The 55,141-nt window shown below is 62.5% G+C and carries 58 protein-coding genes; 26 read left to right on the forward strand and 32 right to left on the reverse strand.

The features are described from left to right. Positions 1-385, reverse strand: a 385-nt coding sequence (locus ACFQO4_RS19980) for an MBL fold metallo-hydrolase (protein WP_500262492.1), incomplete at its 3' end; no start/stop codon positions are given. A gap of 430 nt (positions 386-815) precedes the next feature. On the opposite strand from ACFQO4_RS19980, the gene ACFQO4_RS19985 reads away from it, so the two are divergent. Then, positions 816-1,727 (forward strand): DUF726 domain-containing protein, encoded by a 912-nt coding sequence (locus ACFQO4_RS19985; RefSeq protein WP_500262493.1) that lies wholly within the window; start codon positions 816-818, stop codon positions 1,725-1,727. Between the two features lie 336 nt (positions 1,728-2,063). On the opposite strand, the gene ACFQO4_RS19990 is transcribed toward ACFQO4_RS19985, so the two are convergent. From ACFQO4_RS19990 to ACFQO4_RS20015, 6 genes are all read right to left on the reverse strand, one after another. Continuing rightward, positions 2,064-2,735: a DUF1028 domain-containing protein gene (locus ACFQO4_RS19990; protein ID WP_500262494.1), complete on the reverse strand. Its 672-nt coding sequence runs from the start codon at positions 2,733-2,735 to the stop codon at positions 2,064-2,066. A 2-nt stretch (positions 2,736-2,737) separates the two neighbouring features. Further along, the gene (locus tag ACFQO4_RS19995; protein ID WP_500262495.1) at positions 2,738-4,900 is read right to left on the reverse strand and encodes a dipeptide ABC transporter ATP-binding protein; all 2,163 of its coding nucleotides are present in this window, start codon (positions 4,898-4,900) and stop codon (positions 2,738-2,740) included. After that, positions 4,897-5,778 (reverse strand): ABC transporter permease, encoded by an 882-nt coding sequence (locus ACFQO4_RS20000; protein ID WP_500262496.1) that lies wholly within the window; start codon positions 5,776-5,778, stop codon positions 4,897-4,899. Before ACFQO4_RS20000 ends, ACFQO4_RS19995 begins: the two co-directional genes overlap by 4 nt. Then, positions 5,778-6,737, reverse strand: a complete 960-nt coding sequence (locus tag ACFQO4_RS20005) for an ABC transporter permease (RefSeq protein ID WP_500262497.1) — start codon at positions 6,735-6,737, stop codon at positions 5,778-5,780. Before ACFQO4_RS20005 ends, ACFQO4_RS20000 begins: the two co-directional genes overlap by 1 nt. 58 nt (positions 6,738-6,795) lie before the next feature. Then, on the reverse strand, positions 6,796-8,433 hold the full coding sequence (locus ACFQO4_RS20010; RefSeq protein WP_500262498.1) for an ABC transporter substrate-binding protein: 1,638 nt from the start codon (positions 8,431-8,433) through the stop codon (positions 6,796-6,798). A gap of 124 nt (positions 8,434-8,557) precedes the next feature. Continuing rightward, entirely contained in the window at positions 8,558-9,808 is a 1,251-nt protein-coding gene (locus ACFQO4_RS20015; RefSeq protein WP_500262499.1) for a M20 family metallo-hydrolase, read from the reverse strand. A gap of 171 nt (positions 9,809-9,979) precedes the next feature. Between ACFQO4_RS20015 and ACFQO4_RS20020 the strand changes: the two genes are divergently transcribed. The 3 genes from ACFQO4_RS20020 (at position 9,980) to ACFQO4_RS20030 (ending at position 12,693) form a co-directional block, all read left to right on the forward strand. Then, positions 9,980-10,672, forward strand: coding sequence for a type 1 glutamine amidotransferase (locus tag ACFQO4_RS20020; RefSeq protein ID WP_500262500.1), 693 nt, complete (start codon positions 9,980-9,982; stop codon positions 10,670-10,672). Positions 10,673-10,882: 210 nt separating this feature from the next. Beyond that, the gene (locus ACFQO4_RS20025) at positions 10,883-11,683 is read left to right on the forward strand and encodes an IclR family transcriptional regulator (RefSeq protein ID WP_500262501.1); all 801 of its coding nucleotides are present in this window, start codon (positions 10,883-10,885) and stop codon (positions 11,681-11,683) included. A 470-nt stretch (positions 11,684-12,153) separates the two neighbouring features. Then, the gene (locus tag ACFQO4_RS20030; RefSeq protein WP_500262502.1) at positions 12,154-12,693 is read left to right on the forward strand and encodes a gamma carbonic anhydrase family protein; all 540 of its coding nucleotides are present in this window, start codon (positions 12,154-12,156) and stop codon (positions 12,691-12,693) included. A gap of 13 nt (positions 12,694-12,706) precedes the next feature. On the opposite strand, the gene ACFQO4_RS20035 is transcribed toward ACFQO4_RS20030, so the two are convergent. Further along, positions 12,707-14,308 (reverse strand): GTPBP1 family GTP-binding protein, encoded by a 1,602-nt coding sequence (locus ACFQO4_RS20035; RefSeq protein ID WP_500262503.1) that lies wholly within the window; start codon positions 14,306-14,308, stop codon positions 12,707-12,709. A 91-nt stretch (positions 14,309-14,399) separates the two neighbouring features. Next, on the reverse strand, positions 14,400-14,993 hold the full coding sequence (locus tag ACFQO4_RS20040; protein ID WP_500262504.1) for a J domain-containing protein: 594 nt from the start codon (positions 14,991-14,993) through the stop codon (positions 14,400-14,402). Positions 14,994-15,332: 339 nt separating this feature from the next. Here ACFQO4_RS20040 and ACFQO4_RS20045 point away from each other — a divergent pair, with 339 nt between their 5' ends. The 3 genes from ACFQO4_RS20045 (at position 15,333) to ACFQO4_RS20055 (ending at position 17,107) form a co-directional block, all read left to right on the forward strand. Beyond that, a complete protein-coding gene (locus ACFQO4_RS20045; protein WP_500262505.1) occupies positions 15,333-16,373 on the forward strand; it encodes a DUF4382 domain-containing protein in 1,041 nt (346 codons plus the stop codon). Between the two features lie 265 nt (positions 16,374-16,638). After that, positions 16,639-16,815 (forward strand): hypothetical protein, encoded by a 177-nt coding sequence (locus ACFQO4_RS20050; RefSeq protein ID WP_312908341.1) that lies wholly within the window; start codon positions 16,639-16,641, stop codon positions 16,813-16,815. A gap of 4 nt (positions 16,816-16,819) precedes the next feature. Beyond that, positions 16,820-17,107 carry a hypothetical protein gene (locus ACFQO4_RS20055; RefSeq protein ID WP_500262506.1) on the forward strand — a complete coding sequence of 96 codons (288 nt, stop codon included), beginning with the start codon at positions 16,820-16,822 and terminating at the stop codon, positions 17,105-17,107. A 56-nt stretch (positions 17,108-17,163) separates the two neighbouring features. Here the strand turns inward: ACFQO4_RS20055 and ACFQO4_RS20060 are convergent, their stop codons facing one another. Next, entirely contained in the window at positions 17,164-17,703 is a 540-nt protein-coding gene (locus ACFQO4_RS20060) for a DUF488 domain-containing protein (protein WP_500262507.1), read from the reverse strand. 58 nt (positions 17,704-17,761) lie between these two features. On the opposite strand from ACFQO4_RS20060, the gene ACFQO4_RS20065 reads away from it, so the two are divergent. Continuing rightward, positions 17,762-18,583 (forward strand): nucleoside phosphorylase, encoded by an 822-nt coding sequence (locus ACFQO4_RS20065; protein WP_500262508.1) that lies wholly within the window; start codon positions 17,762-17,764, stop codon positions 18,581-18,583. 39 nt (positions 18,584-18,622) lie between these two features. Here ACFQO4_RS20065 and ACFQO4_RS20070 read toward each other — a convergent pair whose 3' ends face one another. Then, complete coding sequence (locus ACFQO4_RS20070) at positions 18,623-19,690, reverse strand: DUF7972 family membrane protein (RefSeq protein ID WP_500262509.1); 1,068 nt, start codon at positions 19,688-19,690, stop codon at positions 18,623-18,625. 271 nt (positions 19,691-19,961) lie between these two features. On the opposite strand from ACFQO4_RS20070, the gene ACFQO4_RS20075 reads away from it, so the two are divergent. Further along, complete coding sequence (locus tag ACFQO4_RS20075) at positions 19,962-20,891, forward strand: DMT family transporter (RefSeq protein WP_500262510.1); 930 nt, start codon at positions 19,962-19,964, stop codon at positions 20,889-20,891. 189 nt (positions 20,892-21,080) lie between these two features. Here ACFQO4_RS20075 and pstB read toward each other — a convergent pair whose 3' ends face one another. The 8 genes from pstB to ACFQO4_RS20115 form a co-directional block, all read right to left on the reverse strand. Continuing rightward, positions 21,081-21,956, reverse strand: a complete 876-nt coding sequence (gene pstB / locus ACFQO4_RS20080) for a phosphate ABC transporter ATP-binding protein PstB (RefSeq protein ID WP_500262511.1) — start codon at positions 21,954-21,956, stop codon at positions 21,081-21,083. Further along, positions 21,953-22,852, reverse strand: coding sequence for a phosphate ABC transporter permease PstA (gene pstA / locus ACFQO4_RS20085; protein WP_500262512.1), 900 nt, complete (start codon positions 22,850-22,852; stop codon positions 21,953-21,955). The genes pstB and pstA (ACFQO4_RS20085) overlap by 4 nt, the downstream gene beginning before the upstream one ends. After that, entirely contained in the window at positions 22,852-23,781 is a 930-nt protein-coding gene (gene pstC / locus ACFQO4_RS20090; RefSeq protein ID WP_500262513.1) for a phosphate ABC transporter permease subunit PstC, read from the reverse strand. Before pstC (ACFQO4_RS20090) ends, pstA (ACFQO4_RS20085) begins: the two co-directional genes overlap by 1 nt. Further along, entirely contained in the window at positions 23,778-24,752 is a 975-nt protein-coding gene (locus ACFQO4_RS20095) for a PstS family phosphate ABC transporter substrate-binding protein (RefSeq protein ID WP_500262514.1), read from the reverse strand. Before ACFQO4_RS20095 ends, pstC (ACFQO4_RS20090) begins: the two co-directional genes overlap by 4 nt. Positions 24,753-24,999: 247 nt before the next feature. After that, positions 25,000-25,227 carry a hypothetical protein gene (locus ACFQO4_RS20100; protein WP_500262515.1) on the reverse strand — a complete coding sequence of 76 codons (228 nt, stop codon included), beginning with the start codon at positions 25,225-25,227 and terminating at the stop codon, positions 25,000-25,002. 1 nt (position 25,228) lies between these two features. Beyond that, the gene (gene pstA / locus ACFQO4_RS20105; protein WP_500262516.1) at positions 25,229-26,992 is read right to left on the reverse strand and encodes a phosphate ABC transporter permease PstA; all 1,764 of its coding nucleotides are present in this window, start codon (positions 26,990-26,992) and stop codon (positions 25,229-25,231) included. Between the two features lies 1 nt (position 26,993). After that, the gene (pstC, locus tag ACFQO4_RS20110) at positions 26,994-27,968 is read right to left on the reverse strand and encodes a phosphate ABC transporter permease subunit PstC (RefSeq protein ID WP_500262517.1); all 975 of its coding nucleotides are present in this window, start codon (positions 27,966-27,968) and stop codon (positions 26,994-26,996) included. 173 nt (positions 27,969-28,141) lie between these two features. Continuing rightward, complete coding sequence (locus ACFQO4_RS20115) at positions 28,142-29,206, reverse strand: PstS family phosphate ABC transporter substrate-binding protein (RefSeq protein WP_500262518.1); 1,065 nt, start codon at positions 29,204-29,206, stop codon at positions 28,142-28,144. A gap of 230 nt (positions 29,207-29,436) precedes the next feature. On the opposite strand from ACFQO4_RS20115, the gene ACFQO4_RS20120 reads away from it, so the two are divergent. Next, complete coding sequence (locus tag ACFQO4_RS20120; protein ID WP_500262519.1) at positions 29,437-29,808, forward strand: 30S ribosomal protein S8e; 372 nt, start codon at positions 29,437-29,439, stop codon at positions 29,806-29,808. Positions 29,809-29,836: 28 nt separating this feature from the next. Here the strand turns inward: ACFQO4_RS20120 and ACFQO4_RS20125 are convergent, their stop codons facing one another. From ACFQO4_RS20125 to ACFQO4_RS20135, 3 genes are all read right to left on the reverse strand, one after another. Next, positions 29,837-30,064 carry a DUF7511 domain-containing protein gene (locus tag ACFQO4_RS20125; protein WP_500262520.1) on the reverse strand — a complete coding sequence of 76 codons (228 nt, stop codon included), beginning with the start codon at positions 30,062-30,064 and terminating at the stop codon, positions 29,837-29,839. Positions 30,065-30,194: 130 nt separating this feature from the next. Then, entirely contained in the window at positions 30,195-31,190 is a 996-nt protein-coding gene (locus tag ACFQO4_RS20130) for a PhoU domain-containing protein (protein WP_500262521.1), read from the reverse strand. Positions 31,191-31,426: 236 nt separating this feature from the next. Further along, positions 31,427-32,203, reverse strand: coding sequence for an alpha/beta fold hydrolase (locus ACFQO4_RS20135; RefSeq protein WP_500262522.1), 777 nt, complete (start codon positions 32,201-32,203; stop codon positions 31,427-31,429). A 194-nt stretch (positions 32,204-32,397) separates the two neighbouring features. On the opposite strand from ACFQO4_RS20135, the gene ACFQO4_RS20140 reads away from it, so the two are divergent. Both ACFQO4_RS20140 and ACFQO4_RS20145 read left to right on the forward strand, forming a co-directional pair. Further along, positions 32,398-32,646, forward strand: coding sequence for a DUF7127 family protein (locus ACFQO4_RS20140; RefSeq protein ID WP_500262523.1), 249 nt, complete (start codon positions 32,398-32,400; stop codon positions 32,644-32,646). Further along, the gene (locus ACFQO4_RS20145) at positions 32,643-34,907 is read left to right on the forward strand and encodes a CDC48 family AAA ATPase (protein ID WP_500262524.1); all 2,265 of its coding nucleotides are present in this window, start codon (positions 32,643-32,645) and stop codon (positions 34,905-34,907) included. Before ACFQO4_RS20140 ends, ACFQO4_RS20145 begins: the two co-directional genes overlap by 4 nt. Positions 34,908-34,994: 87 nt before the next feature. Here the strand turns inward: ACFQO4_RS20145 and ACFQO4_RS20150 are convergent, their stop codons facing one another. Next, positions 34,995-35,882, reverse strand: a complete 888-nt coding sequence (locus ACFQO4_RS20150; protein WP_500262525.1) for a hypothetical protein — start codon at positions 35,880-35,882, stop codon at positions 34,995-34,997. A gap of 97 nt (positions 35,883-35,979) precedes the next feature. On the opposite strand from ACFQO4_RS20150, the gene ACFQO4_RS20155 reads away from it, so the two are divergent. Then, positions 35,980-36,375 carry a CopG family ribbon-helix-helix protein gene (locus ACFQO4_RS20155; RefSeq protein ID WP_500262526.1) on the forward strand — a complete coding sequence of 132 codons (396 nt, stop codon included), beginning with the start codon at positions 35,980-35,982 and terminating at the stop codon, positions 36,373-36,375. A gap of 28 nt (positions 36,376-36,403) precedes the next feature. Here the strand turns inward: ACFQO4_RS20155 and ACFQO4_RS20160 are convergent, their stop codons facing one another. Together ACFQO4_RS20160 and ACFQO4_RS20165 are read right to left on the reverse strand one after the other, a co-directional pair. Further along, positions 36,404-37,294, reverse strand: coding sequence for an ABC transporter permease (locus tag ACFQO4_RS20160; protein WP_500262527.1), 891 nt, complete (start codon positions 37,292-37,294; stop codon positions 36,404-36,406). Continuing rightward, on the reverse strand, positions 37,291-38,340 hold the full coding sequence (locus tag ACFQO4_RS20165; RefSeq protein ID WP_500262528.1) for an ABC transporter ATP-binding protein: 1,050 nt from the start codon (positions 38,338-38,340) through the stop codon (positions 37,291-37,293). The genes ACFQO4_RS20160 and ACFQO4_RS20165 overlap by 4 nt, the downstream gene beginning before the upstream one ends. Before the next feature lie 255 nt (positions 38,341-38,595). On the opposite strand from ACFQO4_RS20165, the gene ACFQO4_RS20170 reads away from it, so the two are divergent. From ACFQO4_RS20170 to ACFQO4_RS20180, 3 genes are read left to right on the forward strand one after another with little or no spacing between them, the layout of a single operon-like run. Further along, a complete protein-coding gene (locus ACFQO4_RS20170) occupies positions 38,596-39,543 on the forward strand; it encodes a helix-turn-helix domain-containing protein (RefSeq protein ID WP_500262529.1) in 948 nt (315 codons plus the stop codon). Between the two features lie 40 nt (positions 39,544-39,583). Then, positions 39,584-39,940: a HalOD1 output domain-containing protein gene (locus tag ACFQO4_RS20175; RefSeq protein ID WP_500262530.1), complete on the forward strand. Its 357-nt coding sequence runs from the start codon at positions 39,584-39,586 to the stop codon at positions 39,938-39,940. Further along, entirely contained in the window at positions 39,927-40,151 is a 225-nt protein-coding gene (locus tag ACFQO4_RS20180; RefSeq protein ID WP_500262531.1) for a DUF7576 family protein, read from the forward strand. The genes ACFQO4_RS20175 and ACFQO4_RS20180 overlap by 14 nt, the downstream gene beginning before the upstream one ends. Before the next feature lie 362 nt (positions 40,152-40,513). Here ACFQO4_RS20180 and ACFQO4_RS20185 read toward each other — a convergent pair whose 3' ends face one another. Further along, complete coding sequence (locus ACFQO4_RS20185) at positions 40,514-41,266, reverse strand: helix-turn-helix transcriptional regulator (RefSeq protein WP_500262604.1); 753 nt, start codon at positions 41,264-41,266, stop codon at positions 40,514-40,516. Positions 41,267-41,573: 307 nt separating this feature from the next. Between ACFQO4_RS20185 and ACFQO4_RS20190 the strand changes: the two genes are divergently transcribed. Both ACFQO4_RS20190 and ACFQO4_RS20195 read left to right on the forward strand, forming a co-directional pair. Beyond that, on the forward strand, positions 41,574-42,992 hold the full coding sequence (locus tag ACFQO4_RS20190; RefSeq protein WP_500262605.1) for an FAD-binding oxidoreductase: 1,419 nt from the start codon (positions 41,574-41,576) through the stop codon (positions 42,990-42,992). A 202-nt stretch (positions 42,993-43,194) separates the two neighbouring features. Beyond that, positions 43,195-44,196 carry an arsenic resistance protein gene (locus ACFQO4_RS20195; RefSeq protein ID WP_500262532.1) on the forward strand — a complete coding sequence of 334 codons (1,002 nt, stop codon included), beginning with the start codon at positions 43,195-43,197 and terminating at the stop codon, positions 44,194-44,196. A gap of 153 nt (positions 44,197-44,349) precedes the next feature. On the opposite strand, the gene ACFQO4_RS20200 is transcribed toward ACFQO4_RS20195, so the two are convergent. Beyond that, on the reverse strand, positions 44,350-44,874 hold the full coding sequence (locus tag ACFQO4_RS20200; RefSeq protein ID WP_500262533.1) for a GNAT family N-acetyltransferase: 525 nt from the start codon (positions 44,872-44,874) through the stop codon (positions 44,350-44,352). Between the two features lie 259 nt (positions 44,875-45,133). Next, the gene (locus ACFQO4_RS20205; protein WP_500262534.1) at positions 45,134-45,916 is read right to left on the reverse strand and encodes a DUF8832 domain-containing protein; all 783 of its coding nucleotides are present in this window, start codon (positions 45,914-45,916) and stop codon (positions 45,134-45,136) included. A gap of 191 nt (positions 45,917-46,107) precedes the next feature. Here ACFQO4_RS20205 and ACFQO4_RS20210 point away from each other — a divergent pair, with 191 nt between their 5' ends. From ACFQO4_RS20210 to ACFQO4_RS20225, 4 genes are all read left to right on the forward strand, one after another. Further along, positions 46,108-46,620 (forward strand): cupin domain-containing protein, encoded by a 513-nt coding sequence (locus tag ACFQO4_RS20210; protein WP_500262535.1) that lies wholly within the window; start codon positions 46,108-46,110, stop codon positions 46,618-46,620. A 480-nt stretch (positions 46,621-47,100) separates the two neighbouring features. Further along, positions 47,101-48,096: a DUF7351 domain-containing protein gene (locus ACFQO4_RS20215; RefSeq protein WP_500262536.1), complete on the forward strand. Its 996-nt coding sequence runs from the start codon at positions 47,101-47,103 to the stop codon at positions 48,094-48,096. Between the two features lie 177 nt (positions 48,097-48,273). Beyond that, entirely contained in the window at positions 48,274-48,867 is a 594-nt protein-coding gene (locus ACFQO4_RS20220; protein WP_500262537.1) for a cupin domain-containing protein, read from the forward strand. A 305-nt stretch (positions 48,868-49,172) separates the two neighbouring features. Beyond that, positions 49,173-49,721, forward strand: a complete 549-nt coding sequence (locus ACFQO4_RS20225; RefSeq protein ID WP_500262538.1) for a cupredoxin domain-containing protein — start codon at positions 49,173-49,175, stop codon at positions 49,719-49,721. 200 nt (positions 49,722-49,921) lie between these two features. Here ACFQO4_RS20225 and ACFQO4_RS20230 read toward each other — a convergent pair whose 3' ends face one another. Further along, the gene (locus ACFQO4_RS20230) at positions 49,922-50,251 is read right to left on the reverse strand and encodes a chorismate mutase (protein ID WP_500262539.1); all 330 of its coding nucleotides are present in this window, start codon (positions 50,249-50,251) and stop codon (positions 49,922-49,924) included. Continuing rightward, a complete protein-coding gene (locus ACFQO4_RS20235; RefSeq protein ID WP_500262540.1) occupies positions 50,248-51,132 on the reverse strand; it encodes a shikimate kinase in 885 nt (294 codons plus the stop codon). Before ACFQO4_RS20235 ends, ACFQO4_RS20230 begins: the two co-directional genes overlap by 4 nt. 156 nt (positions 51,133-51,288) lie before the next feature. On the opposite strand from ACFQO4_RS20235, the gene ACFQO4_RS20240 reads away from it, so the two are divergent. Further along, positions 51,289-51,780 carry a DUF5796 family protein gene (locus ACFQO4_RS20240; RefSeq protein ID WP_500262541.1) on the forward strand — a complete coding sequence of 164 codons (492 nt, stop codon included), beginning with the start codon at positions 51,289-51,291 and terminating at the stop codon, positions 51,778-51,780. Beyond that, on the forward strand, positions 51,780-52,034 hold the full coding sequence (locus ACFQO4_RS20245) for a DUF7508 domain-containing protein (RefSeq protein ID WP_500262542.1): 255 nt from the start codon (positions 51,780-51,782) through the stop codon (positions 52,032-52,034). The genes ACFQO4_RS20240 and ACFQO4_RS20245 overlap by 1 nt, the downstream gene beginning before the upstream one ends. A gap of 31 nt (positions 52,035-52,065) precedes the next feature. On the opposite strand, the gene ACFQO4_RS20250 is transcribed toward ACFQO4_RS20245, so the two are convergent. Together ACFQO4_RS20250 and ACFQO4_RS20255 are read right to left on the reverse strand one after the other, a co-directional pair. Beyond that, positions 52,066-52,200 (reverse strand): DUF7128 family protein, encoded by a 135-nt coding sequence (locus ACFQO4_RS20250; protein WP_312908162.1) that lies wholly within the window; start codon positions 52,198-52,200, stop codon positions 52,066-52,068. A gap of 75 nt (positions 52,201-52,275) precedes the next feature. Next, positions 52,276-52,938, reverse strand: a complete 663-nt coding sequence (locus ACFQO4_RS20255) for a DUF7097 family protein (protein ID WP_500262543.1) — start codon at positions 52,936-52,938, stop codon at positions 52,276-52,278. Positions 52,939-53,029: 91 nt separating this feature from the next. On the opposite strand from ACFQO4_RS20255, the gene ACFQO4_RS20260 reads away from it, so the two are divergent. Together ACFQO4_RS20260 and ACFQO4_RS20265 are read left to right on the forward strand one after the other, a co-directional pair. Next, a complete protein-coding gene (locus ACFQO4_RS20260) occupies positions 53,030-53,392 on the forward strand; it encodes a DUF192 domain-containing protein (RefSeq protein WP_500262544.1) in 363 nt (120 codons plus the stop codon). Positions 53,393-53,578: 186 nt separating this feature from the next. Beyond that, the gene (locus ACFQO4_RS20265; RefSeq protein ID WP_500262545.1) at positions 53,579-55,105 is read left to right on the forward strand and encodes a (R)-citramalate synthase; all 1,527 of its coding nucleotides are present in this window, start codon (positions 53,579-53,581) and stop codon (positions 55,103-55,105) included. Positions 55,106-55,141 lie beyond the last annotated feature (36 nt).

A 55,141-nucleotide genomic window follows, 5' to 3' on the forward strand; every position in this document is an offset into this window, starting at 1 on the left:
TGACCAGGTCGTTCTCGACGCCGAACTTCTGCTCGCTCTCGATCTGCTGTTTGACCAGTTCGATGGTGAACGGGGTCGCGACGACGGGGGCGTCGTAACGGTGGGCGAGTTTCGAGATCGCGCCGATGTGGTCGAGGTGACCGTGGGTCGGGACGATCGCCTGAACGTCGCCCTCGAGGTCGCTCATGATCCGATCGTCGGGAATGGCGCCCATGTCGATCAGGTCGAGGCTGTGCATGCGTTCGGTCTCGACGTTGTCGTGGATGAGAACCTGTGAGAGGTTCAGACCCATGTCGAAGATGACGACGTCGTTTCCTGCGCGAACGGCAGTCATCTGCCGTCCAACTTCCTCGTAACCGCCGATGGTTGCAATTTCGATTTCCATGGTTGTATACACTGAGCGCGGTGCGCGCTCATCGAAACGGTCCGCGGACTGCCGGGTACGAAAGACCGCCACGGTGTCGCGTCGGTCGGGGTCCCGCTATGCGTTCGGGATTGATTCCGGACGTAGAACACGGCGAGGCCGTGTCCCCGTCGCGCGAACGCACTTGCCCGCGGGTTTCGCTACCCCCGTCTACACACCCAGGTAGTATAAAGTCCGTGGGTTCGACGACCGATTGGTGCGGACACGCCACTGGCTGTCGATGAACGCGACCACTGTCACTCGAGTGAAGGGTAAGGGTATCTTCGGCCGGACTGAGATCCTTCCCATTCGGATACGCGGATAAAATAAACGCTTCGCGCGTTGTCCTGAATATTATCCTACGTGGACACTCACAATAACATTAATGTCTGGGCGTGTTGATGTGCGATCTATGCCACCACGACACACGAGTGACGATGGCACGATTGGTCGACCTGTTTCGCGACGAACCGTCCTCCGCGGTCTCGGCGTCTCCGCCGTCGGTATCGGCGCGCTCGGTGCGGCGACGTCGTCCGTCCAGGCGGGAAAAGGTGATTCCTGCGAGGACCCGCCGATGGACTTCCCGCGCGTGAGCACTCGAGGTCACTTCGACACGACGTGGTACGGGAGCGTCTACGTCACCGACGGAAACACCGCGACGAACTACGACCTCGCGGGCGATCCGATCCCCGGCTTCGGCCAGTCGGCGGGTGGCGAACTCCTGATCCACGCCCACGGCTGGAACAACGACCGCGAGGGCGGCGTCTGCTCGACCAGCACCGCCGCGAACACGTTCGACCTCGAGGGCTACGACCAGCCGGTCGTCGGGTACACCTGGGACGCCGATTATGGCTGGTACAACGCGACAGAAATCGCCGAACGAAACGGAGCCAAACTCGCGAATTTCCTGGTCGACTATCGTGTCCAGAATCCCGACGTAATGCTCCGGCTGTGTTCGCACTCGCTCGGTGCTCGAGTCGCCCTCAGCGCGGTCGCGACACTCTCGTCGTGGGGGTACCACGACCTCCTCGAGAGCGTCACCCTCCTGGGCGGCGCTGCCGACGACGACGCGCCGTCGCTCGAGGGGAGTTATGGCTCCGCGATCACGAACGCGACTGGCCGCCTCGACAACTTTTGGATGAACGACGACGCCGTACTCGACTGGGCCTACGGCACTGCCGAGATGGGGACCGCGATCGGTGCGACGACAATCGATGGCACACCGCCGTGGAACTACACCGATCACAACGTCGACTACGTTCCGGATCACTTCTCCCACTACAAGCCCGACGGGTGCATCCACGAGGTCGTCGCGACGTTCTGAACCCGTCCCCTGCGCTTCGTTTTCTCCGGCTGGCTGAGCGCCGCTGGACGGTGATTCGTTTGGCTGCTAGTCATATCGTTTTAATTATCTATAATCAAAATTAGCATCTTTCTTAGAGGTTTCTCCCAATTCCCTTCCAATACTCGAATATGTATAATGAGACGTTCTATAGCCATATAAGAGCACAATAGGTGACTATTTATGAATAGTCTGTAGAACGGGACGAATAGATCAAAACCGCCTAAATCGGGGGAATTCTGGAATTTACACCGTGACCTGGGTTCCAACAATGCATATATAATTTATAACTAATATATTTTTTCAGAGTATAGTTTTCTACTGGGGCTTCCGCTTGGAATATCGCTGTACGTCTGTTCGAGGATACGCTTCTTCCCACTCGTTTCCCACGGTCGTCGCGAGGTTGTGAATCCGCTCGAGTTCCGCGACTGCGTCGTCGTGCTCGTCGACCCGAAGGTCGTGAGCGAGACGGGGTTCGTCAGGGTCGAATACGCACAGGGCAGCGCTCTGGACGTGTTCGCCGCGTTTGTCGCCGCCGGCGTCCTCGCCCGCCCGGAGGGCGTCCAGGAATCGCCGGTCCAGTGGACTCCCGCTCGAGGCTTCGAACGCGTCGGCTACGGCCGTCAGTACGTCCGCCGATTCCAGCATGTTCCCCGCGACGGTGTACCCATCGCCCTCGAGGTCACCGGCGACGGGGTCGCACTCTGAACCGGTCACCGCGACCGTGTCGCCACCAGCGTCGACACCGTGAATCTGCCGAACGGTGGCGTGTGGGTCGTCCGCGAGCTGGGACTCGACGGCGTCCTCGACGGGCGTCCCCGCCTCGAGTGCACGAATTGATCGCACACCCAGTGGCGTGCTGGTCGTCGCCTGCGTGCAGACGGCCCCCTTCCTGCAGACGAACGGTGCGGTCGACCCCACGGCGATGGCCTTCGTCGCGACCGCGACGCCGTGACGCCCGTCGACGGCCGCACAGATGGAGAACGTCACGGTCAGTCCGTCTCCGACGGTGCGGGCGACCGGCCGTGTACTGGGTGGCTCATCTCTTCGACCGAGAGGTGGCAGGCGATTCGATGGTCGCCGCCGTCGACCGGCTCGGGAAGCGGCTCGTCCGTCTCGCACACCTCGCCGATCTTCTTCGGACAGCGCGTGTGGAACGGACAGCCAGTCGGCGGATCGATCGGGCTCGGGACCGTTCCCTCGAGGAGGATCCGCTCGGTCTCCCGGTTTGGGTTCGCGTGCGGGACCGCCGACAGCAGGCTCTCCGTGTAGGGGTGATACGGCGGCTCGAACACTTCCTCGACAGTGCCGAACTCGGCAATTTTCCCGAGGTACATCACTGCCACGCGGTCACAGAGGTGCTGGACGACGCTGATGTTGTGGGAGATGAACAGGTACGAAAGGCCGAACTCGTCCTGGATGTCGTCGAGCAGGTTGAGGATCTGTGCCTGGACGCTCACGTCCAGCGCGGAGACGGGCTCGTCACAGACGATGAGGTCGGGTTCGACCGCGAGCGCGTTTGCGATGGCGATCCGCTGTTGCTGGCCGCCGGAGAACTGGTGGGGATACTTGTCGGCGTCGGACCCAGAGAGACCGACGCGCTCGAGTAGCTCCTCGATCCGTGCGCGCTTATCGTCCCCCGTCGCGATGCCGTGTTTCGCCATCCCTCTGCCGATGATCTGGGCGACCGTCTTGCGCGGATTGAGCGAACTCTTGGGGTCCTGGAAGATGATCTGCATCTCCTTTCGAAGGCTCCGAATGTCCTTCTTCCCGAGTTCGTGCAACGGGTGGCCGTCGAAGTAGACCTCGCCACCGGTGGGCTCGAGCAGTTGCATCACGGTCCTGGCGACCGTCGACTTGCCACAGCCGCTCTCGCCGACCAGTCCGACCGTCTCGCCGCGGTCGATCGTGAAGCTCACGCCGTCGACCGCCTCGACGTACCGGCGCTCGAGCGTCAGCCCGCCGCTCTCGGTTCGGGCCAGCGAGAGATTCCCGAAGAATCCGTCCCCCGCCGAGAAGTGCTTCTGCAGGTCGCGAACCTCGAGTAACGGCTTTGCATTCGTGCGCGGCTCGCGCTGGCGACGCTCGACGCCCTCCTCGATGGCCGGCTCCGAGAGGTCGAGTTCGTCGGTTCGAATGCACGCCGCCTGGGCGCCCGGTGGGGCACCAGCGACCGGCTCGAGCGGCGGATCACCGCCGGAACGGCATGCTTCGACGGCATGTGGACACCGGTCGGCGAAGTTACAGCCGTCGGGCAAGCTCTTGAGGTCGGGCATCGATCCACCGAGGGCGTAGAGGCGGTTCCGGTCCGAGTCGACTTCCGGAATCGCGTCGATGAGCGTGCGTGTGTAGGGGTGTCTCGGCTGTTCGAAGACGTCGTCGACGCGGCCCGTCTCGACGAGGTTGCCGGCGTACATGACGCCGACGCGATCACAGGTCTGGGCGACGACGCCCAGGTTGTGGGTAATCATCAGGATCGAGACGCCGCGCTCCTCGCGGAGGTCGTTCAGCAGATCCAGGATCTTCGCCTGGGTCGTCACGTCGAGCGCCGTCGTCGGCTCGTCGGCGATGATCAGGTCCGGCTCGCAGGCCAGCCCAATGGCGATCAGCACCCGCTGGCGCATCCCCCCGGAGAACTCGTGGGGGTACTCGTCGATGCGCGACGCCGGGTCTGGAATCTCGACTTCCTCCATCGCCTCGATGGCAATCTCGCGAGCTTCGTGCTCGCCGACGTCCTGGTGGAGCCGGATCGTCTCGACGATCTGCTGGCCCACGGTGAGCACGGGGTTGAGCGAGGTCATCGGATCCTGCGGGATCAGCGTGATCCTGTTCCCGCGGACGCTCCGCATCTCGTTCTCGGTGAGGGTGAGGAGGTCCGTCCCATCGAAGGTGACCGACCCGGAGACGATTTCTCCAGGGTAGCGGATCAGGCGCATGATCGACTTCGCCGTCACGCTCTTTCCCGCCCCCGACTCGCCGACGATGCCCATCACCTCGCCGCGCTCGAGGTCGAACGACACGTCGTCGACTGCAGTAACGACTCCGTCCTCGGTCCGAAACTGCGTGCGGAGGTCCTCTACGGCGAGGAGCGAGTCGCTGGCGATACCGTCGGTGTCTGTCGTCGGCGTGGTGTCGGTGGTCTGTCTCGAAGTCATTCGATGATCTCCCCCTTGGGATCGAGGACGTCGCGGAGGCCGTCACCCAGCAGGTTGAACCCGATGACGGCGATGGCAATCGCTCCCGCCGGGAAGAACACGAGCCACGGCGCGTCGCCCATGAACGACCAGCCCTGGTTGATCATCAGGCCCCACGAGGGGGTCGGCGGCTGGACGCCCAACCCGAGAAACGAAAGGCTCGCCTCGAGCAGCATGGTGAACGCGACGTTGATCGACCCCTGGACGAGTAGCGGGCCGACGCAGTTGGGCAGCACCTCCCGGAAGATGATGTAGCCGTCGCTCTCCCCGCGGGCGACGGCGGCTTCGACGAACGATTCGTTGCGCACCGCCAGCGCCGCGCTGCGGGCAACCCTGGCGATGAACGGCGTGTACACGAACGCGAGCGCGAGGATCACGTTGTTGAGACTCGGCTCGAGGACGGCGACGATGGTCAGCGCCAGCAGGATCGGCGGGAACGACATCATCGCGTCCATGCCGCGCATGAGCCCCTCGTCGATCAGTCCCTGGTAGTAACCAGCGACGACGCCGATGGTCGTCCCCATGACCATCGCCGCGCTGATCGAGGTGAATCCGACGTACAGCGAAATCCGGGCGCCCATCATCACGCGACTGAAGATGTCGCGGCCGAGGTCGTCGGTTCCCATCGGGTGCTCGAGTGACGGCGCTAGCTCTCGGTCCTGGACGTTGGTCGCCTCCGGATCGTGGGGAACGACGAACGGTGCGAGTATCGCCGTCGTAAAGAGAGCGATGACGATGAACAACCCGATCATTGCCTTCTGGTTCCGGCGGAACTGGCGGGCGAATCGGCCGTAGTGGGCCTTCTTCTCGTCGGTCAACCGGAAGCGTTCGGTCGACATTACTCGGACCCTCCGTAGCGGATTCGCGGATCGACGTACGCGTAGAACGTGTCCGCGAGGAAGTTCGAGACCATGTAGATCAGTGCGATCACGATAATACACCCCTGCAAGAGGGGAATGTCGCGGTTCTCGATGGCCGTCAACGTCAACTGGCCGATGCCCGGCCAGGAGAACACCTGCTCGAGGACGACGACGCCCCCGAAGGCGTAGCTGAACTGGAACGCGATGACCGTGATGACGGGAATTGCGGCGTTTTTCAGCGCGTGACGAACCACGACCGCCCGTTCGCTGAGCCCCTTCGACCGGGCGAATTCAACGTAGTCCTCGCTCAGCTCGTCGATCATGCTCGAGCGGGTCATGCGCATGATGTAGGCCGTCAGTGCGACGCCCATCGCGCTCGCGGGAAGCGCGAGGTGGTGAGCCGCCGCCACGGGGTCTTCCATCGGCGAGACGTACCCGCGGGTCGGGAAGCCGCCGAGGGTGAGCGCGAACACGTAGATGAACACCAGTCCCCACAGGAAGATGGGGAGCGAGAGACCGACGAACGCGAGCATCGACGCCGTCAGGTCAGTCGGCGTGTTCTTCTTGACCGCGGCGATGACGCCGAGCGGGATCGACAGGCTCACCGAAACGATCGTCGCGGAGATGGCGAGCAGCAGTGACCGCGGCAGTCGGACGCCGATCAGGTCGGCGACCGGCGTTCCGTACCGGAGTGACGTGCCCATGTCTCCCTGGAGCATGCCGACAACCCAGTCGACGTACTGCAAATACAGCGGCTGGTCGAGCCCCAACTGCGCCTCGAGCTGGGCGATCGATGCGTCGTTCGCGTTCGGGCCGAGGATCAACAGCGCCACGTTTCCGGGCAGGATGTTCGTGAGCCCGAAGGTGATGAGCGACACGAGGAACAGCGTGATCGCCATGAACCCGAGGCGCTTGGCCAGGTAGCTAACGAACGCCATCTATGCGAGTGATCTGTGTCGCGTGAAATTGGTCGTAGTGCGCACGTGAACTCACGGATTACTCCATCCAGGTGTTTTCGAATCTGAAGGTCGAGCCGTCGGGCGACATGACCTCGCCCTTGTAGTTGGGTTGACGGGCCATCAACGTTGGCATCCAGTACAGCAGAATGTGGCCAGACCGGCGCTCTTGTAGAATCTCGGCGGCCTCGTGGTACAGCGGCGCGCGCTCTTCGATCTCGTAGAGCTGGCGTGCCTCGTCGATGAGGTCGTCGTACTCCTCGTCCTCCCAGCCGGTGAAGAAGAACGCCCCCTCGGAGTGGAGCGGTCGGTGGAAGCCGGCGTCCGGGAACCACAGCGCCAGGTACGAACTCGTCGTCGCCTGGAAGTTCCGGTCGGTGTAGACGTCGCTGAGCCAGTTGCTCCAGGTGATGAGCTGAATGTTGAGGTCGATACCGACCTCGGCTGCCTGGGATTCGATGACCTGTGCGGCAGTCACCTGGTCGTTGTACTGCTCCGGAATCTGGAACGTCGCCTCGAACCCGTCCGAGTACCCGGCAGCGTCGAGGTGCTCCTGAGCGAGTTCGTAGTCCTGCGGCCGCGGCTCGAGGTCCGGGTGCTCCCACTCGCTTCCCGGCGCAGCGGGACTGGTCGCGACCTGCCCCTGGCCGTACAGCGCCGCCTCCATGACTTCGTTCTTGTCGATGGCGTACTCGAGGGCCAGCCGAGCGTCACGGCTGTCGAATGGCTCCTCCGTGCAGTTGACGCCCAGGTAGACGAGCGACTTCGGGAACCGGCTGATGAAGTCGACGCTCGAGTCGCCCTCGAGGGACTCGGCGTGTCGCGGCGGGACGTCGTTGATGAAGTCGACCTCGCCGGCTTCGAACGTGTTGAGGCGGTTGTCGTCGTCCGAAATCTCGGACTTGGTGACCCTGTCGAGGTAGGGGAGTTCGTCGTCCCAGTAGTCGTCGAACGTCGTCATCACGAACTCGGAGTCGAGTTCCATGCTCTCGAACTGGAACGGGCCGGTCCCAATTGGTTCGCTGATCGAGTCCTGTTCGGCCTGCTCGGCCGTGAGAACGTGCATGTGCGAGGTCGCCATCCGCGAGAGCATCGGCGCGAACGGCTCGGTGAGTTGCATGATGAACGTGTGGTCGTCCGGCGCCTCCATCGAGTCGACCAGCGCCATGTAATCTGCGGCCAGTCCCTCGTTCTCCTCGATTCTGGTAAAGGACGCGAGCACGTCGTCGGCGGTCAGTTCGGTGCCGTCGTGGAACTGAACCCCCTGGCGGATGTCGAACGTCAACTCGAGGTTGTCGTCCGAACTCTCCCAATCCTCGGCCAGCAGCGGCTCGAGTTCGTAGTCCCAGTTCACACGCACCAGCCCCTGCGTGATGTTCTCGAGGACGCGTGCGCTCGCCGCGGCGCTCTCGAAGTGCGGATCGAGGCTCTGGACGGGAACGCTGCCACCCCAGAGGAGCTCCCCGCCCTCGACCGGGTCGCCTTCCTCCGCGTCGGGTCCGGTCTGGTTGCCGTTCCCGTTGCCGAGGCCATTTCCGTTTCCATTCCCATCGCCACCGCCGCCGAGGCACCCGGCGAACGCGATCGGCACCCCGGCGGCGGCCGCCTTCACGAAGAGCCGACGACTCGGACCCGACGACGAATCGGCAGTCTCCCGGCTACTGTTATGACTTGCCATGCCTGTCTATGAGTACCATAGTCATCATATATAAATGTACGCATTTTTGCGTTCGAACCCCATAGACGGGCGTCTCGACCACTCGAGACACGGGATTCGCTCAGCGAGATGGTCTCTGACTCGTTCAAGAATCGGCCAGACGAGCAATCGCCTCGGCGAGGACGGTCGTCGCCCTGGCACAATCAGCCCAATCGGTCCACTCCTGCGGGTTGTGAGAGAGTCCGTCTCGAGACGGGGCGAACAACAGTCCCGCATCGGTTACCCGCGCGACGTTCATCGTGTCGTGGGCCGCGCCGGAGTGCATCCGGAGGGTCTCGATGCCGGACACCGCGCCCGCCTCGAGCATCGCATCACGGCACCGAGGAGCCATCGGTTCCGGTGGGATGTCGTACGGTCGGGTCACCGTTACGTCGACGTCGCGCTCGGCCTCGACCCGCCGCGCGCTCTCCTCGAGCGCCTCGACGAGTGCTTCCATCGATTCGAGTTTGACGTCCCGGATGTCGACCCCCAGCCGGACTGACCCCGGAATGACGTTCGTCGCGTTCGGCGAGACCGACGCCTTTCCGACGGTGGCGACCGCGGACGCTGAGTGGTCGGCGACGATTTGGTTGGCTGCCCCCTCGACGTCGAGGACGATTTCGCTCGCGGCGGCGAGGGCGTCGCTTCGGTCGTCCATCGGCGTCGATCCCGCGTGGTCGGCTTCGCCGGCGACGTCGACGTAACAGTGGGTGATCCCCGTGATCGACGTGACGACGCCCGCCGACGCCTCCGCTCGCTCGAGTTTCGTCCCCTGTTCGACGTGCAGTTCGAGCCAGGCGTCCCACGCGGCGGCGTCGAGGCGACCCGACCCGCGATAGCCGATGTGCTCGAGGGCGTCCTCGAGCACTGTCCCTGAATCGTCCTCGAAGGTGAGCGCCTCGTCGACAGTCGTCCGACCCGTCGCGACGGACGAACCGAGCAATCCGTTCCCAAATCGCTGTCCTTCCTCCTCCGTGAAGCACACCACGTCGATCGGCCGGTCGAGGGATCGGTCGGACTCCTGGATCGCCCGGACGGCCTCGAGCGCCGCGTAGACGCCGAGTGGGCCGTCGAAGATGCCTCCGACTGGCACCGAGTCCAGGTGGCTTCCCGACGCGACGGGGGCCGCCGTCGAATCGGCTTCGGGCGGGTCCCACCGGCCAACGACGTTACCGACGGCGTCGATTCGCACCTCGAGACCCGCGTCCTCGAGACGATCGACGAATCGGTCACGCGCCAGTTCGTTCGCCTCCGTTCCCGTCAGTACCGTTCGCCCGCGGCCGTCGACGTCCGCTAACGCGCCGAACTGGGCGTTCGCTTCGATGTCGGCCCGAAGCCTCTCCTCGGAGACCATCATGTACACCTGACCGATGCGAAGCCTGCTGTGTTAAGTGTTTGCGTTTGACAGCACCCACGGTATCGAGTCGTCCGAGTTCGACGGCACCCGAACAGTTATGGGACGTTCCGTTAGAGCGTTGCGTACACTCGAGGCCTCGGCCATCGATCGAGCCGACCACGAACGCCTACCATGAGACTCGCGTGCATTCAACCCCCCAACCGGTTCGACTACGGAACGGCGATCCAGCGCATCGTTACCCATCAATTCCCGGACGTCGAGTTTCGCGTCCTCGACCCCCGACGCGATCAGTTGCACTCGGTAGTCAGTGCCGATGCGGTGATCATTACTGGATCTCACGCACGCATCAACCGACGGCCCCCGTTCCTCGTCCACCTCGAGGACGCGATCCGCGCCGCCGTCGCCGAATCGGTTCCGATCCTAGGCGTGTGTTTCGGCCACCAGGCAGTCGCGTCGGTGCTCGGCGGCACGATCGAGACGCTCCCGGAGCGTTCGGCCGGTTTCGAGGACATCGACCTGACCGAAGCGGGATCGAACCACGATTTGTTCGCCGGTTTCGACCGCACAACCACGTCGTTTTGCTGGCACCGCGACCACGTTCGGGAACCGCTCCCTGACGCGCGAGTCCTCGCGACGAATCGAACTGGCGTACAGGCGTTCGAATCGATCAGGGCGCCCGCTTTCGGTATACAATTCCACCCCGAATTCGACCGGTCCATGGTCGAAACTATTCTCCGCGACCGACTGGCCTCGAACCGGTGTCGCCAGCACCTCTCGCGCTCGGTCACACCCGATCGGTACGCGGAGGCGCAGGAATCCAGACGACTCTTCACGCGCTTCCTCGAGCAGTACGTCGTGGACTGAGGCGTCGCCGATGTCGCCACCTGAGCCGTCGATATCATCGGGTCGAGTTCGACCGTCGCTCCCTTCGAAATGAGAACGTCGTTCATTCGCTGGGAGCGCTACTGAAAGCGTCTGTACCCGGCAGTTCTCGGATTGAGTCGACTACCGGCTACCGCCACCACTAGTTCGCCAAATGCGAACATCTATGGTGGGTGCTCACGAGTGACACGTATGAACGACCACGAAACCGGTTCCGCCCGGACCCTCGAGACGGTCGCTCGAGCCTGTGACGTGATCGAAACGCTCGAGAAACGCGACGGTGTCGGGGTGACCGAACTGGCGACGGCGCTCGACCTCTCGAAGAGCTCGGCCCACTCCTACCTCAATACGCTCCGCGAGAAACGGCTGGTGGTCAAACGCGGCGACACCTACCACCTCAGCCTCGAGTTCCTCTATCTCGGCAAATCGGTTCGTCATCGGCACGTCCTCTTCGAGCACGGCAAGTCGACGGTCGACCGCCTCGCCGAGCGGAGCGGCGAGTACGCCCACCTGATGTGCGAACAGCACGGCCTCGAGCGGAACATCTACAAAGTCCCGGGGGAGAACGCCGTTGGCGACGACTACCACACGGCGAAAGAGCAAAAACCGGATTTTCTCCACTTCACGTCGACCGGGAAGGCCGTTCTCGCACACCTCCCCGAGACTCGGGTTCGATCGATCGTCGACAGTTATGGGCTCGTCCGGAAGACAGAACACACCATCACCGACCTCGACGCGTTGTTCGCGGAGCTGGAGTCGATACGCGAACGCGGATACGCGGTCAACGACGAGGAAGAGATCAAGGGCATTCGTGCTGTCGGTGCGCCAATTCGAAGCGCGAACGGCGAGGCGCTCGGGGCGATCAGCGTGTCGGGTCCGACCAGTCGGCTCAACGACGAGTACTATCACGACGTGCTACCACGGATGGTCACGGAGAGTGCGAACGTGACCGAAGCGAGTATCAACATGTCCACCGCCAGCGAGACGCTCTGAGACGTTACCTCGATCGACTCGCTAGTGCATTACACGCTTAAGATTGTAATGGGGTGTGACGAAGCTCGTCGTTCTCATTTCGGGAACAACGATTGGTGAACGTGTGAGCCGACATCTGATCACGCTCGAGCGGTCACTATTCTATATCGGAATTCTGATCATATAGTATTAGTATGTTAATTCTGTTATCAAATTTGTCGAACTGTGTGATTGTGAAATCAATCATTTAGGTGAAATAAGTGCGGATAAAACCGTCTAACGCTAAATATTTGTGCCTTAACCGCGTTTACTTGGATATATTGGTGATTTTTGAGAGGGAACATAACTAATTTAGGGTAGGAAGAACGAGATTATGTAGTCTAAACTTATATAGTTTTATAGTGTCTACTTTCACCACACCTACTGAACTCGAGCCACCAGGTCCGGTCAGATTTCACCAACACTAACTCGACTCCTCCCAAACGGTGGCCATGATCCGATCTTTCGACGGCCGAGAACCGACGGTCGCGGATTCGGCATACGTCGACGAGCGCGCGGTCGTCATCGGCAACGTCACGATCGAAGCCGATGCCAGCGTCTGGCCAGGGGCCGTGCTCCGGGGCGACCACGGCGAAATCGTCCTCGAGGAAGGCGCGAACGTCCAGGACAATGCGACGGTCCACGAGGGGTCGACAATCGGCCCGTACGCGACCGTTGGCCACAACGCGATCGTGCACGCCGCGACGGTCGGCAAGCAGGCGATGGTCGGGATGGGTGCGACCGTCCTCGATCGGGCGACGGTCGGCGCGGAGAGCCTGGTCGCTGCGAACAGCGTCGTCACGGAGGATACGACCGTTCCCGAGTCGGTCCTGGTCGTCGGCGCTCCCGCCGAGATCAGAAAGGAGGTCGAAGATTCGCCGTGGGCAACCGCTGCGGATCACTACGTGGAACTCGCGGGGCGGTACGCCGAGACCTCCGAGGTTCTCGAGCGTGGGACGCTCGAGCCGGATATCGAGAGCGAATCCGATTAGGTCGAATCCCCGATTACGTCGTCGGTGAGATGTCCGTCACCGTCCCGACGCCCTTGCTCCGACCCTCGCGGAAGACGAACTTTTGGCCCTCCTCGACGAGGTACGAGCGGAACTTGAACCGCACCCGGGTTGTGCCCTTGTCGCCCGGCAGCAGGCGCCCGTCCTCGGGATAGAACGCCGCAGCCTCGCCGATGGTCTCGAGGTGGACGACTGGTTCGTAGCCGTCGCCGATTCGCGTGGGGTGGTTGAGCACCATCACCTCGGCCTCGAACTCCCTGACGGGCGTGGGATCGGCGTCGCCGGGCAAGAGGACCATTCCGCGCTCGATTTCCGCCTCCTCGACGCCCTTGAGCGCGATGCCGACGATCCGCCCGGACTGGGCCTGGTCGACGCGGTGGTAGTGCATCTCGATGGATCGAACTTCGACCTCGCGGAACGAGCCGTCTGCCATCGGCCCGAGCAGGAGTTCGTCCCCGGCCTCGACCTCGCCGCGCATGACCGTGCCCGAGGCGACGGCGCCGACGCCGGTCACGGCGTAGGTCCGGTCGATGTACATCCGGAACTCGCCGTCGTCGCTGGCCGTCTTCGGCAGTCGGTCGAACAGTTCGTCCAGGACGTCGAGGCCGTCCATCGTGATCGCGCTGGTTTCGACGATGGGGACGACGGTGTCGCCGATTTCCTCGACGGCGGCGTCGACGCCGTGACGGCCAACCCGGAGCGGGGACTTGTCGACGTCCCGAAGGAGGCGCTCGACCTCGAGGACGACCTCCTCGATGCGGTCGTCGTCGACGAGGTCGGTCTTGGTCAGCGCGACCACCGTGGGGAGTTCCGTGGCGAGTAACACCCCCAGGTGTTCGCGGGTCGTGCGCGTCGGCCCGTCGTCGGCGGCGACCACGAGCAGGCCGTAGTCGAGTTTCTGTCCGACAAGGCCGCGGATCGTAGTCCGGAGCCAGGGCTCGTGGCCGACGGTGTCGACGAAGGAGACGAGGCGGTCGGCCTCCTCGACGACGGCCGCGCGGTCCTGTTTTCGGTTCGGGTTCGTAACGTGCACCGGGCCCTCGTCGTCGAAGCCGTAGACGGCGTAGGAGAGGTCCGCGGACAGCCCCCGCTCGACCTCGTGGGGCTGGACGTCGAGGAAGGCTCGCGTCGCGCCGTCGCCGTCGTCCGGGCGTCCGGTGACGAGCGAGCCAACCAGGGTGCTCTTGCCGTGGTCGACGTGGCCGGCCGTCCCGACGACGACGTGCTGGTCGTCCGTCTCGAGGACAGCGCCCTCGCGGATCAGGGCAATGCCGACGACGCCGTCCTCGATCCCCCAGGTCTGGACATCCTCGATGTGACACTCGGCTTCCTCTGCGAGCAGCGAGAGTACGTCCATCGACTCCGAGAAGGTATCGACGTCGATGCCGGCGAGGCCGCCGTCGTCGGTGACGCCGACGACGTACGTCGCCTCGCCGTCACCCGAGAGGACCCGGTGACGGAGCTGTGCGGCGAGACTCTCCCGTCGTCCCCCTTCGAGGTGGATCGACTCGAGCAGTCGTTCCTTGAACTCGACGTTCCCACCGTCCTGTTCGCCACGTTCCAGGGCCCGCTCCAGCAGGGCCCGGTCACGGCTCATATCCGGTGATAGCGAGTCACACGGCAAAAGCCTTCCTGCCGAATGTCAACGTGTGTCTCTCGAGAGCTATTGTGACACGGAAGCCATTCACTCACTCGCGGAGGCGATCGTAAGCCGCCGTCACCTGCTTGAACTCCGCCTCGTCGCCGCCGCGGTCGGGGTGGACGTCCTTGACGCGGTCTCGATAGGCCTGTTTGATCGCCGCCTGGTCGGCCGTCGGGTCGACGCCGAGAACGCTTCGGGCTTCGGCGGTCGTGGGACCGCTCGAGGCCGAGACCCGTTCCTGTGGGCCACCGTATCGCCACTCAGTGGATTCGGTTCCGAACCCGGGCCCGGACTCGGGTCCGCCTCTACCCAGACCGGCACTGAATCGGGCCTCGCGTTCCGCACGCGTTCGCGGGTCGCCTCGAGCACGTGGACCCGCCCCGAAGCCGCCGCGGTCGCGGTTGGACCGGGTGCGTCGCGTCCGATCACGTTGACGTTGCCGACTTCGAACCTCGCGACGGCGAAGGCGCTCGAGGAGCTTTCCGCTGCCGTGGTAGTACATGAAGTAGGCCGTCGCTCCGAGCGGAACCGCGACGACGAACGGAATCGGCGAGCGCGAGACGAACGAGCCGATCACGAGCAGGGCCGTCATGCCCGCGAACAACGCGGCGACGAGCAACACGATCGGTGACCGTTGCACACTCGAGATAGGGACTCGAGTGGCCTAAAGGATGCGGCGTCCGAATGCGTCGGGCCGGTCTCGGTATCGCTCGTCAGTCCGGTCGAGTACTCGCACGTCCGCGTTCACTGAGTGATGCGGCGGAGGGATGGCGAGCCGAGTGATGGCGACGTGTAGCCGGGACGCGGCCTCGAGCCAAAAACGCACGTCCTTCAGTTCGAGCTTCCGCTCAAACCTATCGTTGGGCTGTCTGGCGGGCATTTCAACCCTTTGAGTACGGGAGCAAAACCGTTCAAGAACTATTCTGAATCTCCAGAACGAACGGCACTGCTTTACCCGGTTACTGTCTGCGAGGAACTAATGCCAAACGATCGAGCGAGCGACGAGTCGAGGCGGGCGAATCACCAATCAAAATCCGGCGTGGGGCGCCGAGCGTTCATCGCCGCCGGCGGTAGCGTCGGTGCGACGGCGCTCGCCGGGTGTACGTCCGGTGACGGTCCCGAGAAAACGAACGACGAGGGAACGTCCGACCAGGACACGCAGTCGGACGATGGGTCACAAACCGGTGGCTCCGAGGAGAGCAGCCAGGACGGGAATTTCAGACTGCTCATCAGCGACATGCCGGCCGACATCGGCGACTTCAAACGGCTAGACGTCACGCTTGATTACGCCCGAATCTTCGACGGTGGTGAGGACGAGGGTGACGACGAGGACTCGAGCGAAACCGATGGCGAGGACGGAGGCGAGGGATCGAACGAAACCGAAGAGGACGCCGACGATCAGCAGGACTCGAGTGACGCTGGCGAGGACGATGTAGACGCGGACGAGGAATCCGACGAAGGTGACGAAGGCGATGAAGACGGGGAAGGCAAGAACGACACGTCCGACGGCGTCGAACGAAAGCGCGGGTTCTACATCGTCGACCTCGAGGGAAGGACGGTCGACCTCACGAACCTCGTCGGCGAGCGAGCGGTCTCCGTGTTCGAGGGTGAGCTGTCCCCGGGTATCTACCGAAAGATCGAACTCCACGTCTCTGCGGTCGAGGGAATCGTCGATGGCGAACAGGCGAACGTCAAGCTCCCGAGCGAAAAGCTACAGATCACCCACTCGTTCGAGATCGGTGCCGACGACCCGGTCGATTTCGTTTTCGACGTCAACGTAGTGAAACGCGGACAGGGATCCGATTACAATCTAAAACCCGTAATCTCCGAAAGCGGGGTGGCCGGCAAGGACGTCGAGGTCGAGGAAGTAGAACGCGAAGACGAAACTGACGGTGGCGAAGAAACGGACGACCAAGTGGACGAGGAAGAAGCCAACGAATCGGAAGACGCCGACGAAGATACCGGAGAGGACGCCACCGAATCCGAAACGGACGACGACGGGGACAGCGAAGACGAGTAGCGACGGACGAGTCCCTCGAGGGAACTCAACTTCGGCTCTCAGCGCCTCCCAGCCCTCACGTTCCTGGGCCTCAGTTCCCGCTGGGAATTACCTCTCTTCGGGTTAGCCTCGAGCGAATCGAACCGAAATCTCATCTCCTCGCGGACAATGATGCACTTTCTGAAATTGCTATAGAATGTGCACCATTGACCGTTTCTCCTGCTCGAGCGAACTATGTCCCCAGTGCCGGCACCGGTTTGAAGCCACTCGAGTCCGTACCTCGCCTATGAGCGTCAGCGGCCTCTGTCAGATCTGTGAAACGCGGTCGGCCGAGGAGCGGTGTGACAACTGCGGCGCCCTCGTCTGTCGGGTCCACTACGAGGAGGGTGTTGGCCTCTGTGCGAACTGCGCCAACACGGTGAATCCGAACGACCCCGACGACGTGGACATCAATCGGCTCTGAACCGATGACGTCGATTCGCGACCTGGTCAGCGGTTCACTCGGCATCGGGGAGCGCTACTGCCTCGAGGTCACGAGAGCCGACGACGGAACGCTGATCGCCGCACATTCCTCCGACCGGAGCCCGATGGACGTCGTCGTCTGTGAGGGGCTCGAGACCCTCGATTCGCCGACGGGGCGGCCGCCCGAGGGACCGCTCGAAGTCGAAGTCGAGATACTCGGCCGCGTCGTGGACGGTCGCCTCGCCGGGCGAATCGTCTCGGCGTCGTGTGCGTCGCCGGAGAACGTGGACTGACGCAGGTTCGGTCTCGAGACGAGTCGATAGTCAGGCCCGTGTGACGAGGCAGGCAGCTAGGCCAGTCTGGCCTCGAGGACCTCTCGCAACACGGTCCGGTGACAGCGCTTCTTGCCCGTGTTTTCGAAACAGACGAGTGCGATCGATTCGCCGTCCTCCAGCCGTCCCTCGAGTTCCGCGAGCACCTCCTGGGCCTCGAGATCGGTCTCGAGGTGTTCCCGGTACCGGTCTTCGAACTCCACCTGCTCCCAGGACGCGTTGTGGGCGCCCTCGTCGCACATGCCGGCCATCTTCAGGTCCTCTGCGGCCGTTTTGGCGTCCTCGAGCAACGTCGACGGGGGCCCGAGTGCCGGCAGGTTCTCGTCGACGGCGGCGTGAAACCACGAGGTCGGCTGGCGGACGACACCGACGAGCGTGGTCTCGGGCTCGAGGTCGACCAGATCGTGCTGGAGGGCGGCGACGTAGGTGTCGGTGAGCGTGGCGCTCGCGACGTCCGTCGCGTCGGCGAGGGGCTGTTCTCTCGCATTTGTTTCTCCAGTGTCGTCTCCTTCCGTCCCGGGTTCCGCTCCCGCCCCGGCGTCCGGATCGGTGCCCATACGCCCCGTACGGTCCTCCAGCATTTATATACGATGGCGCCACAACTCTCGAGTCTCTATGGCCGGCGACAGCGAAGACCCGAACGCCGACGTACAGTACCACCTCGAGGTCGCAGCCGACGACGTGGCCGATACCGTCCTCTTGCCGGGGAATCCCGAGCGCGTCGAGAAAATCGTCGCCCACTGGGACGACCACGAGGAGCGCGCCCATCACCGCGAGTATCGCACGGCGACGGGGACCTACGACGGAACGCCGATCTCGGTCACCTCGACGGGAATCGGTAGCCCTTCGGCGGCCATCGCCGTCGAGGAACTCGCCCGCGTCGGCTGCGAGACGTTCATCCGAGTGGGTTCCTGTGGGGCGCTCCAGCCCGAGATGAGCGTCGGCGACCTCGTGATCACGACTGGCGGCGTTCGCCAGGAGGGCACGAGCGACGAGTACGTCCGCGAGGACTACCCCGCCACGGCCGACTACGAGGTCGTCAGTGCGCTGGTCGCCGCCGCCGAGCGGCTGGGGTACGACTACCACACTGGCGTAACGATGAGCGCTGACTCCTTCTACGCCGGGCAGGGACGACCCGGCTTCGACGGCTTCGAGGCCGCTGGCGCCGACGATCTGATCGACGAACTCACCGAGGCCAACGTCGCCAACATCGAGATGGAAGCCAGCGCCATCCTCACCATCGCAAACGTCTACGGCCTCCGGGCCGGGGCGGTCTGCTCGGTCTACGCCAACCGCGTGACCGGCGAGTTCCGCACCGAAGGCGAATCTCGAGCCGCCGAAACCGCTTCGCTGGCGACGCATCTGCTGGCGAAGATGGACGCGGTCAAGCGCGAGGCCGGCGTCGACCGCTGGCACGCCGGGCTCAGCCTCGAGTAGGGTTCTATTACGAATCCGCCGACCCCGAATCATCGTCAGCTACTTTTCAGATTGAATCTCGGTCGATTCCTCGTAGCGAACGCCCTCTAACTGCTTGGTGTCTCGAAGAACGAACGGGCCGATTGCGAGCGTTCGTTTCATCACGGTGAGGACACGGAGCAGGTAGGCGAGAAGGACAGCAAACGGGATGAGTGTCAGTACGTAAACGGCGCTAACGACGAGATAGGCCGTACTAATGCCGGCGATGGTGCCGGTCATCTTTGCGGCGTCAAATTCCAGGACCATGTACCCCGCAACCGCCAGCGTGGGCATTGCTCCGTACAGCACTCCGCGTGAGATATTGATGATCTCCCACTGCACGTAGAGCGTCTTGAAATGCTCTCGTGCCGGACCAAAAAACCGGAGCGAATCGAGTAGCCTGCCGAACGCCTGGTCGGTGTCTTCCGAGATCGATTCGGCGTATTTGTTCCGAAGCGTTCGGGCGGCGAATATCTTCCAGGAATAGTTGTAGTTCAGGACGGGCAGTAGCGTCTGGAACGATCCGAACTCCGCTTCTTCGAGGTCGGCGCTAATCTTCTGGCTGTGCTCAATGAGACCGTCTACGAATTCCGTGATTTCATCGAGTTGGTCCGCGTTCGGACTCTCGGAAACGGTGTCAGCGATCTGCCGTGCGTGCGTATCCGAAATCTCGATAAGTGTTCGAAGGAACCGAGCCGGGTCCGCTGGGGCGACGCCGATGTCCCCCGTCTCTTCGACAGCTTCTCGAAAATCGACCTCGTTCGACATGCGGTCGCGCTGCTCTCCGAGGGGGCCAATTTCTTCGGCAAGCACGTACTGAGAGATCGTCAGAACGAGCGTGACGCTCGTGACGACGGCGATTACCATCGATCCGAATAGCGAACTGATCACGTTCGTCGAGATGAGTTTCTGCGATGAACTCGGACCGAAAACGTGAACGAGAAGCATAACGAGATACGCAGCCACCAGTATCACTCCGGTAACGAACCACCGGTTTGCGTTGATCAAAAACCAGATTTTCACACGGGTTTCGCCGACCCGTTCTCGCATCGTATCTGCTGGGCGTAGGAGAGTATCTGACTCGCTCATGTGGCTCTATGTTGTATTTTCGCTTTTTTCATTAACCGACTTGAATCTGTATCTCGAGTGTCCATCCTGGCTACCAGCCGAAGTCTCCGTCCAACTCGTCGTTGTTTCCCATTCCATTCGCTAGCTACTATACGTCTGTCCCTGTACTCTCCGTCGAGGATCATCGACGAGGCCGCTTCTGAAACGATTGTCACGTCGAAAAACGACCATCGTCTCGGCCTTTCGAGCTTCGAATCGAAACGCATAGGTCGCCCGTGGCGAATCCACACTCGTGAGCAGATACCGAAATTTCGCCCTCTTTCTGGTACTGGCGGCCGTCTGGGGAACCGCGTTCGTCGCCATCGGGGCCGGACTCGAGTACTTCCCGCCCGTGCTCTTCGCCGCGCTTCGGTACGACGTCGCTGGCGTCATCATGCTGGCCTACGCCGCGTACGTCGTCGACAGTGGTGACTTGCTCCCGAGCGGGCGCGACCAGTGGCTCCTCGTCACGATCGGGTCGGTGCTTCTCATCGCGGCCTATCACGCCTTCCTCTTCGTCGGTCAGCTAAACACGACGGCGGCCGCCGCCGCGATCGTAGTGTCGCTCTCGCCGGTCCTCACGACCGGGTTCGCCCGCGCGCTCGTCCCCTCGGACGCGCTCTCGGCGGTCGGACTGGTTGGCGTCGGAATCGGCCTCTGCGGAGTCGTCGTCATCGCCCAGCCGGACCCAAACGACCTGCTCTCGGCGAACGCGATCGCGACCGGCCTCGTCTTCCTCGCCGCAGCGTCGTTTGCCCTCGGAAGCGTCCTCACCCGTCGGCTCGACGCCGAGATGTCCATCGAGACGATGGAGGCCTGGTCGATGATCGGCGGCGCGATCCTCATGCATCTGCTGAGCCTCGGGCTGCGCGAACCGATCGAGCCGGCGACGTGGCTCCACCCGAACGCGTTCTGGGCGCTCGCGTATCTCGCGCTCGTCTCGAGTGCCTTCGGCTTCCTCCTGTACTTCACCTTGCTCGAGCGCCTCGGGCCGATCGAGATCAACATGGTGTCCTACGTCGCGCCGGTCTTCGCCGCGATTTTCGGCTGGCTGCTCCTCGACGAGGTGATCACCGGGACGACGGTGTTCGGCTTCGTCCTGATCGCGATCGGGTTCGTGCTGGTCAAGCGCCGAGCCATCCGCGACGAGTTCGTGAACCTGCGTGAGACGACCGAGAGCTAACGCTGGCTTTTGCTGGTTCTCAATGGCTCTCGTCACGACAGCCGGTGACCGTTGAATCGTTCACTATCGCGGTCGACGCCGACTGCTAACGACGTCGCGAGTCACCCTCCCACTACGAGGTTAAAGAACGAACGGCTACCGCTCGAATCCTCCATCTATCGAACGGTGCCGAGTTTTTCGCCCTCGAGGCTATCCGAATTTCCCGGTGATGTAGTCCTCGACGCGCTGGCTCTCGGGGTTCTCGAAGATTTTCGTCGTGTCGTCGAACTCCACGAGTTCCCCGCCGGTGAGGAAGACGGCGGTCTTGTCCGAAATGCGAGCGGCCTGTTGCATGTTGTGGGTGACGATCACGACGGTGTAGTCGGTCGCGAGTTCCTCGATCAGGTCCTCGATCTTCGAGGTAGCGACGGGGTCGAGCGCGCTCGCCGGTTCGTCCATCAGGATGACCTCGGGGTCGGTCGCAATGGCGCGGGCGATACACAGCCGCTGTTGCTGGCCACCCGACAGGTCGAGGCCGCTCGAGTCCAGCTGGTCTTCGACCTCCTCGAGCAACGCGGCGCGCTCGAGGGCGCGTTCGACGCGCTCGTCGACGTTATCGTCGATGCCCTGGACCTTCAGCCCGTAGGCGACGTTGTCCCGGATCGACTTGGGGAACGGATTGGGCTGCTGGAACACCATCCCGATCTTGCGGCGCAGGGCGACGGGGTCGACGTCTTCGTCGTAGACGTTCTTCCCGTCGAACAGCAGTTCGCCCTCGACGCGGGCGGCGTCGACGAGATCGTTCATGCGGTTGATACACCGGAGGAACGTCGACTTTCCGCAGCCAGAGGGGCCGATGACCGCGGTCACCTGCTTCTCGGGCAGTTCCACGGAGACGTCCTGGAGCGCCTGGTCGTCGCCGTAGTAGACGTCGAGGCCGCGACTCTCGAGGATCGCCCGGCCGTCGGTGGTGGTCGACGAACCAGTGTCGGTGCCCCGGTCGACCAGGCCGTCGGTCTTCGGCGTCGGGGAGGCGTTGTCGTCGCTCGATTCGGTCTTCGAGGTGGTCATGGGTTCTCGGGTCATTGGTCGTGCTGGTAGTGGTTCCGGATGAGGATCGCGACGGAGTTGATCGACAGCAAGACGACGAGCAGGGTGACGACGCCGGCGGCGACGACCCCGTACTGGAACTCGGCTTCGGGGTACTGCGCCCAGGTGTAGATCTGCATTGGCATCGCGCTGACCTTGCTGAGGAGGCTGTTCGGGACGCCGAAGACGGTCGTCGGCGCGCCAATCATGATGAGCGGGGCCGTCTCGCCGATGGCTCGTCCGAGCGCGAGGATGGTCCCGGTCAGGATCCCGGGCATCGCCCGCGGCAGGACGACGTTGCGGATCGTTTGCCACTTCGTCGCGCCCATCCCGTAGGAGGCCTGCCGCTGGGAGTCTGGAACGGCCCGGATCGCCTCCTGGGCGGAGATGATGACGATGGGCAGGATGAGCAGGGCGACGGTGAACGCGGCCACGATCAGGGTTCCAAAGCCGAGGCCGATGAGGCTCACGAACAGTCCGAGTCCGAGCAGGCCGTAGACGACAGATGGGACACCTGCCAGGTTGGCGATGTTGATCTGGATGAACGTCGTGAGCGGGCCGTCGCTCGCGTACTCCTCGAGGTAAATCGCCGCGCCAACGCCCAGCGGGAAGGTCACGAGCGCGATCAGGAGCATGAGTGCGATCGAACCGACCAGCGCCGGGAGGATGCCCGCCTCGAACGGGTTCGGGTGGGGCGGGCTGGTGAGGAACTGCCAGTCGAGCCAGCCGATCGCGTCGACGGCGACGTACGCCAGCAAGACCGCGAGCGAGAGGATCCCGAGGAGCGCCGCCGCGAGGGTCAGCCAGCGGAAGGCGACGTCCTTCGTTCGACTCACGCGTCCGAAGCCGGAGTCCTCGACCGACTGGTCGTTGGTGCCGGTTTCGGCCGCCATCACTGGTACACCTCCCGGTAGCGCGAGGCGATAAATTCACTCACGAGGTTCATCACGAAGGTGATTACGAACAGCGTCAGGCCGACCGCGAACAGGCTCTTGTAGGCTACCGACTGGCCGACGACGTCGTTCGTCCCGATCTGGACCATTGCCGCGGTCATCGTCTGCACCGACTCGAGGAACAGCCCCGCCGGATCGGTCAGATCGATCAGCTTGGGCGTCTGCCCCGCCGCGATGGCGACGATCATGGTCTCGCCGATCGCTCGCGAGAGCGCGAGGATGAACGACGAGAAGATGCCCGACAGCGCCGCGGGGACGACGACAGACGTGGAGACGGTGAACTTCGTCGCCCCCAGCCCGTAACTGGCCTGTCGGAGCGAGTCCGGCACCGCGCTCATCGCGTCCTCGCTGATCGAGGAGACCATCGGGATGATCATGATGCCGACCATGATCGAGGCCGACAGGGCGTTGAACGTCGATAGCTCCACGAACGGAATCGCGTCCAGCGCTGGCGTCACGTACACGAGCGCGAAGTAACCGTAGACGACCGTCGGCACGCCCGCCAGCACCTCGAGAGCCGGCTTCAGGTAGGCCCGTCGACGACTCGAGGCGTACTCGCTCAGGTAGATGGCCGTCAGCAGGCCGATCGGCAGGGCGATGGCGGCGGCCCCGAACGTGATGGTGAGCGTCCCTGTGATCAGCGGCAACACGCCGAAGGCGACGGGATCGTTCGTCGGACTCCAGCGGGTGCCGAAGAGGAAGTCGATCGGCGAGACGGCGGCGAAGAAGTCCACCGCGTCGAGCAACAGCGTCAGGACGATGGCGACCGTCGTCAGGATCGACAGCAGCGCACACAGCGTGAAGAGGTATTTGAAGAAAACGCCGCGGGCCGTCCGACTCCCGTCGTGGGAGAGGTCCATCGCGCTCATTCGGTCACCTCGTCGATGGCCGCCTCGAGTTTCTCGAGGTTCTCGTCACGCACCTCTTCGGTGACGGGGACGTAACCGACCTCCTCGACGAGGTCGGTCGCCGACTGCTCGATGTAAAAGCGGAGAAAGTCCTGAATCTCGGACTCGACGAGCGCTTGGTCGGCGGCGTAGATGAACAGCGGTCGCGACAGTGGGGTGTACTCGTCGTTCATCGCCGTCTCGATCGACGGTTCGACGCAGCCGTCGCCGTCGTCGATGCCGACCGCTTTGATCTGATTCGGGTTCTCGGCGTAGAAGGCGAACCCGAAGTAGCCGATGGCGTGTTCGGAGCCGCGAACGCCCTGGACGATGGTCCGATCCTTCTCGGTCGCGTGGTAGTCGCTTCGGTGGTTCGCGTCTTCGCCGATGATCGCCTCGACGAAGTAATCGAACGTGCCGGAGGTGGTGTCGGCCCCGTACAGTTCGAACTCTTCGTCGGGCCAGTCGTCTCGCACGTCGCTCCAGCGCTGAGCGCCGTCGGTGCGCCAGATTTCCCGGAGTTCTTCGACGGTGAGACAGTCGACCCAGTCGGCACCGGGATTGACGACAACTGTCAGTGCGTCCGTCGCGATGGTGAACTCGATCGGCTCGATTCCGTTCTCGCTGCACTGTTCGCGTTCGATGTCCGCGACCTCGCGACTCGCGTTGTTGATCGCGGTCATGCCTGGACAGAAGAAGTTCGAGAAGCCGCCGCCGGTCCCCGTCTGACTGATGGAGACGTTGACGTTCGGTCGTTCCTCGAAGTACGCCGCGGCGACGGCTTCGGTCACGGGAAAGACCGTGCTGCTTCCGGCGATCGGTACCTGTCTCCCCTCTTCAGCCAGTACGTTGGTACAACCGGCCAACCCGGCGGTCGCCGCGACCCCCGTCGCGGCGAGCAGTTCCCGTCTCCCGAGACCGGTCGACGGCGGGCCAGAGGCGTCTCTCGACATCACCGGATGGATACCCCAGACGAGGTAAATAGTCTACTATGATGAGAACATAGTGCTATATAGTCATACGTGGCCCGAAAACGGTATCGTCCCATTTGCGGCCGCTCGGTCAGTGTAGGTGCTGGTACGACAGATATCGTAACTACCGACCGACGACGCGCGACTCCAGTGAACGTCGGCCGAACGACGGTAGCTACCGCACTATATAGGGCCGATAATAAATCCGTCGGATCGATCGACGATCGAATCACGTCGAGTTCTCGCCGTCAGAGGGGGCGACGGTAGCCGCCCCCTGCGTTTCTGAGATGCCGATATCGGACGATTCGAGCGTCCTATCGTCTTTATCACCTGCAGTGAGACTACTCGAGTCGACGACAATCCGACCGACGGTTTCCTCAGTTCGGTCGGGGCTGGGGATGGTCGCCGTCCGCATTTCCGACCCGGTCGCCGGGTCAGTGGTATCACTCGTCGTCACGTCAGGGCCCTCGTTCGAAGGTGTTTCTGAGGATAATCGCGGTCGCGTTCATGCCCAGGAGGACGATCAACAGCGTGACGACGCCGGCGGCGAGGACGCCGTACCTGAACTCGGCCTGCGGGAAGTTCGCCCAGGCGTAGAGCTGCATCGTCATCGCGCTCACCTTGCTCCAGATTCCGTTCGGCGGGCTGAAGACGGTAGTCGCGGCGCCGATCATGAGCAGCGGGGCCGTCTCGCCGATGGCTCGACCGAGCGCGAGTATCGTGCCCGTCAGGATGCCCGGGAGCGCTTCCGGCAACACGACGTTTTTGGTCGTCTGCCATCGAGTCGCACCCATCCCGTAGGAGGCCTGTCGCTGCGAGTCGGGAACTGCACGAATCGCCTCCTGCGCCGAGATGACCGTGATCGGGAGGATCAACAGCGAGAGCGTCAGCGCGGCGGTGATGACCGATCCGAACCCTAATCCGAGCAGATTGGCGAACAGGCCCAGGCCCAGCAGGCCGTAGACGACCGACGGAACCGCGGCCAGGTTCGCGACGTTGATCTGGATCAGGCGCGTCACCGTGGCGACGAGCCCGCTATCGACGGTGTACTCCTCGAGGAAGACGGCCGATCCGACGCCGAGCACGAACGACAGCGCCGCCACAAGGGCGATGACGAGGATCGAGCCGACGATCGCCGGGTACAACCCCGCTTCCCGGGGGAACCTCGAGGGGCTGTTCGTCAGGTACGACGGATCGAGCCAGGGATCCGGAGCGGGGACTCCCATCGTCTCGATCAGTAGTGAGCCGAGGAGCGCACCGGCGACGAGGAGCACGGGCAGTGCCAGGCCGATTCGGCCGTTTCCGGCCTCGAGCGCTCGCCGGCCGTAGGCGATCGTCGGAACGCCGGTCGTCAGCAACACGAGCAGCGCCGATGCCGGGGAGACGCCGACGAAACCGGCCACGAGGCTGCCGCCGACGGCGAGGACGAACGTCAGGCCAGCGGAGACGACGGCTATGCGCACCCCGTCTCGAGGGGCCGTCAGGGCGACGATAGCTGCCGAAATCGGGATTGCAAACGTCCAGACGTAAATCGCCCACGTGGTCGGGTACACGTCGACCGGGCCGCGGAGGAGGACTGCAGCGACGACGCCGACGACGGCTATCGGGACGGCGAGCAGGGTCGCCGGTGAGGCCGGTCTGCTGCGACCGTACGCCAGCACTCCGAGGGCCGGAAAGAACCCGAGCGTGTACGCCAGGAACCACAGTCGGGCGTCGAAGACGACAAAGAGGACGATCAGCGCCAGCCCGAGCGCGACGCCTCCGACGAGTCGCCCCAGGAGCCCGAATCCGATTCGTCCGACTGGTCGTTGGCTGCCGACGAAGGCCACCGTCGCGGAGACGGGCACGACGACGACGAACAGGTACACGAGTTGCCAGGTGAGGCGGGGGACCGGCCGAACGACTGCCTCGAACGCGGAGAAGGGGACGGCCGTTGCGACCACTCCGCCGCCGAGCGCGAGGACGCTTCGGCGGGTGAGTTTGCGGTCGTTCGCGCTGTAGAGACAGAATCCGATGAACGGGAGCACCAGGGTCAGAAAGAACGCGAGTAGCCACTCGGGACTGGCGTTGCTGAGATCGAGTGCGTCGACGACGACGTAGATCAACAGCACGGCCAGTGCGACGATGCCGACGACCGAAGCACTCAGTGCCAGGTACTCGAAGACGGCTCCCTTGAGCCGGCTGACCCGCTCGAAATCGGTGGTCGATCGTTCGACGGCCACGTCAGTACTCCTCCCGGTATCGTTCGGCCACCACGTCGCTGATGACGTTGAGCGTGAGCGTGACGACGAACAGTGACAGCCCGAGCGCGAACATCGCGTCGTACGGTAACGATCCGCCGGTGAGGTCGCCGCTGGCGATCTGGACCATCGCGACGGTGATCGTCATGCCGGGGTCCAGCAGTACGTCTCCGGGGTGGACGTACGGAATACCGGCCAACCCGTTACGGACCGCGGGCAGGTTCGCCTGCGCACCCATCGCGACGACGACGACCATCGTCTCGCCGATAGCCCGCGAGACCGCGAGGATGTACGACGACGCGATCCCCGAAATCGCCGCCGGAACGACGATGCCGGTCGATACCTCGAACTTCGTCGCGCCGAGTCCGTACCCTGCGTGTCTGAGCTGGTCGGGGACCGCGCTCATCGCGTCCTCGCTGATCGAGGACACCATCGGAATCGTCATGATGCCGATCATCAGCGACGCCGAGAGGGCGTTGAACGTAGTTATCGACGGGAAGAGCGTCGCCTCGAGCGCCGGCGTCACGTACACGAGCGCGAAGTAGCCGTAAACGACCGTCGGCACACCCGCGAGCACCTCGAGCATGGGCTTGAGAATCGATCGCGTGCGCGACGTGGCGTACTCGCTCAGGTAGATCGCGGTCAGCGTGCCGATCGGCAGCGCGACGAACGCGGCCGTGATCGTCACGACGACCGTGCCGATAACCAGCGGGACGATGCCGAACGCGGATCCGCCGCCCGTCGGGTTGGGACTCCAGTGTACCCCGGTCACGAAATCGACGATCGAGTACGCCGCGAAGAACTCGACGGCGTCCGCCAACAGCGTCAGGAAAATCGCCACCGTCGTGAACACGGTGACCGCGGCGCAAACGACGAAAAAGCCGCCGTACGATCGCTCTCTGATCCGCTCGATGCCGCTCGAGCGCTGGAGGTCCAGCGACGCCGATGCGTCGCTCACGGGCGATCACCGTCGCTCTCGACTCGAGGCTTTTGCGTTGTGGTCGATGTCGCTCTCATTCGTCTCTCTTCCGTTCGACGAAGCCAGCCAGAGTCGACGCTGGGTCGACGACCTCGTCGCGAAAAATACCGATCGGTCTGATTGCTCACAGTGCGTCGGATCATCGTGTTCGGTTAGCTCTGTGCCTCGCTGATCGCGTCTTCGAGCGTTTGCAGCTGCTCTTCTTTGGTTTCGGCGGTGGCGGGCACGTAGCCGACCTCCTCGGCGACGAGTTGCTCGTTATCGGTCTGGTCGACGAAGTACCGGGCGAACGCCGCGACGTGCTCTTCCGCCAGCGCATCCATCGACGGGTAGGTAAACAGCGAGCGCGACAGCGGGGTGTACTCGCCCGAGGCCGCCGTCTCGAGGTTCGGCTCGACTGGCCCGTCCCCGTCGTCGACCGCGACGGCCGTCACCTGGTCGGGGTTCTGGTAGAAGTACGCGAAACCGAAGTAGCCGATCGCGAACTCACTCCCCTGAACGCCCTGGACGATGGTGTTGTCCTGCTCGGTCGCCTGGTAGTCGTCGGTGTGGCCGCGGTCATCGCCCATGACGTTCTCGACGAAGTAGTCGTAGGTGCCGCTGGTTTCGTCGGCGCCGTACCGCTCGATCGGTTCGTCGGGCCAGTCGGAATTGACCTCACTCCACGTCTCGGCGGCGTCGGCCTCCCAGATCTGTGCGAGTTCGTCGACCGTCATCTCGGTCGCGAAGTCGTTGTCGTTGTTGATGACGACCGTCAGGGCGTCCGTCGCGGCGATCAGTTCGACGTACTCGACGCCGTTGTCGGCACAGAGTTCCTCCTCTTCCGGCTTGATAGGCCGGCTGGCGTTGTTGAAGTGCGTGTTACCGGGGCAGAAGTGGTTGGAGAAGCCGCCGCCGGAACCGGTCGAACTGATGTCGATCCGGACGTCCTCGTGTTCCTTCTGGAACTCCTCGGCGACCGCGCTCATGAGCGGGAAGACCGTGCTCGAGCCGGCGATGTTGATTTCACCGGAGAGAGAGGCGCTTGCACCGTTGCCGTTTCCGGTACCATTGCCGTTGCCGTCCCCACCGTTGCCATTGCCGTTCCCGTTGCCGCTCGAATCTTCCTCGCTCTCGAGACAGCCCGCGAACCCGGCGGCGCCGGAGACGCCGGTCGTAACGATGAACGCTCGCCTCGATACCCCACTAGCCGATTTCTCGGACGTGTTGTCCGTCATCAGGTTAGTGTCGAGGGATAGTGGGTAAATACGATGCTATGACCCCTCTATCGGTCCTGGGATCGCTATACGCGTCTATATAGGCGTACGTTCAGCAACAGCGATCGCTCGAGCGGCCACACCTCGAATCGAGTCGTCGACATTCTCGAGTCCGACGAGCGGGTCGGGTCTACCGGGTCGTGTCGATCCGAAGAGGTGCATTCAAGTATGCGCCGCGACTTCGTGAGCGTATGCAAGACCAGGGACGCTCTACGCGCAAGCGCACCGGCGGACGACTGAAGTCCTTCAACAACCGACGAAAACACCAGCTCGGTCGCCACCCGACCGAGACCCAGGTCGGCGAGCCTCGCTTTCGCACCATCGACGCCCGCGGCAACGGCGAGAAGACTCGCGCGCTCGCGACGAACGTCGTCAGCGTTAGCACGGGCGAGGAGACGGTGACCGCCGAGATTACGGACGTCGTCGAGAACGACGCCAACCCGAACTACGTACGTCGAAACATCATCACGAAGGGCGCTGTAATCGACACGAGCGAAGGCCAGGCCCGCGTCACCTCGCGACCCGGGCAGGTCGGCCAGGTCAACGCCGTCCTTCTCGAGTAAGCGCTCGGTCGACGATTTACCGTCACTGTCACCGCATCTCCTCGAGGTCGACGAACACGTCTGCGTTCGCGGTGAGCCACGTCGTCACCGTGTCGAACCCGTCCTCCGCTGCAGACGTTTCCCTCGGTGCGATCGTACAGCGGTCGGGACGGTCGTCGTAGCGGACGATAATTGCAGTGTACATCGGTGGTGCCGCCTTTCTATCGTCGGGCTCGGTCGCCGTTCGCGTCTTGGAACCGTTGGATATAGTCGTCATTGGCGTACCAGCGTCCTTTGGGGGACCCTGTATTCGGAGCCTCGAGCGACCCCGTAAAAATCGCTGCTAGTTGTACTCCCGATGCGGTCGGACGGCTACGTACCGCTATGGAGGCTGGCGAGAACCACGGTCAGGGACGGGGCGCCGCCTTCTGGAGCGCCGTCTCTGCGATGTTCCCGCCGTAGTCGGCGCTTCGGGAGAGCGAGTCGACGATCAGGCCGAGCGACTGGGCCTGGACCGAGTCGAGGTCGCGCAGCATGTGGTCGATCGACCGCGTGTGCTCGTCGATCTCGAGGACGGCCTCGAGCGCGTCGTGACCCAGTTCCGTCGCCTCGTCGCTGTCGTCGGCGAAGAGCGCGTCGAGGGACTTCTCGAAGACGTCGAACGTCTCGTCGTACAGCTCGACCAGCGCGTCGGCGACCTCCTCGGATACGTCCTCGAGCTTCATCGCGAGTTTGCTGATCTTGACCGCGTGATCGGCGACACGCTCGAGCTGGCGGGCGGTGGAGTGATAGTCGAAGCAGTCCTCACGGGAGACGCCGAGTTCTTCGGAGGCTCGGGGCGAGCGGAGCGTTGCACGAAAGATACGGGAGACGACGAGCCAGAGCCGGTCGACGTCGTCGTCGCGCTCGATTACGTCACGAGCGATGTCGTCGTCGTTCTCGATGAGTGCCGTGACGGCGTCCTCGAGCATGGAGGCGGCGATCAGGCGCATGCGGTTGACGGCGTTGACGATGGACAACTCCGAGGAGTCGAGCAGGTCCTGGATGACGACGCTGTTGGTCGTCTCCTCGAGGACTTCGACGCCGACCAGCCCTTGGGTCGCGCTCCTGATAGCCCGGCGCTGGTCGGTCGTGATGCGGCTGGCCTCGAGCGCGATGATGTCGAAGCCGCTGACGTACATCGTCATGACCGCCCGCGTGAGGCGCTCGCCCTCGAGGTTCGAGATGTCGAGGGTCCCCTTCTGGCGGTCGCTCTCGCGCTGGGGCGTCAACAGGAGGGCGTCGTCCTCCGGGTAGCACTCGACGACCGATCCGGCGCTGACGTCGTTCGTGGTTGCCCAGGACTTTGGGAGTGAGACGGTGTACGTCGACCCGCCGGTCACCTGGACTTTTCGCGTCTCCATACCGGAACCACGCAATCACGAACATATAAATCTATACAAATCTATAGATGTCCCTCGATCAGCAAAGCACCCCGCCAGTACCGGTATGAGGTGACGAGTTTTCGGCAGAGGTACGTACGATAGCAGACCCTCGAAACTCTCGTCCATCGGCCATGAATTCCATACCGGACTATTTTGATCGTTAGAGGTCACTCGAGAATACCTCTCATACGTAGTGCTATATAGAATATTTCGATCTATAGTCGTTCGAGGAATCCGACCAGCGCTTCGTTGAACGCGGTCGGTCGCTCGAGCATCGAGAGGTGGGCGGCGTCGGCTATCTCAACCCCGTCGGCATCCGAAATCTCCTCGACGAGGTACTCGTGGAACCACGGCGGCGTCAGCTGGTCGTGTTCGCCGTAGATCGCCCGGACGGGAACGTCGATTTCGTGGAGTCGGTCCCTGACGTCGAACTCGTGGCACGTGAGGAAGTCCCGACGCGTGACCGTCTGCCCGCACTCGCGCATGGTCTCCATCGAGATCGTCCGCAGGCGCTGGTCCGGGTCGTGAAAGAGCCGGTCCGGTTCGTGCAGGAACTCGATCGCCCGCTCGAAGTCGTTCTCGAGCCACCAGCGGAGGTCCTCGAGCACCCCGAGTCGTGCGCCCGTCCCGGTCAGGATCGCTCCGTCGAGGTCGACCTCGTCCGCTCGCTCGAGGAGGACGTGCATGGTAACGGCCCCACCTAGAGAGTTGCCGACGAGCATGCGAGCGTCCGTCTCCTCGAGGACCGCGATGACGTCGTCGGCGTACGCCGAGAGCGTCGAGTAGCCTGGATTGGCGTCGACGTCCGTGGAGTCTCCGTGACCGCTCAGGTCGAGTGCGACGATGGGGTGCTGACTGCCGAGGCGGTGCTGGGACTTCCAGACGGCGCTCGAGCCGCCGCTTCCGTGAACGAAACAGATCGGGTCCCCTGACCCATCGCGGTCGGCACGTACGTATGCCGTTTCGCGTTCTTGATGTTCCACCGTGTGCATACGTAGATACACGACGGGCGCCCTGATAAGTGGGAATGACGGGGACTCGTTCGTTCCGTCACTGTCGTCGTCGGTTCTCGTCGACCAGACGAAGTGGGACCGCTACACTACCGGTATCGGGATTTCTGTTCACGTATGGCGATTTCACCACGAAAGGTTTTTATACTAGTACTGCTTACCTTGGGTTAGTTACAATGAAAATAGCACAACTTGCTCGTGACGACGAACGACTGGTCCGTCGGTTCGAGAACGACGACGGATCGACGATCGTCATCGACTTCGGCGGCGACTCCGCTGACGCATCCGTTGAGGTCGTCGACAGGACTGTTCTCGTCGTCGCCGGCGACGAACAGTACGAACTCGAGGTGCCGGCACAGGCGAGTGACGCGCAAGCGTTTATGAAAAACGGCGTCCTCACTATCGACCTGGAGGCATCCCAATGAAACTCACCGTCAGACCCCTCAAGCAAAAAGACGCAGGTCGCGGACTGGCCGCCATCGACCGCTCGTCGATGAGCGAACTCGACCTCGAGAACGGCGATTACATCCTGATCGAGGGCAACGGCGAGGACCGGGCCGTCGCCCGCGTCTGGCCGGGGTACCCCGAGGACGAGGGCAGAGGCGTCATCCGCATCGACGGTCGCATCCGCCAGGAGGCCGGCGTCGGCATCGACGACCGCGTTACCGTCGAGAAAGCCGACGTGAAACAGGCCTCGAGCGTCACCGTGGCACTTCCCCAGAACCTCCGGATCCGGGGTGATATCGGCCCGCTCGTTCGAGACAAACTGAGTGGCCAGGCCGTCACCGAGGGGCAGACCGTCCCCTTCTCGCTCTCGTTCGGCCCGATGGCCAGTTCTGGCCAGTCGGTCCCTCTGAAGATCGCCTCGACGTCCCCGAAAGGAACGGTCGTGATCACGGACTCGACGGAGATCCAGATCTCCGAGACGCCTGCCGAACAGATCAGCGCCGGCGGCGGCGCTGGCCCGGAAGGGATCCCGAACGTCACCTACGAGGACATCGGTGGCCTCGACAGCGAACTCGATCAGGTTCGCGAGATGATCGAGTTGCCGATGCGCCACCCGGAACTGTTCCAGCAGCTCGGCATCGAGCCGCCGAAGGGCGTTCTCCTGCACGGCCCGCCGGGAACGGGGAAGACCCTGATGGCCAAAGCCGTCGCCAACGAGATCGACGCCCACTTCCAGACGATTTCCGGGCCGGAGATCATGTCGAAGTACTACGGCGAATCGGAAGAGAAGCTCCGCGAGGTGTTCGAGGAAGCCGAGGAGAACGCCCCGGCGATCGTCTTCGTCGACGAACTCGACTCGATCGCGGCCAAGCGCGAGGACGCCGGCGGCGACGTCGAACGCCGCGTCGTCGCCCAGTTACTCTCGCTGATGGACGGCCTCGAGGAGCGCGGGCGAGTCACCGTCATCGCGGCAACCAACCGCGTCGACGCCATCGACCCCGCGCTCCGACGTGGCGGTCGATTCGACCGCGAGATCGAGATCGGCGTCCCGGACAAGGACGGCCGGACGGAGATCCTGCAGGTTCACACCCGTGGGATGCCCCTCTCGGACAGCGTCGACCTCGATCAGTACGCCGAAAACACCCACGGCTTCGTCGGCGCCGACCTCGAGAGCCTGACGAAGGAGGCGGCGATGAACGCGCTTCGGCGCATCCGCCCCGAACTCGACCTCGAACAGGAGGAGATCGACGCCGAGGTGCTCGAGCGACTGCGCGTCACCGAGAAGGACTTCAAGGAGGCGCTCAAGGGCATCACGCCGTCGGCGCTCCGGGAGGTCTTCGTCGAGGTCCCGGACGTCACCTGGAACGACGTCGGCGGCCTCACGCAGACGAAAGACCGGCTCCAGGAGACCATCCAGTGGCCGCTGGATTACCCCGAGGTCTTCCAGGCGATGGACATGGAGGCCGCCAAGGGCGTCCTCATGTACGGTCCGCCAGGGACCGGGAAGACCCTGCTCGCGAAGGCCGTCGCCAACGAGGCTCAGTCGAACTTCATCTCGATCAAGGGCCCCGAACTGCTGAACAAGTACGTCGGCGAGTCCGAGAAGGGGGTCCGCGAGGTCTTCGAGAAGGCCCGGTCGAACGCACCGACCGTGATCTTCTTCGACGAGATCGACTCCATCGCGACCGAACGCGGCAGCGGCCAGATGGACTCTGGCGTCGGCGAGCGGGTCGTCTCCCAGCTACTGACCGAACTCGACGGCCTCGAGGAACTCGAAGACGTGGTCGTCATCGCGACGACGAACCGGCCGGACCTGATCGACACGGCCCTGCTCCGGCCCGGACGGCTCGACCGCCACATCCACGTGCCCGTCCCGGACGAAGAAGCCCGCAAGAAGATCTTCGAGGTCCACACCCGCGACAAGCCGCTGGCCGAGGGAATCGACCTCGAGTGGCTCGCGAGCGAGACGGAGGGCTACGTCGGCGCCGACATCGAAGCGGTTTCCCGGGAGGCGTCGATGGCCGCGACTCGCGAGTTCATCGAGACGGTCGATCCCGAAGACATCGGCGAGGCCGTCGGGAACGTCCGGGTCAGCAAGACCCACTTCGAGCAAGCGCTCCAGGAGGTCCCGCCGAGCGTGACCCAGGAGACGCGCGAACGCTACGAGGAGATCGAATCGCAGTTCCAGTCGAGCGAGCCACAGCCGAAAGAAGAGCAGGTCGGCCGGACGTTCCAGTAAGCCGATCGCTCTCCTTGCGAGTCTGAAGGCTGAAACGCGATTTTGTGGCGAATTTTTATCGACCGACTGACGAACCGCTGAATCGCGTTATAGCACCCCCATCACGAATCCGAGTCCCATCACGATGAGGACAGCCGCGGAGAACGCCGGCAGGTACGGCGTGTACTTCTCGACTGTCTCTTCGTGACGTTCGTAACCCGCGACCAGCAGCATGGTCAGGGTGACGATCCCGATGATGACGGTGATCGCGTAGGCGGCCATCAACTCGAGGCAGTAGTTCGATCCCGAACAGAGGGCGATGATCTCGAATTCCTCCTCGTGGGCGAACCCGAGCAGGAAGGCGAACCAGGCGATGCCGAGGAGTCCGCGGTCGGCGGCGTCCTCGAGGGTGCCGTGGTCGTGACTGTGGTCGTGTGTGTGATCGTGGTCGCGGCCACCGACGAACGGGAGTGCGCGTTTCAGCCGGATCAGGAGTCCGGCGCTTTCGTGGTGATCGTGGTGGTCGTGATGGTGGCCGTCTTCGTGGTGGTGCTCGTGATGGTCGTGATCGTGATGATGGGACTCGTGTGAGTGCCCATGTCCGTCGTGGGAGTGGTCGTGCCCATCGTGTGAGTGCCCGTGCCCATGACTGTGCCCGTGACGATACTCCCGAACGCCGAGCCCGATGAGCAAGATGCCGGCGACCAGACTGACCGGACCGCCAATCTGCACGCCACCGAGTATCGTCAGCGGTTCGTTCACCTGCGTAAGTTCGAAGTACGACTTCGCGTAGAAGAAGGCTCCCACCATCGCGATGCTGCTCACGAGGTGGCCGACGCCCAGGATAAAACTCGCCGCGAATCCATACACCCACTTGTTCGTCTGATCGAGGGCGTACGACGCCGCCACCGGCCACCCGTGCCCTGGCTCGATGCCGTGGATAGCCCCCAGGGCGACCGCCCCGAGGAACAGCCCTGTCAGATCGGTCGGGATCATTCGTGTCGCGTATCGCGGGACGCCCGGCTTAACCATTGTTACTACCGAAACGGGGGATTCATCATACGCGGCCTGCTTTTCCCAGCAACGAACCACCATGCGAACGAGTTTTAGCATTCCCGACGACGTCGTCGACGCGTTCGACCAGGTCTGGCAGGACCAGGGGCTCGACAACCGCTCTCGAGCCGTCAGAGAGGCGATGCTCGAGTACGTCGAGTCACACTCGCGACTCGAGGAGACGACCGGCGAGGTGGTCGCCCTAATCGGCTTCGATTACCGCCACCACGACGTCATCCGCGAACTCCACACTGCCCAGCACGAGTTCCAGGACGTCATCCTCAACACGAGTCACACCCACCAGCAGGAGTGGTGTCTCGAGTCGCTGTTCTGCCGGGGAACCGCCGACCGCGTTCGAGAACTCACCTATCGACTGCGCGACTTCGACGGAGTACGCCGGGTGAAAGTGATGGTGATCCAGGACCAGGTCGACTGACTCGAGTCCAGAACGACGTTTCGACGGTTCACACCACGTCGGAACTCGAAGCACGAGATAGCAGGTAGACGGCGACGGCACCGAACGCGAGAGCCAACCCTGCCAGGACCGCGACACCGGGGACGACGGCATCGAGGGTTCCTTCGAACCAGGTCACGTCGATCACCGTCATCACGTCCCGGTCGAGCATGAGCGAGCGCGCGGTATCGACGCCGTAGGTGACGGGATTGAAACGTGCGAAGGTCTGGATCCAGGTCGGCAGCGCCTCGAGCGGGAGAAACGCGCTCGACAGGAACAACAGGGGAAACTGCAACAGGTTCGCGCCGATGATCGTCGATTCCTGGTCCCTGGTGAGGAGCGCCAGCGAATTCGAGAGGGCGACGAACCACAGCGAAAATAGAACGCCCACGACGACGATGCCGACGGCACCAACGAATCCGGTGACGATTTCCGCCCCGAGGAGAACGCCGAGACCGAGGATGATGGTGATCTGGAGGGAGATCCGGAACACCTCCGCGGCGGTTTTGCCGACGAACACGGCCGTTCGGTTCATCGGCGTCACGAGGACCTTCTCGAACATCCCGTTCTCGATGTCGTTGACCAGTCCGATCCCCGAAGTGACCGCCGCGGCGAGGGCAACCTGGATAGCGATCGCCGGCACGAGGAACGTCTCGTAGTTGATGCCCGGAATTCCACGGTTGACAGCGTTTCCGGCGACGTTTCCGAACACCTCCGTGAACAGGACGAGGAAAATTATTGGCTGGACGAGGGAGACGACCAGGACGAATGGGTTTCGGACCGCCTTGAGGTTCCACCGCTTGAAGTTCACCCAGACGTCCCCGACGAACGTGTTTCCGGATTTGGCGGGCTGTTGCGCTTCAGCCGAACCAGCGGAACCGTCGGTCTCGGGGGTGCTCACCGTGACACCTCGGTTCGCGCGGCGTCGCTCCCGTCGGAATCGACCGCCTCGCCGGTGATCGCGAGGAACACGTCGTCGAGCGTCGGCGCTCGAATGTTGAACCCCGTAACGATCAACTCGGCGTCTCGGAGGGCGACCAGGAGATCCGTCCCGTACTGGCGGGCCGATTCTGCGGTGACGCTGATCCCTTCGTCGGTTTCCGTGACGGCGGCGTCCGAAAAGGCGTCGAACGCTCGAGCGATCGTCGCGGCCCGTTCTCGACTGGCGGGTCCGCCCTCGAGTTCTACGTCGAGGACCTCGCCGCCGACCCGTCGTTTCAGCTCGGTGGGACTCCCCTCGGCGACGATTTCGCCCCCCGAGATGACCGCCAGCCGATCGCAGAGCTGGTCTGCCTCCTCGAGGTACTGCGTCGTCAGGAAGATCGTCGTCCCCCGTTCGTTGATGCGTCGGAAGTAGTCCCACAATCGGTTCCGAGCCTTCGGATCGAGCCCGGTCGTCGGTTCGTCGAGGAAGACCAGCGGCGGCCGGTGAACGAGGGCGGTCGCGGCGTCCAGGCGCTTTTTCATCCCGCCGGAGAATTCTTCGGCTCGCTTGTCGGCGACGTCCACGAGATCGACGAGGTCGAGTAGCTCGTCGACCCGTTCGGATCGCTCGCCTCGAGGGACTCCGTAAGCCTCGCAGGCGAATCGAACGTTCTCCTCGGCGGTGAGTTCAGGGTCGACGCTCGTCTCCTGGGCCATATACCCGATGGTCTCCCGTACGCTTCGCGGGTTCGACCGAACGTCGAATCCGTTGACTCGAGCCGTGCCGCTGGTGGGTGAGAGGAGCGTCGCGAAGACCTTGATCGTGGTGGTCTTGCCGGCGCCGTTCGGCCCGAGAAACCCGAAGAATTCCCCTTCCGGGACCGTCATGTCCACCCCCTGTACGGCGGCGGCGGTCCCGTCGGCGTAGACGAGCTCGAGCCCCTCGACTTCGATAGCCGCTGGTGGGCTGGTTCGCTCGTCGTGGCGCGACTCGGCTGGGTCGTCCGATCCCGACGATGGCATACCCGTACTAGTGGGAGATAGCGTGATATAGGTTCGACCACGAAGCGAAGGCCGACTCGTTCGAAAAGAGGTGGGAGAAGGGGTGGAGAGAGCTGCCAGCAGCAAAGTCCTCTTTCCATTGCTCCGATGTCCTCTCGTGATGAGTCTCGGATCACCCACCACACCCACCCATCGTGGCGAGCTCGCGATTCGTTCGTACGACGTCCACGATGGACGGAACGCCTTTCGGAATCGAGCGGTTACAGACGAGATGTGGTGCCCGCCGACCAACGAGTGACTCGAGACGAGGTGCTGGCGGTCTTCGAGGACAGAGCGAACCCCCACGAGCCGATGGCTACCTCGGAGGTTGCCGACTCAGTGGACGTTGCCCGCCGCACAGTCTACGATAAGTTGGAACAGCTGGTAGCGGAGGGCTTCCTCGAGAGCAAGAAGGTCGGTGCTCGCGCTCGCGTCTGGTGGCTGGCGACCACCGCAGACGCACCGACTTCGGCAGCTACTGGTGCCAGCGCCCTGGAGCTCACCTCCGAACACGTCCGCGAACTCGAGTTTGCATCCGAGTCGGTGTCCAGAATAGCGTCTGCCGCTGGCGACAACGATTTTTACACCGAGATTGACGGCATCGTCCCCCTGGACGGTGGCGGCCAACTGGAATACTGGGTCGTGTACGGTATCGACTCGAACGCGTATTTCGAGGTCCTCGATACGTTCCCAACCGTTCGTGATGCCCGCTTGCTCAGCACGACCGGCGAACAGTTTCGCCTCGAAATCGAGGTCACGGAAGATTCGCTAATGAGCATTTTCGCGCAATTCGACGGGCGGCTTGCGTACGCTACGATCGATGCCGACACACTCACAATGATTGGTGAGTTCCCGATGACTGCGGACGTATCAGAAGTGGTCGCGGCCGGGCGAGAGGTGATCTCTGACCTGCGACTCGTCTCTCAGCGACTCGTGTACAGCTCACGGCTCTTTCGCCATCTGGTCGAGGACGAGCTCACGGATCGCCAGTGGACGGCGCTGCAGGCAGCCTACTACGGCGGGTACTTCAACTGGCCGCGCGACAGTACTGGCGACGAGTTAGCAACCCGTCTGGGGGTGACGCGCCAGACGTTCCACCACCACCTGCGCCACGCGGAAGCGCGACTCTGTCAAACGTTACTCGAAGGAGTCGAACACGACGGCGACGCTATTTCTAACGAGTAAGAACGTGTCTTTATCTCCTCGTGACCAGTAGAACGGAATAATGACGACTGACGAAAAACCACTTCACGATTCGTCGATGGCCGCACCGCGTGACTACCTCGCGAAAGAAGTAAATGTGACGGATCAGGCGAGTGTCCCCACCGCTCAACACGTGGGCGACGCCGAGTCGTTCCCGATCACGGTTCTCGAGTTGTTGGCTGAGGTCCTCGACGAAGACGTACTGGAGATGAGTCCGCTACTGGCGGACGTCATCGATCCGGAAATCCTCGTTCGACTTCGACAGACCGATTCTCGGTCGAAGCAGACGTTCACGTTCACGTATCGGGACTACACCGTCACGGCGACGAACCACGGGGTCGTCAGCGTGTGCCAACACCCGCCAGATGGCTCTTCCTGAACCGAGCGGTACGAACGCGGAGTTGCATACCTGCGCGTACTGTGGGTCGCCGGTAACAGTAGGCAGAAGACATCCCGTGTGTACCGACGAATCTGAGGACGGCGATATCTCCCTCTACATATTCTGCGATACAGAAAGACGCGTGGTCGCGCGATCACTGACCGTGCCCGAGATCGGCACTCCTTCGGGTACCCCTCGTCGGCGAGAGTGAGCGGACGTACTTGATATGCTGTGAGACCGCGATCGAGCCTGGACTCCGAAAAACAGACTGCTGTCTTGCCATTTCTCACCAGTCCCGAACACGAATCACTCGCGAAGAACCAATCTCCAAAGTTGTACCTCCGCTGTTCCGCGTGTACTGACGTTACCGATTCTTGCGCTGCTTCACTTTTCTCAGGTGACCAAAATACTGTGTGGTTTTGCTAAAAGAACGTACCTGAACGACGGTGAATCCTCTCTAAAATACCTCCAGCAGGTCGTGGGGCGACTCGCATGTAACCGCTTGAAAATCGATACCGTCGATGTCGCTCTCCCACTCGTGAAATCGGTGTACACAAAACGGCACAGGAACTGTCAGTCAGTTCGGCCGTGCCGGCTGTCGAGCGTTTCTGAATCCGCCCTGACCGAGTCGTACACACGTTCGGCCCACTCCATTGCAATCGGTGCATCGGTATCGACGAACACCTGCATGAGACCCGTCGTTTCGTCGTATCCCCCTATTCCGACACGCTCATCGAAGAGAGCGAGCCCGTACGGCAGTTGATCCCGCGTTCGGAGGGTGAGGTGGCCACTCTCGATCGCCTTCTGGGCACGCTCGGGGTACGTGTCGAAGAGCGTCTCGGCGATGTGGGGGAGGTAGACGATTTCGGTGTCGGTGGCATCGAACAGTTGCTCGTGGAATCCGCCGAGAACAAGTGGTGCCATGTGCGTCGTATTGAATCCACGGAACGTCTCCGACTCTTGAACGAGTGAAATAAACCGCTCGACAGGTCGATACGGATCATCTGGTTCTGCGACAGTAACTGTGGCGTCCACGAACGGCTCGACGACGAACTCCCGGTGGTCCTCACAGATCACGTCGAGCAGCGGTGTCAGTCTGTGGGCAGTTTGGACGTTCGCCTCGAACCGTAGCACCTCCTCTGCGACGACTTCGCCGCGACCTGTCAATTGAAATCGTCCATCGACTTTCTCGGCGAATCCCTGTTCGCCGAGCCACTGCGTGAAGCGGTGACTCGTTGCTCGAGAAACGTCGAGACGGTCCTCGATCTCTCCACGGTCGAGCGGTTTTTCCAGGAGCGCTTCGAGAACCGGGCCATGTCGGACGATATCGCCGAGTCGGTCCGTATCTACGCGATTACCTGCTGTGTTCAGGCGCTGGCCGAGCTGGCGACGGTTTCGCTCGTTCTCTAATATGGCCTCGAAGATCGGCGAACCTGGTTGTGGATGACGGCCGTCATCGCGTCTGCCGTGTTCGTCAGGCACCATCTGGCTCACCCCTAGAGAATTGTTGGCAACGACAGTAACTCTATCCCGTCCACGCTTCGTAACTCGTCGTACGGTCTGAAACGGTGCTCACTCCCCCGAACAGTGCTCGATAGGTGAGGCCAACGACTGTGACGTCGTACAGATGGGCATGACACAACAGAAGATGGGTGACGATCAAATCGAACAGTTCGAAGCGGGATTTCACGGGGATCTGATTCGACCGACCGATCCCCACTATGACGATGCACGCGCCGTCTGGAACGGGATGATCGACAAGCGACCCGCACTCATCGTGCGGTGTCGTGGAGTCGCCGACGTCATCAGCGCAGTACACGTCGCCCGTGAACACGACCTGGTGGTGGCGGTTCGCGGTGGTGGCCACAACGTCGCCGGGACTGCCGTCTGTGACGACGGCCTCGTTATCGACCTGTCCGAGATGAGGGGTGTGTGGACGGATCCCGACGAACGGACGGCGTGGGTTCAAGCCGGCGCCACGTGGGCAGACGTCGATCACGAGACGCAGGCGTTCGGGTTGGCGACCCCCGGCGGCGTCGTCTCGGACACGGGTGTCGCGGGGCTCACCCTCGGCGGTGGCATCGGCCACCTCCGGTGTACGTACGGGCTCAGCTGTGACAACCTCCGCTCCGTAGACCTCGTTACCGCGGACGGCGACTATCTGACTGCCAGCGAGGATGCACACGAGGAGCTCTTCTGGGGCCTTCGCGGGGGTGGCGGAAACTTCGGAGTCGTCACCGGCTTCGAGTTCGAACTCCATCCGGTCGGACCTAACGTGGCGGCCTGCCTGGTATTCTACCCGAGTGACCAGCTGACCGATTGCCTGCGAGCGTACCGTGAATACGCCGAATCGGCGCCCGACGAAGTGAGCACGCTCGTCTTCGCGGGCGAACTGCCCGACGAAGAACTGTTCGAAGGCGACGACGTTCATCGGCAGAAGTTCGCCATCATGGGATGCTACGCCGGACCCGTCGACGACGGGACACGAGCGCTGTCGCCCCTGCGTGAACTCGCGGAGCCGATCGCCGATTTCAGCGGGGTGATGCCCTACACCGACCACCAGCAGATCCTCGACGAGGACTACCCAGATGGGATGCGCTACTACTGGAAGTCGCTGTATCTCGACGGACTGTCGGAGTCCGCCATCGATCGCATCGCCTACTGGGCCGGCGTGGCGCCCTCCCCACTCTCGACGGTCGATGTCTGGCAGTTAGGAGGCGCAATTGCTCAGGTCGATCCCGAGGACAGTGCGTTCGCGGGGCGGTACGCTCCATTCCTGCTGGGCGTCGAAGCCAACTGGGAACGTCCGGAGGACGACGATGCCAACCTCGAGTGGGTGCGTGACTGTCTCGACGACATGCGGCAGTTCTCGGACGGGTCGGTCTACCTCAACTTCCCCGGATTCCTCGAGGAAGGGGAGGACATGATGCGGACCACGTTCGGACCCGCGTACGAGCGATTAGTTTCGCTGAAGGACGAGTACGACCCGACGAATTTCTTCAGCCGTAACCAGAACATCCCTCCGTCTCGAGTCGCCGGGGCTGACGAGTAAGTCAAAGGGTAACCCGGTGAGAGCCCTACGGCGATAATTGCCCGTCTGTTACTCCTTTGCTCCACTTTGTCCAGGTCCCAGACTAACGTTACAGATTCTGTGTATCTTTTCGCCTTCCGTACGAATTCGGGGTGCGTAAAGCCGAGATACACGGGCGGTAGAACGACGGTCGTTTATCGATGAGCCCCGAAATGGTCGGTAGATGAACTCGAGGCGGTGGCTCCAGCGACGCCAGGTCGTCGTCTATGCGGTCCTCGTTCTCCTCGCGGTTGGCGTCGGAACCAGTCGTCCGAACTCTACTCCGCTCTTGGAACGACTTATCGACCCAGTGCTGGCCGCTCTACTCTACGTTACGTTCCTCGAGATCCCGTTCGTTCGGCTCCGTCGGGCGTTTCGAAACAGACAGTTCATCGCGGCGGCGCTGGGGATGAACTTCCTCGTCGTCCCCATCGTCGTCTGGGGACTCACTCGACTGCTCCCCAGACAGCCAGTCATCCTCGTGGGTGTGTTCATGGTTCTTCTGACGCCGTGTATCGACTACGTAATCGCCTTCACGGAACTCGCAGGCGGCGACTCCGAGCAAATTACGGCGACTACGCCCGCCCTGATGCTCCTCCAATTGCTGTTACTTCCGATATATCTGTGGCTGTTCATGGGTTCGGAGGTCGCGGAGGCTATCGAAGCAGGGCCGTTCGTCGAGGCATTCCTGATAATCATCGCGCTCCCCCTGATGCTCGCGTGGATTACCGAGGTATGGGCGGAAGGATCGTCGAGAGGTGAAGCGTGGCAAGAAGCGATGGGATGGTTGCCGGTTCCGATGATGGGACTGACGTTGTTCGTCGTCATCGCCTCGCAACTCCCCCGGGTACAGAACTCGATTGACCAGATTGCGGTCGTCGTTCCGGTATACGTCGCGTTCCTCGTTATTATGCCGATACTCGGACGACTCGTAGCGGAGGTCTTGCAAATGGACGTCGGAGAAAGTAGGGCACTCGTCTTCACGTCGGTCACTCGTAACTCACTGGTCGTGTTGCCGCTCGCACTTGCACTTCCGGCTGACTATCGACTGGTCCCAGCCGTCGTCGTCACCCAGACGCTCGTTGAACTCGTCGGAATGGTCACCTTGACGCGCGTCGTCCCAGCGTGGCTCGTACCGGAGTCACCAGGGCAGCTCTCGATTCCTGGATTCTCGAGCCGCGAGTGAGCGTGCAGGATGACCCCACGCGCTGCTCGCGTGGAGGGTTCTCGCTGTTTGAATGCTGGGACTTTCCAGGTTCCTGTTGGTATTTCAGAGCCGTCGAAACTCGTCGCCGAGTTCCATATGGGTGTTGTGTACCCTATAACTCTGCGCTGAGACTCATTGGTGCCTACAGGATTTATTTTCCAGGGCCTTTCTGTAGCGGTGACGGCGCGCGTTGAACGTCTCGTCGGTCGTCGTTTCTATACGTTCGAATCCACGTGACTCGTAAAAGTGGACGGCAATATCGTTCGCTGTGAACACGGACAGCCGGAGGTGAGTGCCGCTCCGAACCCGCGTTTCGGACTCTACGCGTTCGAGAAGGGTACTACCGATCTGCTCGCCCCATTGTTCGGGAAGAACGTAGATTCGATACAGGTGGAACGTTTTTTCGTCGTCTCCAGGGAGACCTTCTGCGACCCCTACGACTTCTCCCTCGATTTCTGCAACGAAAAAGGGGCGTTCAGCTGGCCGTATATCGTCAGAATCGAGTTTCGTTGGATCGAACCACGAGTTAACGAGCGCTGTGACCGTCTCTCGACCAATGATTGAGTCATATGCTGCATGCCAGGATGCCCGTGCCACCTCCTGGATACGGATTGCATCCTCTGTTCGTGCTTCCCGAACAGAGGGTCTTTTTGTCATTTGTGCTATCGCTGATAGCCGGTCGTGATAAAACGAACGCTTAGTAGCCCAAATCCGTTACTTTGTCACCGAGACTCACGCTGTTCTACTTTGTTCAGGTAACTGAAATCCGTGACAGTTCTCCCTGAAACAAAGCCGTTTTCTGGGTTTGAAACGCCCGAGAACACAGACCGAAAGCGATCTCGCAGCACCGCATATAAGTGGTCGAGCATGGTGGTCGGTAGTCCATAACGAAGCCGGTGGGGAACGCCCGTTTAGCCTAGTGCCCCTCGACATCTACGTCGAACGATGTGGTGATCAGCTCTCCGTTGGGTCTCGCCTGGAGGAAGAGGCGGTATCGACCAGTCGTAGGGAAGCGGACGGCGAACCGAACGACTCCGTCTTCCGGGTCCGTCTCTTCAGGGTGGACGTGGAGATAGGCGAGGTCCCCGTCTCGAAGCGTTACGAGGTGGCCGAGTGCACCAAGATACGGATCGAGGTGAGCGAGATCACCGTCCTGACGTATTTCGAACTCGAGGTCGACCGTCTCGCCGACGGCTATCTCTCTCGAAGTGAGTTCGACATCGTAACCATCAACCTCGGCCTCACGGGTAGATTGAGGACGCTCCTCGTACTGAGACGGACCCGACGACAGTAAATCTACACCGAGCGTCGTCGGTTGCCCCTCCACGAGTACGTCGACGAACGCCCGATAGACACCAGGATCGGGAAGGGCGAACTCTGCCGACCACGTCCCGTCATCCGCTAGCGTCGGATGGAGATGTTGGAAGCGCGTGAGGTCGCGACGGACGAGAAGTAAGTGAGCCAACTGATCGTGTGTCTCCTCGAATTCCGTAACCGGGTTTCCCACTTCATCGCTCACTACGAACGACCACTCGTGAGATTTCGCCGCCTCGATTCGGGTTTCTGACGCCTCGAGTCGCAGTCCGTTCGTGGCGACAGTTAGTCCCCCTGGGCGAGCGTGGCTACCCGCGTGGGCATACCCGTGTGGGACGTCCTGTGGAACCTTCGAATGCTCCGTATCGTGGTGTTCGTCGGCCATGGGCGATGTACGCCCGCCATCACTTACTGTCTTGTCCTGGTTTGACAGGGATATCCAAGACGAATTGGACCGATTGTTAAGAGCTATAGATCAGCACGATTTCAACCAGACTCTCTTATCCCGACGGAAAGAGTTGGATTCAGCGATGGCCCGGCTGTAGATCTTATGCTATGTGAACACGTAACAGGGACATGGGAACAAACAGTGATCATCCGCAAGCGTGGATGCTAGACTCTCGAGAAGGTGATGCGTACTGGTCTCTCGGATCACTCACCGTCCTAAAGGCCACAGCAGAGAATACTAACGGCTCGTTCTCTCTGATTGAAGAGCAAGTCCCTGCGGGACAGTCGCCACCGTTGCATGTCCACCAATCCGACGATGAGATGTGGTACATCATCGACGGGAAAGTCACGTTCGAAGTTGATGGCGAACGGCTTACCGCAACTAACGGCTCGACTGTTTTTGCGCCTCATGGGCGTCCACATAGCTACATTACTGAAGAAGAAACGCGGTGGCTCATGTTCGTTCACGAACCCGGCCTCGAACAACTGTGGGCGTCGGCTGGGAGCCCTGCCGACTCGTGGACGATTCCAGATGATTCAGAGGTGGAAGAACAGATGAGCCGCGTTGCTGAGCAGATTGAACAGTACGGGATCGAGATTGTCGGAGACCCTCTCACTACTGGTGAAAGCTCGCCACGATAAGCACCATTTTAATGTCAAGAACGGAAGTTATCCTAGTTAGTTCTGTCGAACGTGCAGGTGAATTGAGAGTACCGCGGAGAAAGAACTGTAACAGCATTCATCGAGCGCGGATTCAAAGAGCAGCTATTAGAAGGCCATTCGGCAGCCAAACAGGCAATAAATGCCCTAAAACGCCTGTTTGAAGCTACCTAGACTCACGTTGCTCAACTTTGTTCAGGTAGCTGAAATCCGCAACGCAATCCGGTGCAATAAACCAATTCTGGAACGTTCGGGGCATCGAAAACAAGCGATTTAGACGCTTAGAGAGATCCACAGGTAAACAAACGTGCGCCACCAGTGATGAAGTCTTGTCGAAATCTTCTAGTCGGGGGACACTGCTGAGGTAGTGGTGAATACACGGCGCGCACTCCGCAATTTTCTCAGTCTCCCGCGGACTGTCTGGAGGTGCGTTTTTATGAATTTGGAATGCTTATAGTTAGCATGGGACAGGCCCGATTCACTCCCGATCTCGAACTTAACGAGCTTTCCCCGGACGAGGCCTTCGCCACTCTGGGGAACGAAATACGGCTAGACATCATCCGCGTACTCTGGCGGGCGGGCGCCACCTACGAATACGACGACGGCTCTGACGCCGTCGAGACGGTGTCGTATTCCGAGTTACAAACCGAGATCGATATCGACGATAACGGGAAGTTCAACTACCACCTCTCGAAACTCTCTCCCCACTTCGTTCGACGAACTGACGACGGATACCGGTTGAGCAGTGCGGGTAAGCAGATCGCCAGAACGGTGATAGCCGTTTCCGGAGCGGGGTGCCTCGAGTTCTCCCAGGAGCTCGACGAGAGTTGCCCGTTATGCGGGGCACCCGTTGCGGTCACCTACGAGGATCAATGGCTCCGAGTCAGGTGTACCGAGTGCTACGGGTTGTTCGGTGACCAGGCGCCGGCTGGGACGCTCTTCCTCACGAGCTATCCAGCAGCAGGTCTGACGACCCGTGACTCTGAGCAAGCACTCGCAGCCGGCCTCTATCGGTGTGCGCTGGACATAACCTATCTGATGTACGGCATCTGTCGTGAGTGTGCAGGGCAGGTCTCGTCGTCGGTGACGGCCTGTGACGTGCACGAAGTGAAGGACGGTCAGTCCTGCCCCACTTGTGGAACACCGTTCGCGGTTTGGGCAGACATGAAGTGTGATACCTGTGGGTTCGCCAAGCGGTTACCGGTCGAGATGTTTGCGACTGGTCTCGTCTTGGCGACCGAACTGACAGGCAATCCCGAGCTAGACATCGACTCACCGACGGTCGACGAGGCTATCCAACTGCTTCAGAACAACGTTGAGACCGACGTTTTAACGAAGCCTCTCCGCGTATCACTTCGTATCGAGGTCGAGACGACGGCGTTCACTCTCACGTTGGACGACGAGATGAACATCGTCGAGTTCGACCGAGAACCACAGACTGACACCGTTGTTTCGTGATTCGGACACCTCTCGTTCTATCAGAGAAATATTATTCTCCTAACAAATAAGTCCAATCCTGACGATAGCATTAGCTGCTCGTCTCGGGCCAGAATCCAGCAAATGGCGTCCATCACGTGGAGTGCCCAGGGCGATATCGAGCGGCGGAATGGACGCTACAGGAGGTGACGACGAACTATGACAAGGAAATCAATGCCGAACAGCGAGGGTGTTGACGGGGACAACTCCATGACGACAGCAGATAACGGCAAGCAGGAACGTATCCTCGATTGGGGCGGTTTCCCAGGCTACTGGGAGATCACGCGTTCGACGGCGGAAACGGACGGCGAACTGTTGGAAATGCGATTTGAGATCGAAACCGTCCCCGAGGAAGGCCCGTTCGTTCACACCCATCCACACGCCGAAGAGCGCTACGAAGTGGTTTCAGGTGTGCTGGAAGTGTACGTGGACGGGGAATGGATGGAGGTGTCGGCTGGTGAGGAACAGACCGTCCCGCCAGAAACGCCGCATACGTTCAGAAATAAGACCCCCGTCGAGGTCATTAACGTTCACGAGCCCGCGCTACAGCACGAGGAGTTCTTCCGTCGGTTCCACAAGCTCGTCATGGAGCGGGGTGTGTCGTTGCCTCCGGAGGGATTCAACGACATCCTGCTGATAGCGATGCTGACGACGGAACACGAGGAGGACATCTACGCGGTGAGCCCGCCGCATTGGGTCTTCAAGGCCCTGACTGTCCTCGGACGTGTGTTGAGATACCGTCTGCCTGACTAACCGACAGTACAGATGACATGAATGACTTCCAGTACTAGAATTCGAAACCGATAATGACACGATCACCAGATCATCAAATGGAAAAATCAGACGCATCGAACAGTCAACCGATCTGCCGACGCAGAACCGTCCTCAGAGCTACCGGACTCGGCGCGACACTCCCGATATTCGGAGGGACTGTTAAGGCGCGAAGAAGTGCCTCTGAACCGCAAGGCGAGCAAGGTGAGACCGATAATGCCAGCCCACCGATTATCCACTCCCACTTCGGCTATTCAGGGACGAGTGACGACGAGATTCCGAACCGGTTGGAGCCGGACGAGACCGTCGAACTCCACGTCGACGAGGACAAAATCGACGATGCGAATCTCCCGGCTCTAACGGTCGAGTTCGGTGCGTTCCACTTCGCCCCCGTGGGGCTTCACGTGGAGCCGGGGGCAATCGTTGAATTCGTATTCAACACTCCGGAGCACACGGCGACGGCGTACCATCCGGGTCAAGAACGTCAGCAACGCGTCCCCGACGGCGTTCCGGCGTTCTCATCGACGGTCAACGAGCACCACGGGTTCTGGCTCTATCGCTTCGAGGAAGAAGGCGTGTATGACCTGTTCTGTGCCCCGCATGAATGGGGTGGGATGGGCATGCGAATCGTCGTCGGGGACGATCCCGGCGATGTCGTGCGGGCTCCTGGCCGTCCACCGCTTCCGATGACCAGTGCACTCCTCGGGACGGGACTAGACGGGGACATCGGCCATCCAGACATGGAACCGCAGAACATCATCGACAACGGGCCAATCTCTGGGCACGGCTTGGGTATCGATCTCGAGGTAACGATAACGGCCCCAAGTCCAACCTGATATCTCGCCCATTTTGACTGCTGCTTTCTGTGAACGAGTGAAAATGAGTGAAGGCTACAGTTCCCGTATGCTGTACGCGACGCCTATCTGCTGAAAGATCTCTGTGTTATCGATCGTCGATCGACGAACGAAAGAGCAACTGCCGGAAGAAGAACCAGTCGCCAGAACAGAAATAGAATCCTTGAAACGCCCGATTTCGGCTACCGACTCTCTCTTTGTTCAACTTTGTTCAGCTCTATCAGCAACCGAAAGATCGCCTTGACGAGGTTCGCGTCGACGTCGAACCGATCCGCGTTCTCGCCCGCTCGCTCCATCACTCGAGCCTCTTGTGTTTCGTCCGTCGTGGGCAAGTCCTCGGCGGCTTTCACCTTCGCAATAGTGTCGGCGACGTAGGTTCGACGCGCGATCAGTTCGACGAGGTCCTGGTCGATCTCCTGGATTTCCTCGCGTAGCTCCTCGAGGTCCATCTCCTCGGGCACCCGTCCCTCGTCGTTCGGTTCGTCGGTCGTGGTCTCTGAATCGTTCGTCATAACGTTGTGGCTCCCTCGGTTCGCGTTCGAACCAATCGCGTCGTCCCCGGTCTGTCTCGCCACCGCTCACTCACCGTCTCGAGTGCGTCTCGATCACCGACAGCCACGTAACTTGGTCCCGTCCCGGAGAGCGAGACGCCCGCAGCGTCCGGAAGTGCCTCGAGTATCGGTTGAGTCGAACACTCGAGGGCACCACAGAAGGCGAGCCCGTTGACGGTCATCGCCTCGGCGTAGCGTCTGTCGAGGGCGAGTTCGGCAACGAGGTCGGCCATCGAGCCGATCCGTTTGCAGGTGTCGACGTCGGCGTCGGCGCTGAACGACTGTTCCGGTGGGGTGTAGATGGCGGCGTAGTCTCCGAGGTTCGCTCGGTCGTGCTCGAGCAAGCGGTCCCTCGTGTTGTCGGTGATCGTAACGCCCCCGAGCATGCTCGCGCTCGCGTCGTCGAGGGCTCCGGTGACGGTGACGCCCGCGTCCCTGGCGGCCTCGACACCGACAAGACAGGCCTCGAGTCGGTCTACGTCGTCGGCGAGTCCGGAGCCGAGGGCGTCGAGCGTCGCGAGCACGGTCGCGTTGGCGGCGGCGCTCGAGCTCTTGAGCCCCGAGGCAAGGGGGACCTCGCTCTCGGTCGCGACCGTTCCGCCCTGGATCGACTCCTCAATATCGGCCGCCTCCCGGTAGCGCTCGAGCGTGCGCTCGACGCAGCGTTCGATCAGCGTGGTGTCGGTGTCGGGAGCGTTCTCGACCGTCCCGGAGACGCCCTCTGAACCGTCGAGTTCGACCGTCGCGGTCGTCTCGAGGTCGATCGCGAACGCGGCGCCCGTGCCGGTCGCCAGAGCGTTGAGTATCGTGCCAGCAGCGGGTGCGGTCGCCCGGCCGTCCATACGCTATCTCTCTTCTACGGGCTATTTACGGCTGATGGTCGGTGCGGTTCTGGCCGCATCCGTTGGGCAGTCGGTCTCGACGCCGTCGTGCGTCGTCCCGCCCTCGAGGCACGGACAGTCCGTGGTGCTTTTGCCGCCCGCCCCCAAGCGGTGCGTATGAGCACGCGAAGCAACGTCGCCCCGAGCACGCTGCCGGTCGAACTGGTCGATGGCGGCGTCGTCGTTCGCTACCTCGACGGACGAGAGACGTTCTACAACGGCGTCCCGGAACCGAAGGGGGGAAACGTTCGGTCCCCGCCGGGAAAGGAGGTCCACGTCCTGGTCACCGACCCCGACGGCGTCGAGGGCGTGATGACCTACGTCAACGACCGAAACACCCACGAGGACATCCTCGAGGCGACTGGCGTCGGGCGAGTCATGCTCGAATCGACGGACGAGGAGGAACTGTTTCCCGGGGTTACCGTGACGACCGAGGGGTACTCCGTTCGCGTCGAGGCGGATCACGACGTCGTCGACGGCCGGGTGTTCGTCTTCGCCGAGGACGAGATGAGCGAGCACGCGTACGAACTGGTCGAGGGAGAGGTGCGAGACGAGCGGGACCAGGGAGAGGAGCGAGACGAACGGGACGAACGAGACAGGTCCGAGTGATGCCGCTACGAAAACAGTGGCAACCCCTCGAGCGCTCGACCGTCGCGCAGGCGCCGGATCGTCCGGGAGTCTACGAACTCGGCGATGCGGACGGCGAGGTCCGAACGGTCGACTCGGGCGTCCTCCAGGACGAACTCAAGACGGCGCTCGCCTACGAAAGCGCTGACCGGGTGCGCTGGGAGGCGACGCACACGCTCGAGGAAGCCGAGAACCGAGCCGCCGAGCACCGCGCTCGAGCGGGTCTCGAGGAGTAGGCGACGTCGTCGCTGCTGGCTGCGAGTGATCTCACTGGATGTACGACGGGCCTTCGGCGTCACAGTGTCGTTCGTGTTCCTCGGCGTCGTCCTGGAGGTCGAACAACAGGCCGCACTCCTCGCACTCGTACCAGGTGGCGTCGTCGCGCTGGGTAGTGACCACCATACCACACCATGGCACGCGAAAGGGGAAAACCGTTACTCCGGCAGTGGGTCACGGACGGCGACCAATTCTAGAATTCTAGCGCTCTTCGTTCGAGCGGCCGGCGCGGTCCGCCGCGGTCTCGAACCCGAGTTCGGATTGCTCGAGCGACCGGCGACCCTCGCGTTCGGCGAGTGCCTCCGGATCGGGGGCGACGTCGTCGGTGATCCGCGCCCACGAGTTGTGCACCTTCGCGTGACACCACCGACAGAGATAGATCGTAATCTCGTGACCGACGGTCTCGCCGTCTCGAGCGTAGGACAGGTGATGTTCCTCGAGTAGTGGGCGCTCGCCGGAGATGGTCGACTCGTCGGGGACCTGGCCGAGTCGGCGTTCCTCGAGCCCGCAGCGAGCGCACTCGCGTTCGGTCGTCCGGGACCGGAAGCGGGGACACGCGGCCCAGGAAGAGGGTTGGCTCGCGTCGCTCCCCTCGCCGTGATCGTTCGCGTCGAGCCCGTCGAGACCATCGCTCGCGTTCGACGTCGGCTCGCTCGCGCCGTGACATCCGATACAGTCGCCTTCCGCGTCCGCGACCACGCATGCGTAGTCGGCCTCGGCTCGCTCGCGGGCGAACTCGGGATCGTGCTGGTAGTGATCGAAGGCGTATCGGCACTTCCCGTCGCTGGTGAGGTGATCGCAGACGCCGGCGAACGCGTAGGGGTCGTCGACACCGACCGAGGTGCCCCGTGGCGTCTTCTCCATACTACTGTGTACGCTCGACCGAAGTTGAATCTGTGGTCTGTGCCCGCTCGGTGCCGATACGCCTTTCACCCTGCCGACGCCACTCGAGGCCGTGCCAGTCGTGTACGACCCCGACGGTGCGGCGCGGACGCTCGCGACGACCGTCGACACAGCCGACTCCCTCCTCCAGCAGACTCGCGGGTTGATGTTTCGTCGGTCGCTCCCCGACGACTACGCGCTCGCTTTTCGGTTCGATCGGGCGAAAACCCGCGACATCCACATGCTGTTCGTCTTCGTCCCGCTCGACGTAATCTGGGTCGCGGACGGCGTCGTCCAGCGGGTGGAAACCCTCCGACCCTGGCGGGGTTTTGCCCGAGACCGGGCCGACCTCATCCTCGAGTTGCCGGCGGGTGCCGCCGACGGCGTCGAACCCGGCGAGCGACTCGTTCTCGAGGGCGATTCCAACCGAAATTGATCGCCGTCGTGTCAGACCGCCAGTGACGCCTGGCAGGTAGTGCCGTGACCGGCGCCTTTAACCACCGATGGAGCCACGACTGAGTTACAATGACACGAGACTCGTTCTCACCGTCAGAGGATAGAGGAAGTCGGGGCGACCCGGCTGGCCGCGAAATTCGCCGATAACGTCTTTTCAACCGATCCTATGACCCGCCCACCTACCCCGCTTACGGATGCGTCCGTCGAACTGCTGGATACCACCCTCCGAGACGGCGAACAGGCTCCCGGCGTCTCGCTCTCGCCGGACGAAAAAGTCGAGATCGCCCGCGCCCTCGAACGCGCCGGCGTCGGCGTCATCGAGGCCGGGAGCGCCTGTACGGGTGCCGGCGAGCGGAAAGCCATCTCCCGCGTGACCGACCTCGACCTCGAGGCCCGCGTGACGAGTTTCTGCCGTGGCGTCAGGAACGACGTCGACCTCGCTCTGGAGTGCGACGTCGACGGCGTCCACCTCGTCGTCCCCGCGAGCGACCGCCACGTCGAGGGGAAGGTCGGCAGCACCCGCGAGGACGTCCTCGAGACGACCGCCGACCTGGTCGGGTACGCCGCGGACCACGGCCTCTGGGTCGAAGTGATCGGCGAGGACGGCTCGCGGGCCGACCTGGACTACCTCGAGACCCTGATGGCGACCGCCCTCGAGGCGGGCGCCGACCGGACCTGCTTCGCCGACACGGTCGGCCACACGGGCCCGGAGCGAACGGCGGAGGCGGTCTCCCGACTGGCCGAACTCGGGCCAGTCAGCGCCCACACGCACGACGACCTCGGCCTCGGCGTGACGAACGCCCTCGCCGCCGTCTCCGCGGGGGCCGACCTGGTTCACTGCACGGTCAACGGACTGGGCGAGCGTGCCGGGAACGTCGCCCTCGAGGAGGTTGCCATCGCGCTCGAGCACGTCTACGGCGTCGAGACGGTCGAACTCGAGGAGCTCTACGACCTCGCCCAGCGCGTCGCCAGGGCGACGGGCGTGGAACTGGCACCGAACAAGGCCGTCGTTGGGCAGAACGCCTTTACCCACGAGAGCGGCATCCACACCGACGGCACCCTGAAGGACGACCGGATGTATGAGCCCTACCCGCCCGAAACGGTCGGACGAGAACGTCGACTCGCACTCGGCAAGCACACCGGCCGGGCCGGCGTCAGGGCCGCACTCGAGGAACACGATTTCGACGCGACCGACGAACAGGTCGGGACGATCGCCACCCGCGTCACCGAGCTCGGCGACCGCGGACGGCGGGTGACCGACGCCGACCTCCTCACGATCGCCGAGGACGTTACCGGCGCCGACCGGGACCGGACGGTCGAACTGCTCGACCTGAACGCGACGAGCGGCGGCGCAGTGCCCACGGCGAGCGTTCGCCTATCGGTCGCTGGCGAGGAGCGCATCGCCTCAGGAACCGGGTCGGGGCCGGTCGACGCTGCCGTCTCCGCCGTTCGCGAGGCGATCGGATCCGCCGCTGACGCCGACCTCGAAGCCTACCACGTCGACGCCGTCACCGGAGGCACGGACGCGGTCGTCACCGTCGAGGTCACGATGGTTCGAGACGACCGCAGCGTGACGGTCGCCAGGAGCGAGGCCGACATCACCCGCGCAAGCGTCGAGGCGATGGTCGATGCACTGGATCGGCTGCTCGAAGACGAGGACGAACGGCAGGTTGTTGCGTCGGCCGACGACTGATCGCCGTTTCCTGGCTACCGAGCAAGGCCGGCCGTC

Origin of the sequence: Saliphagus sp. GCM10025334, assembly GCF_042663485.1 — an archaeon.
Classification (GTDB): Archaea; Halobacteriota; Halobacteria; order Halobacteriales; family Natrialbaceae; genus Natronosalvus.

Excerpts from the sequence above, each read along its gene's own strand:
- ACFQO4_RS19985 (WP_500262493.1), top strand. The coding sequence starts at position 816 with ATGCCACCACGACACACGAGTGACGATGGCACGATTGGTCGACCTGTT.
- ACFQO4_RS20025 (WP_500262501.1), top strand. The coding sequence starts at position 10,883 with ATGAACGACCACGAAACCGGTTCCGCCCGGACCCTCGAGACGGTCGCT.
- pstA (WP_500262512.1), bottom strand. The coding sequence starts at position 22,852 with ATGGCGGCCGAAACCGGCACCAACGACCAGTCGGTCGAGGACTCCGGC.
- ACFQO4_RS20035 (WP_500262503.1), bottom strand. The coding sequence starts at position 14,308 with ATGAGCCGTGACCGGGCCCTGCTGGAGCGGGCCCTGGAACGTGGCGAA.
- ACFQO4_RS20060 (WP_500262507.1), bottom strand. The coding sequence starts at position 17,703 with ATGGGCACCGATCCGGACGCCGGGGCGGGAGCGGAACCCGGGACGGAA.
- ACFQO4_RS20045 (WP_500262505.1), top strand. The coding sequence starts at position 15,333 with ATGCCAAACGATCGAGCGAGCGACGAGTCGAGGCGGGCGAATCACCAA.
- ACFQO4_RS20220 (WP_500262537.1), top strand. The coding sequence starts at position 48,274 with ATGACAAGGAAATCAATGCCGAACAGCGAGGGTGTTGACGGGGACAAC.
- ACFQO4_RS20200 (WP_500262533.1), bottom strand. The coding sequence starts at position 44,874 with ATGACAAAAAGACCCTCTGTTCGGGAAGCACGAACAGAGGATGCAATC.
- ACFQO4_RS19995 (WP_500262495.1), bottom strand. The coding sequence starts at position 4,900 with ATGACTTCGAGACAGACCACCGACACCACGCCGACGACAGACACCGAC.
- ACFQO4_RS20145 (WP_500262524.1), top strand. The coding sequence starts at position 32,643 with ATGAAACTCACCGTCAGACCCCTCAAGCAAAAAGACGCAGGTCGCGGA.
- ACFQO4_RS20155 (WP_500262526.1), top strand. The coding sequence starts at position 35,980 with ATGCGAACGAGTTTTAGCATTCCCGACGACGTCGTCGACGCGTTCGAC.
- ACFQO4_RS20050 (WP_312908341.1), top strand. The coding sequence starts at position 16,639 with ATGAGCGTCAGCGGCCTCTGTCAGATCTGTGAAACGCGGTCGGCCGAG.
- ACFQO4_RS20250 (WP_312908162.1), bottom strand. The coding sequence starts at position 52,200 with ATGGTGGTCACTACCCAGCGCGACGACGCCACCTGGTACGAGTGCGAG.
- ACFQO4_RS20015 (WP_500262499.1), bottom strand. The coding sequence starts at position 9,808 with ATGATGGTCTCCGAGGAGAGGCTTCGGGCCGACATCGAAGCGAACGCC.
- ACFQO4_RS20235 (WP_500262540.1), bottom strand. The coding sequence starts at position 51,132 with ATGGACGGCCGGGCGACCGCACCCGCTGCTGGCACGATACTCAACGCT.
- ACFQO4_RS20205 (WP_500262534.1), bottom strand. The coding sequence starts at position 45,916 with ATGGCCGACGAACACCACGATACGGAGCATTCGAAGGTTCCACAGGAC.
- ACFQO4_RS20210 (WP_500262535.1), top strand. The coding sequence starts at position 46,108 with ATGGGAACAAACAGTGATCATCCGCAAGCGTGGATGCTAGACTCTCGA.
- ACFQO4_RS20010 (WP_500262498.1), bottom strand. The coding sequence starts at position 8,433 with ATGGCAAGTCATAACAGTAGCCGGGAGACTGCCGATTCGTCGTCGGGT.
- pstC (WP_500262513.1), bottom strand. The coding sequence starts at position 23,781 with ATGAGCGCGATGGACCTCTCCCACGACGGGAGTCGGACGGCCCGCGGC.
- ACFQO4_RS20000 (WP_500262496.1), bottom strand. The coding sequence starts at position 5,778 with ATGTCGACCGAACGCTTCCGGTTGACCGACGAGAAGAAGGCCCACTAC.
- ACFQO4_RS20120 (WP_500262519.1), top strand. The coding sequence starts at position 29,437 with ATGCAAGACCAGGGACGCTCTACGCGCAAGCGCACCGGCGGACGACTG.
- ACFQO4_RS20115 (WP_500262518.1), bottom strand. The coding sequence starts at position 29,206 with ATGACGGACAACACGTCCGAGAAATCGGCTAGTGGGGTATCGAGGCGA.
- ACFQO4_RS20065 (WP_500262508.1), top strand. The coding sequence starts at position 17,762 with ATGGCCGGCGACAGCGAAGACCCGAACGCCGACGTACAGTACCACCTC.
- ACFQO4_RS20130 (WP_500262521.1), bottom strand. The coding sequence starts at position 31,190 with ATGGAGACGCGAAAAGTCCAGGTGACCGGCGGGTCGACGTACACCGTC.
- ACFQO4_RS20255 (WP_500262543.1), bottom strand. The coding sequence starts at position 52,938 with ATGGAGAAGACGCCACGGGGCACCTCGGTCGGTGTCGACGACCCCTAC.
- pstB (WP_500262511.1), bottom strand. The coding sequence starts at position 21,956 with ATGACCCGAGAACCCATGACCACCTCGAAGACCGAATCGAGCGACGAC.
- ACFQO4_RS20095 (WP_500262514.1), bottom strand. The coding sequence starts at position 24,752 with ATGTCGAGAGACGCCTCTGGCCCGCCGTCGACCGGTCTCGGGAGACGG.
- ACFQO4_RS20245 (WP_500262542.1), top strand. The coding sequence starts at position 51,780 with ATGCCGCTACGAAAACAGTGGCAACCCCTCGAGCGCTCGACCGTCGCG.
- ACFQO4_RS20005 (WP_500262497.1), bottom strand. The coding sequence starts at position 6,737 with ATGGCGTTCGTTAGCTACCTGGCCAAGCGCCTCGGGTTCATGGCGATC.
- ACFQO4_RS20265 (WP_500262545.1), top strand. The coding sequence starts at position 53,579 with ATGACCCGCCCACCTACCCCGCTTACGGATGCGTCCGTCGAACTGCTG.
- ACFQO4_RS20230 (WP_500262539.1), bottom strand. The coding sequence starts at position 50,251 with ATGACGAACGATTCAGAGACCACGACCGACGAACCGAACGACGAGGGA.
- ACFQO4_RS20135 (WP_500262522.1), bottom strand. The coding sequence starts at position 32,203 with ATGCACACGGTGGAACATCAAGAACGCGAAACGGCATACGTACGTGCC.
- ACFQO4_RS20240 (WP_500262541.1), top strand. The coding sequence starts at position 51,289 with ATGAGCACGCGAAGCAACGTCGCCCCGAGCACGCTGCCGGTCGAACTG.
- ACFQO4_RS20180 (WP_500262531.1), top strand. The coding sequence starts at position 39,927 with ATGGCTCTTCCTGAACCGAGCGGTACGAACGCGGAGTTGCATACCTGC.
- ACFQO4_RS20140 (WP_500262523.1), top strand. The coding sequence starts at position 32,398 with ATGAAAATAGCACAACTTGCTCGTGACGACGAACGACTGGTCCGTCGG.
- ACFQO4_RS20195 (WP_500262532.1), top strand. The coding sequence starts at position 43,195 with ATGAACTCGAGGCGGTGGCTCCAGCGACGCCAGGTCGTCGTCTATGCG.
- ACFQO4_RS20150 (WP_500262525.1), bottom strand. The coding sequence starts at position 35,882 with ATGATCCCGACCGATCTGACAGGGCTGTTCCTCGGGGCGGTCGCCCTG.
- ACFQO4_RS20125 (WP_500262520.1), bottom strand. The coding sequence starts at position 30,064 with ATGACGACTATATCCAACGGTTCCAAGACGCGAACGGCGACCGAGCCC.
- ACFQO4_RS20215 (WP_500262536.1), top strand. The coding sequence starts at position 47,101 with ATGGGACAGGCCCGATTCACTCCCGATCTCGAACTTAACGAGCTTTCC.
- ACFQO4_RS20175 (WP_500262530.1), top strand. The coding sequence starts at position 39,584 with ATGACGACTGACGAAAAACCACTTCACGATTCGTCGATGGCCGCACCG.
- ACFQO4_RS20020 (WP_500262500.1), top strand. The coding sequence starts at position 9,980 with ATGAGACTCGCGTGCATTCAACCCCCCAACCGGTTCGACTACGGAACG.
- ACFQO4_RS20030 (WP_500262502.1), top strand. The coding sequence starts at position 12,154 with ATGATCCGATCTTTCGACGGCCGAGAACCGACGGTCGCGGATTCGGCA.
- ACFQO4_RS20055 (WP_500262506.1), top strand. The coding sequence starts at position 16,820 with ATGACGTCGATTCGCGACCTGGTCAGCGGTTCACTCGGCATCGGGGAG.
- ACFQO4_RS20070 (WP_500262509.1), bottom strand. The coding sequence starts at position 19,690 with ATGAGCGAGTCAGATACTCTCCTACGCCCAGCAGATACGATGCGAGAA.
- ACFQO4_RS20165 (WP_500262528.1), bottom strand. The coding sequence starts at position 38,340 with ATGCCATCGTCGGGATCGGACGACCCAGCCGAGTCGCGCCACGACGAG.
- ACFQO4_RS20190 (WP_500262605.1), top strand. The coding sequence starts at position 41,574 with ATGACACAACAGAAGATGGGTGACGATCAAATCGAACAGTTCGAAGCG.